Below are 57,283 nucleotides of genomic sequence, written 5' to 3'. Positions count from 1 at the left end.
GACCGCCTTGAGGAAGAGGTCGAGGTTGTCGCGTCTCGCCGCCGCGGCCGGTGTCGTGGCCGACGCCAGCTCGATGTCGGTGCCGAGGGTATCGACCACGCGACGGACCACGTCCATCAGCGGCTCACCGAGGTGGCTGCGGAGCATCCGCAGCTCGCCGGCGAGGAGGCCGAAGCGCTCGCGCGCCTCGGGTGAGTAGTCGAGGTCACCCGGGTCGGAGAGGGCGTCGTCGAGGGCGGGGAGCTCGGCCGGGTCGACGCCGTCTGCGAGGGAGGCGAGGGCCTCGTCGATCGGTCCGCGGTCGGAGTCGCGGCGCCCACCGGCCAGCTCCTCGGCACGCTTGGCCAGTAACCGCTGGTCGCGCAGCCCCACCGCCCAGCGCGGACCGTTGAGCAGGGTGAGCATCGCGGCATTGGCCGTGACGTCCTGCAGCAGATGGAGGACGGCGACGATCTCCGCGATCTCCGGCAACCGGAGCAGACCGGACAGCCCGACGATCTCGACCGGGATGCCGGCGTTGCTGAGCACGTCGAAGGCGAGGCCGGCGCTGGCGTTGTCACGGGTGAGCACCGCGAGCCGGGCCCAGTCCGTGCCCGCCTCGTGGACAGTGGCGATCTCCTCGGCCAGCCACACGAGCTCGTCGACCTGGCGCTCGAACACCTGCGTGGTGACGCGACCCGAACCTCGAGCAGGGTCGGCGACCAGCGGCTTCACCGACGGCGTGACGGCGAGCAGCGGCGCGGCCAGCGCGTTGGCGGCCTCGAGGATCCGCGCGCCCGAGCGCCGGTTGACCGTGAGGTGGAACAGGTCCGCCGGCTCACCTGAGGCCTTGGGGAAGACCGCGCCGAAACCGGTGATGTTGGAGACCGACGCGCCGCGCCAGCCGTAGATCGCCTGGTTGGGGTCGCCGACGGCCATGACCGCATGGCCGTCGCCGTACAGCTTCGACAGCATGATCGCCTGGGCCGTCGAGGTGTCCTGGTACTCGTCGAGCAGCACCACCTTGAAGCGATCCCGCTCCCCCGCGCCGACCTCCGGATGCTCGGTCGCCAGCTGGGCCGCCAGCGCGATCTGGTCGCTGAAGTCCATCAGGCCGAGCTCACGCTTGAGGCGGCGGTAGGTCTCGACGAGGTCCAGGAGCTCGCCGCGGCGCTCGAGGGTGTTGATCGCGGACTCGTAGACACCGAGGTAGGTCGAACGCGCCTTGCCGGCCTGCTCGGCCTCGAGCTCCCGCATGAACCCGACGCGCGCCTCCTCGTCGAAGGCACGCACCTCGGCCGGAGTGCGCAGGTGCTCGTTGAGCTGGCTGTCGAGGGCGAGCAGCCACTGGATCACCGTGGGCGGATGGTCCGAGAGCAGCATGACGACACCGCTGTGCCGGTCGATCGCGCGTGCGCCGAGCTGGTAGCGCGCCGCATCGGTGACGACGCGCGTGTCGGGCTCGTGGCCGATCCGCAGGCCGTGGTCGGAGAGCAGCGAGGCGGCATAGGCGTTGTACGTCGCCACCGTCGGCTCCAACACCTCCCCATCCTCGGTCTCGTCGAGGGCGCCGGCGGCCTCGAGGGCGCGCATGATCCGCGCCCGCAGCTCGGCGGTCGCCTTCGTGGTGAACGTGAGGCCGAGGATCTCGTCGGGCCGGACCTGGCCGGTCAGGACCAGGTAGACCACCCGGGCGGCCATGAGGGTCGTCTTGCCCGAGCCGGCACCGGCGATGACGACGGCCGGCTCGAGCGGCGCGGTGATCGCCGCCCACTGCTCGGGCGAGGCCGGGTGGGTCACGCCCATCAGGCGGGCGAGCTCCTCCGGGCTGTCGATCGACACGGGCGTCACGCGGTCACCGCCGCCGCACCGCGCGCCGGGCACAGTGACAGGAACGTGCACGTCCGGCAATGGTCGCCCTGGATCGCCGGGAACTCCTCGCGCCGGACCCGCCGGGCAGCGATGCCGAGCTCGATCTGCAGCGCGAGGCGCTCCTCGCTGTCGTCGGCGTGGACGGGCTGAGCCTGGACCTTGACCGGCGCGCTGAGGTCGGGTGAGCCGAGCTGGACCAGCTCGGCCCCGCCGCTGCCGGCGCCGGGCGCGAGCTCGGCGACGCCCCCGCGGTCGACGGCCAGCTGGTAGAGGCCGAGCTGGCGGTGGCGCAGCACGGCCGGGCCGGTCGGGACGTTCTTGCCAGTCTTGAGATCGACCACGACGACGTTGCCCTCGTGGTCGAGCTCCAGGCGGTCGAGGCGGCCACTCACGCGGACCAGATCGCCACCGTCCTCGTGGGTGACGGAGACGTCGGCACGGAAGGAGCTCTCCAGCCCGATCACCGTGCGCGGGTTGGAGCCGTGCCAGGCGAGGAACCGCTCCAGCGCGGCCCGGATGCGGGCGTGCTCGCGCACCCCCGACCACGAGGTCCGGAACTGCAGTCGCTCCCAGACCGCATCGACGTGGCTCATGAGCACCTCGATGTCCGGCGGCAGCTCCTTCGACGCCACCCGCTGCGCGAGCGCATGGACGAGCTCACCGACGTTCGCGGCCTGGTGCGAGGCGGCCACACCGCCCGCCTCGCGGGAGAGGAACCACTCCATCGGGCATTGGACGAGGCGATCCAGTGCGCTCGGCGAGATCGGAACCGGGCCGTCGGGGTCACGCAACGGGGACACCGCCCGGGTGGCCGAGCGGGTGCCCCACCACGTCGAGGGGTCCGCGGCAGGCACGAGGGCGCGGTCGCCGCGGGTCTCCGAGGCGAGGCGCGCGAGCCGGCGCGCTGCGGCATCGCGCAGCGCCGGCGGCGAGTCGGGTGAGGCGGCCACACGGCGGAGCTCGGCGACGAGGCCTCCGAGGGAGAGCGGCCGCTTCGGTCGTCCGATGATGCGCGTCGGCGGGACGCCGAGCTCCTCGAGGAACCGGCTCGGCTGCTCACCCTCGTCGTCGTTGCTGTGCACGGCGGTCACGATGAGACGCTCCCGGGCGCGGGTGCAGGCGACGTAGAAGAGCCTCCGCTCCTCGGCGAGCAGCTCGCGCGGTGACAGCGACGGGATCAACCCCTCACCCGCCGGCCCGATCCGGTCGGGCTGCAACAGTGACGAACGCCGCCGCAGGTCCGGCCACGCCTCGGCCTGGACGTGCGCGACCACGACGAGCCGCCACTCGAGCCCCTTCGAGCGGTGGGCCGTCAAGAGCCGTACGGCGGCACCCCGTGCTCCGCGCTCGGCCAAGGTGTCCGCAGGGATCTGCTGGGCGCCCAGGGTCTCGAGGAACACCCGTGCATCGGTGTGGTCCCGCGCCTCCTGCACCCGGGCGGCCGTCTCGAAAAGCGCGACGATCGCGTCGAGGTCGCGGTGGGCGCGCCGGGCGGCCGCGCCGCCGAGGTCGACGGACCGGCGCAGTCGCTCGGGCCATGAGGTCGCCGACCAGAGCTCCCAGAGCAGCTCCTCGGGACCGGCACCGTCGTCGGCCAGCACACGCACGCGGTGCAGCAGGGAGACCAGAGCGGAGGCCTTGGCGACATCCGCGGCGGCCGCACCGGTGACACCGGCAAGGAACGAGGGGTCGACGACCGCAGCACGGAGGAGCTCGCGCGATGGGCGGCGCTCGCGGGTGCGCAGGGCACGGGCCAGTCGGCGTACGTCCCCGGCGGCGAGGCCACCGAGCGGGCCGGTGAGCAGGGCCTCGATCCGGGACGGGTCGAGGTAGCCGCCGCGTAGCGGGTCGTCGTTGTCGAGGTTGAGCGCAGCACGCAGGGCCTCGAGCAGCGGCTCGACCGCCGGGTCGCGGACGAGCGGCACCTCGTCGCCGGCGACCTCGACGGGCACACCGAGTGCGCCGAGCGCCCGGCGTAGCGGCGGGATCGAGGAGCGACCGGAGCGCACCAGCACGGCCATCTCGTCCCAGTCGATCCCGTCCTCGAGGTGGGCGCGGCGGAGCAGGTCGGCAACGTGCTCGGCCTCGGCCCGCTCGCTGTCGAACGTCAGCACCTGGACCCGGCCGTCCGGCCCGGCCGCCTCCGGGGCAAGGAAGGCCTCGCGGGCGTCGGAGTCGATCGTCCCGGGAAGGCCGATCCGCCCCGCGACCCGCTGCGCCGCGGTGAGCACGCGGAGCCCGAAGCGCCGCGTGGTGCGCAGGGCGACCACCGGTGCCGGGTCGCCCGAGGCGGTCGGGAACGTGGTCGGGAACTCCAAGATCCCCCGCACCTCGGCGCCACGGAAGCCGTAGATGGACTGGTGCGGATCACCCACGGCAACGAGGTTGCCTCCGTCGCCGGCCAGTGCCTGCAGGAGCGCGATCTGCCCGGGGTCGGTGTCCTGGAACTCGTCGACGAAGATCCACCGGTACCGCGCGCGAAGGTCGGCCTGGTGCGCCTCCGCCTCGATGGTCGCCCGCCGGATCAGGTCGGGATAGTCGATCGCCCCCTGCGCGTCGAGGATCGTGAGGTACTGGTCGAGGAACAACCCGGCGGCCGCGAACTCCGGCACGCCCTCGGTGAGGCCGAGCTCGTGCAACGCCGACCCCTCGAGCCCCTTCTCCCGGGCACGGGAGAGCACCGAGGCGACCTCACGGGCGAAGCCTCGGGTGCCGAGCGCGTGGCGGAACGACTCGGGCCAGCGGACGGACTCGGGGTTCTCTGCGAGCAGCTCGCGCAGCACGACGTCGGCCTCGGGCGCCGAGAGCAGCCGCAGAGGTGCGTCGTAGAGCTCGGCCGGGGCGTAGCGCCGCACCAGCTGGTAGGCGAAGGAGTGGAACGTCGAGCAGGGGTTGGCGGTCATGGTGCGACCGAGCCGCCCGGTCACGCGGTCGCGGAGCTGCTCGGCCGCCTTGCGGGAGAAGGTCAGCGCCAGCACCTCGTCGGGGGAGGCTCCCCGGCGCTCGATCCGGTCGACGATCGCCTCGACGAGAGTCGTCGTCTTGCCCGTGCCCGGCCCCGCGAGCACCAGGAGCGGGCCGGCGCCGTGCTCGACCACACGGCGCTGGTGCTCATCGAGCGTTGGCGCCGTGGGAGCAGCGGCAGGGGGTGCGAGGTGGTACGTCGTCACAGGGGCGTCACGCGAGGGCGAAGTCGTCGAAGTCGAAACCGGGGCTGACCATGCAGCTCACGATGGCATCGACCTCCGACACAACCGTGCGCTGCCACACGCCGGCCGGTACGTGAGCCTGGGGCACCTCGCCCGCCGCCAGGTCGACACCGACCCGCACGATCTCCCCGTCGACGGGGACGGAGCCGGAGCCGCCGTACTGCAGCTGCACGACCCCGGTGTGGGCCATCCAGAACTCGTCGGAGCTGACCTTGTGCCAGGCCGAGCTCTCCCCCGCGGGCAGCGCGAAGTAGATCAGCGTCGAGGCCGCACGGACGCGCCCGTCCGCAAGCGTCACCTCCACCGGCGAGCGCCACGTCTGTCGGTAGTGACCGCCCTCGGGGTGGGGCTCCAGGCCGAGCTCGGCGATCACCGCACTGATGTCGGGCTTGATGTCGGGGACGTCCACGCGCCCAGTATGCGCAGGGCCACGGCGACATCGAGCCGTCGGGCCGGGTCGTCGGCCAACGGGCCCAGCCAGCGCTCGAACTTCGTGACGCGGAAGCGCACCGTCATGTAGTGGAGGTACTGCAGGCGGGCCGCCTCGGCGATGTTCCAGTCAGTGTCGAGCAGCAGCTGCAGGGTGCGTCGCAGGTCGGCCGCCTCGGAGGTGTCGGCGGCCAACGGGCCCAGCATGTCCGAGGCGTAGGCCGCCGCGTCGGACGCCGGCACCAGGGCCAGCAGCCGGTCGACCCCCAGCCGCTGGAAGTACGTCGTCACCGCGCCACCCCGATCACGCCCGACCGCCAGGGCCCGCTCGGCCTCACGGGCCGCCTCGCCGAGATCACCGACACCGGCCACCACCCGGCTGACGCCGACACTGAACGGGCGCCCGATCGCCACCCCGGCGACCAGCTCGTCGACGCTCGGGACGAGGGAGACGGGCAGCACCGCCATGAGCAGCTCGTCGAGGTCGATCAGCCGCGCCGGAGCACCGCAGTGATCGAGCTCGGAGCGCCAGGCCTCGGCCAGTCGCTCCCGCGCGACGAGGTCGGGCTGCCGCCGGCCCCCGTGCACCGGGTCGAGGGCGACGGCCAGGACGATGAGGGGCTGGTCGACGTCCCAGCCGAGGAGGGACGCATCACCGGGCCCGGCGCAGAGCTGCGCCCAGGCCGCACGCAGGGTCTCGTTGTCGGCTGCGACCGTGACCCGACGGTCGGCCATCACCTCGGCCAGCGTCCCGGCCAGCGCTCGCACTGTCGCCGGGCTCGGCGTGAGACCGTCGACGGATACCGACAGGAGCCAGCCGAGCAGGCACTCGGAGCCGGCGCCGGTGAAGAGCGGCAGGCTGGTGACGGAGGCGGGACCCCAGCGAAGCGGCCCGGCGTCGAGCCGTTCGACACGGACACGGCCCGCCGGGTCGACGAGGTCACGCTCCTCGAGCAGGACGTGTTCGTCGAGGCTGAGGTCGGCGGCGCGCATCTGACCGTCCGGCGCGGTCAGCACCGTCCCGGCGATCAGCATGTCGTCCAGTCGCACCGCCGGCCTCGCCGACACCGCCGCTTCGCGGTCCACCACGTGGTCCTCCACGTGGCCGACCCTAGGACGGCGATCACCCGTCCGGTATCAGCCGAACGGGTGATCGTGGGTGACCTGGGTCAGTGCCTCAGTAGGTCGGCTGCGAGGGGTCGATCTGGTTGACCCAGGCGACTACGCCGCCGCCGACGTGCACGGCGTCGTTGTAACCGGCGCCCTTCGCGATCGCGAGGCACTCGGCCGAGCGGACGCCGGACTTGCAGTGCAGCACGAGCTGCTTCTCGCCGTCATGCGTGAGCTCACGGAGGCGGTCGAAGGCGGCACCGGTGAGGAACTCGCCCTTCGGCAGCAGCGTCGAGCCCGGGATCTTGTTGATCTCGTACTCGTTGGGCTCGCGTACGTCGACGAGCACGAAGTCGCGGGCGCCCTCGGACTGCTCCTTGATCCAGTGCTCGAGCGTGCCGACCGAGATCGTCGAGCCGGCGGCGGCGTCGGCGGCGTCCTGGGAGAGGGCGCCGCAGAAGACCTCGTAGTCGATCAGCGAGTCGACCGTCGGGTGCTCACCGCAGAGCGCGCAGTTCGGGTCCTTGCGGATACGGACCTTGCGCCACTCCAGCTCGAGCGCGTCGTAGACCACGAGCTTGCCGATCGCGGGGTCACCGATCCCGGTGATCAGCTTGATCGCCTCGTTCACCTGGATGCTGCCGATGGAGGCGCACAGGACACCGAGCACGCCACCCTCGGCGCACGACGGGACCATGCCGGGGGGCGGCGGCTCCGGGTAGAGGCAGCGGTAGCAGGGCGCGTCGTCGACGAGGGTCGGCGCGAAGACCGACGCCTGGCCGTCGAAGCGGTAGATCGAGCCCCACACGTACGGGATCTTCAGGAAGTAGGCCGCGTCGTTGACCATGTAGCGGGTCGCGAAGTTGTCCGTGCCGTCGACGATGAGGTCGTAGCCCTCGAAGATCCGGAAGACGTTGTCGTTGTCGAGGCGCTCGTTGTGCAGCACCACGTTGACGTACGGGTTGACCTCGGCGATCGCCTGCGCGGCGGACTCGGCCTTGGGCTGGCCGATGGTCGACTGCTTGTGGATGATCTGGCGCTGCAGGTTGGACTCATCCACCTCGTCGAACTCCACGATGCCGAGCGTGCCCACGCCGGCCGCGGCCAGGTAGAGCAGGGCCGGTGAGCCCAGGCCGCCGGCGCCGATGACCAGCACCTTGGCGTTCTTGAGCCGCTTCTGGCCGGCCATGCCGACGTCGGGGATGATCAGGTGGCGGCTGTAGCGGCGCACCTCGTCGATGGTGAGCTCGTCGGCGGGCTCCACGAGCGGCGGAACAGTCACGGCGCTCTCCTCACTGGTTGTCGGTCTGGGCGTACGTCGCAGCTCCAAAGGGCGCGAACAAGGTCGCAACGCCGGCGTACCCCTCCATTGTTCCGCACCTACTCACGAGTAGCCTTTAGGGACCACATGTTTGAGACGAGCCCGCGGGAAGCAGGACATGCAGTGACGACCGACTACGACACGAGGGACCTCGGTCCGCGCCCCCGCGGCGGCCGGATGCCGCGCCGTGAGCGCCGTGCGCAGCTCCTCGACTCGGCACTCGAGATCTTCGTCGCCCAGGGCTACCACTCGGCGGCGATGGACGACATCGCCGATCGGGCAGGTGTCTCCAAGCCCGTGCTCTACCAGCACTTCCCCGGCAAGCTCGACCTCTACCTCGCACTGCTGGAGCAGTCGTGCGACCACGTCATCGAGAAGGTCCGCGACGCCCTCGCCTCCACGACCGACAACAAGCAGCGCGTGGATGCCACCATCGACGCCTTCTTCGCGTACGTCGCCAGCGAGTCCGGCGCGTTCCGGCTGGTCTTCGAGTCCGACCTGACCAACGAGCCCGCGGTGCGCGACCAGGTCGACCGGGTCACGAACGAGTGCGCCGAGGCGATCGCCGACGTGATCGCCGACGACACCGGGCTCCCCCGCGCCGCCTCGCTGCTCCTCGCCGTCTCGCTGGTGGGAATGGCCCAGCAGTCCTCTAGGTTCTGGCTGGAGGCTGACGGTGGCATCGCACGCGAGCAGGCCGCAGCCCTTGTGTCCGCGCTCGCCTGGCGCGGCATCGGTGGATACCCCAAGTCATGATCAACGAGAAGGAGTGACCGTGGAGGTCAAGATCGGCGTCCAGTACGCCGCACGTGAGCTGGTCGTCGAGACCGACGAGTCCGTCGACGCGATCGAGTCGGCCGTTTCCGCCGCGATCGCCGGTGAGACGCTGCTGACCCTCACGGACCGCAAGGGCAAGAAGATCTTCGTCCCGGCGTCGAAGATCACGTACGTCGAGATCAGCTCGGCCACGGCGAACGCGGTCGGCTTCCGCGCCTGATCCCGCCCCTCGCGGCGGCCGGCCGCGTCATGGGATCTGTTTAAAGCCGTCTCTCCGGGTACAGGATCACCATGGTGCACGTCCGTGCGCCGATCTCGCTCGGAAAGGATCCACGATGGACGTCGTCTGGTTCATCATCACCACCCTGATCGGTGGCCTGATCATCGGCATGCTCGGGAAGTTCGTCGCGCCCGGCGGCCGGGACAACATCTCGTTCCTCACGATGTGGGTCGTCGGCATCATCGGGATGCTCGTCGGCAGCTTCCTCTACTGGGGCGTGGCCGGAAGCAACAACAAGCCCTTCGACGGCCACGAGGCCACGTGGGACAACGCCACGAACGGCATCGACTGGATCCGTCACCTGTGGCAGATCGTGGTGACCGCCGTGCTGGTCGCGATCGCGTCGGCCGTGCTGGGCCGCAACACCCGCCGGGTCTGACCGCTTCTCAGTGTTCCAAGCCGAGGGTGGCCATCCGTTCGATGTGACGGGTGGTCACCCTCGTGAACATTTCGCCGATACCGGCGAGGTCCAGGCCACCGAACGTGGCGTTGCCGGCGAGGATCTCGGTGAGCGCGTCACGTGACGCGGCGACGTGCTGGGTCTGGGTGAGCGCCTCACCCATCAGGCGGCGGCCCCAGAGCGCGAGGCGGCCGCCGAGCTTGTGGTCGGCGGCGATGCCGGCCCGGATGCGCGCGATGGCGAAGTCGGTCTCGCCCTCGTCACTCAGCGTGGAGGTGATCAGGGCACGCGTCTCCTCATCGAGGAACGCGGAGATCTCACGGTAGAAGTCGCCGACGATGCCGTCGCCGACGTACGCCTTCACCAGGGCCTCCCACCAGTCGCCGGGGGCGGTGAAGGAGTGGAACGAGTCGATCGCCTCGTGGAAGGGCTCCATCGCGGCGAACGGGTCCTCAGTCAGCTCGGCGAGGCGCGCCCGGACAGGTTCGACCTTGGCGAACTGCCGATTGGCGAGCGCGAGCAGCGCGAGCTTGTCCTCGAGTGAGGGCGCCATCGCCGCGTCGTCCGTCAACCGCTCGAAGGCCGAGATCTCGCCGTAGCCGATCGCGCCGAGAAGGTCGACGACCGCGCCCTTGTAGACCGGATCGGTGAACGGATCCCCTGCAGCCTGCGTCGATGCAACCACGGTCTCACCCTACCGATAGACTGACTCTTGTATGTCCGGCGGCACAGAGGCCGCTACGAACCCGGTGACGGATCCGTCACGAAACTGAAAGCGGCCAACAAAATATGCCTACCTTCCGCGACCTCGGCGTCCTGCCCGAGATCTGTGACTCCCTCGAGTCCAAGGGGATCATCGAGCCCTTCGCCATCCAGGAGATGACCCTGTCGGTCGCCCTCGCCGGCACCGACCTGATCGGCCAGGCCCGCACGGGCACCGGCAAGACCCTCGCCTTCGGCATCCCGGCCGTGCAGCGCATCGGCGCGCAGGCCAACGGCAAGCCGCAGGCGCTCATCGTCGCCCCGACCCGTGAGCTCGCGCTCCAGGTCTTCGGTGACATCGAGCTGATCTCCTCCAACCTCGGCCTGCGTGTGATGTCGATCTACGGCGGCGTCGGCTTCGAGCCGCAGATCGAGGCCCTCGAGGCCGGCGTCGATGTCGTCGTCGGTACGCCGGGTCGCATCATCGATATGGTCAACCGCAAGCACCTCGACCTCTCCGAGGTCAAGACGCTCGTGCTCGACGAGGCCGACGAGATGCTCGACCTGGGCTTCCTCCCCGACGTGGAGAAGATCCTCTCCAAGACCCCGAAGACGCGTCAGACGATGCTCTTCAGCGCCACCATGCCGGCCGCGATCATCGCCCTGGCCCGCACCCACCTCGTCTCGCCGATGAACATCCGCGCCGAGGCCAGCTACGAGAACGCGACCCACAAGACGACGACGCAGTACGTCTACCAGGCCCATGACCTCGACAAGCCCGAGATGATCGGCCGCCTGCTCCAGGGCAACCCGGAGGGTGGCGTCGACAAGGTCGTCGTCTTCGCCCGCACCAAGCGCCAGGCCCAGCGCGTCGCCGACGACCTCGTCGAGCGCGGCTTCAACGCCGGTTCGCTGCACGGCGACATGGCCCAGATCGCCCGGGAGAAGGCAATGCAGCGCTTCCGTGACGGCAAGATCCAGATCCTCGTCTGCACCGACGTCGCCGCCCGCGGTATCGACGTCACCGGTGTCTCCCACGTCATCAACTACACGACGCCTGACGACGAGAAGACCTATGTCCACCGGATCGGCCGTACCGGCCGTGCCGGCGCCTCCGGCATCGCCGTGACGTTCGTCGACTGGGCCGACCTCCACAAGTGGAAGATGATCAACAAGGCCCTCGACCTCAACTTCGACGACCCGGCCGAGACCTACTCATCCTCCGAGAACTTCCTCACCGACCACGCGATCGTCAAGGGCACCAAGGGCCGCGTTAAGCCAGCGGCCGCGCCGACTGCATCATCTGGGCGCAAGGAGCGCCCGTCCGCCCGCGAGGCCGGCTCGGGCGACCGCGCTCCCCGCCAGCGCACGGACCGCAACCGGACCCGCACGCGCGGCGGCTCCGCCGACGGTACGTCGACCGCCACCGCTCCTGCCGAGGGCTCCGCGTCCACCGCGACTGCCGAGGGCGAGAAGCCGGCCGGCGCCTCGCGCAACCGCCGTCGTCGCCGCCGCCCGAGCGGTTCGAGCGGTTCGGGCAGCAGCGCTCCGGCGCAGGACTGACTCCCCGCACTGCCTGACGTGTCGGTCGCACTTCCCCGCCCTCTCGACGTCCGGACTGCGCTCAGGTCACCGCGTCTGCTGCGGATCGAGGTGCTCGGCGGCCTCGTCGTCGCGCTCGCGCTGATCCCCGAGGCGATCTCGTTCTCGGTGATCGCCGGCGTCGACCCACGCGTGGGGCTCTTCGCCTCGGTCACCATGGCCGTCACCACCGCGATCGTCGGCGGGCGTCCGGCGATGATCTCGGCGGCGACCGGCGCGGTCGCCCTGGTGGTCGCGCCGGTCGCGAAGGAGCACGGCCTCGACTACCTCGTCGCCACGGTCCTGCTCGCCGGACTGCTCCAGGTCCTGCTGGGTCTGCTCCAGCTCGCGCGCCTGATGCGCTTCGTGCCGCGGTCGGTGATGGTCGGCTTCGTCAACGCGCTCGGCATCCTGCTCGCCACCGCCCAGTGGGACAACCTGCACGACGTGCCGTGGATCGTCTATCCCCTCGCGGCCCTCTCGATCGGCATCATCTGGCTCCTTCCGCGGGTGACCACCGCAGTGCCGTCGCCCCTCGTCGCCATCGTCGTGCTGACCGCGATCACCTGGGCAGCAGCGGTCGACGTACCGACGGTGAGTGACAAGGGCCGCCTGCCCGACAGCCTGCCGCCGTTCGGTCTGCCGGACGTGCCGTGGACGTGGGACACGTTCCAGGCCATCGCGCCCTACGCGCTCGGGATGGCGCTGGTCGGCCTGATGGAGTCGCTCATGACGGCGAAGTTCGTCGACGACCTCACCGACACGCACTCGGACAAGCACCGCGAAGCCCGCGGGCAGGGCATCGCCAACCTCGTCACCGGCCTCTTCGGCGGCATGGGCGGCTGCGCGATGATCGGCCAGACGATGATCAACGTCCGCCAGTCCGGCGCACGCACCCGCATCTCGACCTTCCTCGCCGGCGCCTTCCTGCTGGTGCTGCTGCTCGCGCTCGGCGACGTCGTCGGCCGGATCCCCATGGCCGCGCTCGCCGGCGTGATGATCATGGTCGCCGTCGGCACCTTCGACTGGCACAGCCTGCGCATGCTCCGCCGGATGCCCGCCTCCGAGACGACCGTCATGGTGACCACCGTCATCGTCGTCGTCGCGACCCACAACCTCGCCATCGGCGTGGTGGTCGGCGTGATCGTCGCCGCGCTCCTCTTCGCCCGTCGTGTGGCGCATCTCGCCGACGTACAGCGAGAACTGGTGACGAGCGCCGACGGTGCGGCGGTGGCGCACTACCGCGTCACCGGCGAGCTCTTCTTCGCCTCCAGCAACGACCTCTACGCCCAGTTCGACTACGCCGAGGACCCCTCCCGCGTCGTCATCGACGTCAGCGACTCCCACGTCTGGGACGCCTCCACCGTCGCCGCCCTCGACGCCGTCACGACGAAGTACGCCGGCCGCGGCACCGACGTCGAGGTCCGCGGGCTCAACGAGGCGAGCGAGGCGCTCTACGCCCGCCTCACCGGCCGCCTGGGCTGATCCGCTCCCGCGCCTCAGTGGTGGTGGCAGTGGTCTCCCGAGCCCTCGGACGGCGCGACGTCGAGGGCGGGGTTGCGGTCGAAGAAGCCGACGGGCTTGAGCCAGAAGCTGACGATGTCGACGGGCATCACCGGCCAGTCCTCGGGACGCGGGACGTGGTGGATGCCGAAGGTGTACCAGAGCACCACGTCGGTGTTCTCGATGCTGCGATCGGCCCGGGTCCACACCGGGAGTCCGGTGTCCGTCGTGGACTGGGTGACGAACTCACCACAGGGCCAACGCTCGTCGGGCGCGTAGGGCGTGACCCAGAGCGCGTGCTCGAGGACGCGGGCCCGTTCGAGCACCGGCGAATCGGGGGCGAGCATCGACGGGATCGCCGCGCCGGGCACGAGCTTGTAGGCCGGCGCTTGACCCAATCCCCCTTGTTTGTTGGGGTTCGTGACCTTCCAGGCCCGCTGGGTCTCCCAGCTGAAGTCCTGCTTCCCGTCCGCCTCCGTCCTCAACGGCGTCGACGTCGCCTGCAGTGCGAGCCCGTCCGGGTTCGCCGGTCCGACGGGCGGCTGCACGGTCTCCGTCATCACGACCGTGTTGCCACTGCCGTCCTCAGCGTCGACGGCGAGGTCGAGCCGGGCGACGATGAAGTGCTGGTGGATGGGCGCATACGTTCCTTGGTCGACGACCGGCCCGGCAGGAGCACCGGCGGAGGCGTCGTACGGCGTCGTCACCATGATCCCGGTGGCGCGGACCTCGCACTCGATGTTGCCGTCCTCGTAGAAGCGCCAGTAGACGAGGTACTCGTAGTTCGCGACGGTGGTGTGGAACGAGACGACGAACCGGCGTGACCGGCGCACCTCGGCGCCGGCGCGGTAGTCGACGTGCTTCCAGAGCACCCCGCTGTCCTCCTCGTGGAGGCAGACGGCGTTGCGGATCTCCTTGGGTTGGCCCTTCGAGTCGGCCAGGACCGCGTCGAGGTAGACGATCTCGCCGAGGCAGTCACAGCCCAGCTCGAGCGAGGTGGTCATGTTGCCCAGGCCCCACTCGCCGATGTCGTACGCCGTCCGGCGGAAGTGCTGCGAGCCAGCATCGCGATAGGGCACGACCATCTCGGCGAAGCTCAGCCGGTCAGCGACGGAGCGACCGTCGTAGGTGACCTGGTGAAGGGTGAGCCCCTCGCGGTAGTTGAACCCGACCCGCATCCTCCAGCGCTGCCACCCCAGCTCCTGACCCTCGACGGTGAATCCGGCGCCGTCGGGCTGGACGATGTCCAGTGTGGAGCGATCGGTGCGCACCTCGAAGCCGTCGACCTTCTCGGCCACGAGCCTCGGGAGGTACTCCCCCATCACCGGCGCGAAGACGGTCGGCAGGCTGGGCCCGTGGGCACCAGAGGTGCCGTGGACCTCGATCTCGAGGAGCTCGCCGGCATTGAGGTCGAGGATCGGCGTGATGCCGGGGATCGGGTGTGCGTACGGGTTGCCGTTCTCCGAGCCGCGGACCCAGAGGTCCACCCAGCCGACCCGCTTGCCGGCGTACCGCTCGGGGATGAGATGGCCGCCGAAGGCCCACATGTCGAAGAGCACGTCGTCGTCGGACTCGATGCCGCGCTCGGCGAGGGCGGCGAGGAGGTCGGGGTGACCGCGCAGGACCTGGTCGGTGACCTCCCAGTCCGTGTCGGTCATGTTGGGCTGCACGCCCTCGAGCTGCTCCCAGCTGCTGATCGCGTCGCCGGCAGGGTCGTCGGCGAGCGAGATCAGGGCGCGGTACGCCGTCCCCTCCGGCCTCTGCCACACGACTGCGTGCGCACGCCGGTCGACAGGAGCACCCTCACGCAGCTGGCGCCGCGTGGGCTCGACCGCCTCGACGAAGGCCATCGCCCACCCCGGCCCGAACCCCTTATCCCGTTGCAGAACGGCCGTCACACGGCGGATCTCGTCGGCGGAGAGGGGATCGAGCGCGTGATTCGCCATGCCGGCCACTCTAGGCCGGGCGTGTCACCCGCGGGTTACGACTTTGGCGAGGCGCGCTTGAGCAGGTTGGCGGCCACCTCGCGGTAGGCCTTCGCGCCCTTGCTGGAGCGGCTGGTCGCGAGGATCGAGCGGCCGGCGGCGGGAGCCTCGGCGAACTTGATCGTCTTCGGGATCGGCGGCTCGACGACATCGAGGTCGTAGGTCTCGCTGATCGTGTCGAGCACGGTGCGGGAGTGGTTCGTGCGGCCGTCGAAGAGAGTCGGCAGCACGCCCCAGACCTCGAGGCCCTTGTTGGTGAAGCGGCGCACGTCGTGGACGGTGTCGAGCAGCTGTCCGACACCACGGTGGGACAGCGTCTCGCACTGCAGCGGGATGAGCACGCCGTCCGCCGCCGTCAGGGCTGCCACGGTGAGCACCCCGAGGGAGGGTGGGCAGTCGAGCAGGATCCAGTCGTAGGCCTCCCGGCCCTCGGCGAGCTCCTCGAGCGACCCCTTGATCACGTGCTCGCGGCCGGTGCGCGTGAGCAGGTCGGCCTCTGCGCGGGCGAGCTCGATCGTCGCCGGCAGCAGGTCGACGCCGTCCTCGGTCTCGAGGATCACCTCGGCCGGGGCGGTGCCCTTGGTCAGCACCTGGTGGACCGAGACCTCGACGTCCTCGGGGTCCACGCCCAGGCTGAAGGTCAGGCAGGCCTGCGGGTCCAGGTCGACGAGCAGCACCTTCTGGCCGAGCTCGGCGAGGGCAGCCCCCAGCGACGCGACGGACGTCGTCTTGGCGACGCCGCCCTTCTGGTTGGCGACTGCGAGTGTGATCGTCATGGCGCCGCCCATCATGCCCCAGGAGGCGCACCCTCGGCAGCCGGTCCCGCGGGCCGGATTCCCCCGGCGGCCACTGCGGCATCGGTTCTGACCATGACCCACTCCCGGCCGCAGTTGGTCACGGTCACCACCAATGCGTCAGTGTCGACCGAACGCATGGGCCTAGGCTCGAGCCCATGCCCACCGCCCTCATTACCGGCGCGACCGCCGGCATCGGACTCTCCTTCGCCCAGCAGCTTGCCGCACGCGGACATGATCTCGTGCTCGTCGCGCGGGACGAGGCGCGGCTGGTTGCCACCGGGGAGGAGTTGCAGTCGACGTACGGCGTGACTGTCGAGATCCTGCCCGCGGACCTGACCGACCGCATCCAGCTCAAGGGGGTCGAGGAGCGTGTCGCCTCCACCGAGAAGCCGATCGACCTGCTCATCAACAACGCCGGCTTCGGACTGAAGCAGCGCTTCGCGGACAACACGGCCGACCAGGAGACGGAGATGCTCGAGGTCCTGGTCACGGCCGTGCTGCGCCTCTCGCACGCCGCGCTCTCGGTGAAGGCGAACATCATCAACGTCTCGAGCGTCGCCGGCTTCCTGCCGCGGGGTACCTACAGCGCGGCGAAGGCGTGGGTGAACTCCTTCAGCGAGTGGGCGCACAACGAGTACCGTGACCAGGGCGTGACCGTGACCGCGCTGTGCCCGGGCTTCACGAAGACGGAGTTCCACCAGCGGATGGGTGTCGGCCGCGACAGCGCGCCGAGCTTCATGTGGCTCGACGTCGACGACCTGGTGGCCGAGGCGCTCGCGGACCACGAGAAGGGCAAGGCCTTCTCGATCCCGAGCGTCCGCTACAAGGCTGTCGTCGGGGCGTCCAAGCTCATCCCGCGTGGCGTGCTGCAGCGCTTCCAGTCGCTCGGCCGGAAGTAGCTCAGGCGGAAGTAGCTCAGCCGGCCTCGATGAACGCCTTCACCGCATCGGCGACCATCTGCACCGCGATGGCCGCGAGGAGCAGACCGGCGATGCGGGTGACGAGCAGGATGCCGCTCTCGCGGAGCAGCCGTTGCAGCGGCAGTGAGAAGCGCATCGCCAGCCACAACGACACGTGCACGGCGACGATGCCGAGCGCGACGGCCACGCCGTCGGAGAACCCGTCGACCCGGTGCACGAAGAGCATCGTCGCGACGATCGCGCCGGGCCCGGCGAGCAGCGGGGTGCCGAGAGGCACGAGGGCGACGTTCTTCGCCTTGCCCTGGGTCAGGGAGTTCTCGTCCTCGTCGCCTGTGAGCAGCTCGAGGGCGACGAGGAGCAGGAGCAGGCCCCCAGAGGCCTGCATCGCGGGCAGCGTGATCCCGAGGTAGTCGAGGATCCCCTGCCCGAAGATCGCAAAGACCACGATGACGAAGAACGCGACCAGCACCGCCTGCCAGGCCGCCCGCCGCGCCATCACGGACGTGCGCCCGGCGGTCAGCGACAGGAAGACCGGCACGGTGCCGACCGGGTCCATGATCACGAAGAGGGTCACGAAGACCTCGACCGCGAGGGTGATGTTCATGCCGGCCTCACCATCTCAGGCGTACGTCGTCCACTGGCGACAGCCGACGCGGCGGCCGCTGCGAGGAGCCGGTCCAGCTCTGAGGGGTCGGTGGTGTTCACGCCGAGGTCGTGCCCCTTCTTGCCGAGACCGTGGTGGTCACTGGAGCCTGTGATGACCAGGCCGAGGTTGAGCGCGATGGCGCGAAGCTCCTGACGCATCGACGGCGTGTGGTCCTGATGGTCCACCTCGAGGCCGACCAGCCCGATCTCCTGGAGTGCCGCGAAGTCGGCTTCGGTCAGCCGGGTGCTGGAGCGTCCCCACGGGTGGGCGATCACCGCGACGCCTCCCGCCGCCGTCACAACGCGGATCATCTCGACCAGGTCCGAGGCGTAGCGGTGCACGTTGGCCGGCTTCCCCCATCCGAGGTAGCGCGAGAACGCCTCGTCGCGGTCGAGGACGTGCCCGAGCCGGACGAGCGCGTCGGCCACGTGAGGGCGGCCGGTCGAGACGGCGTCGGCAGACTCGGCACGCACGTCCTCCACCGTGATCGCCAACCCCAGCGAGTTGAGCCGGTGCACCATCCGCTCGACGCGCCCATCGCGCCCCTCGAGGATCCGGCCGAGCTCGTCGAGCAGCGGAGGGTAGGTCGGGTCGGGCAGATACCCGAGCAGGTGCACGCCGTGGCCGTCGTACCGCGTGCTGAGCTCGAGGCCCTGGACCAGCCCGATCCCGGCCTCCGCAGCGGCAACGGCAGCCTCGGCCCAGCCGTCGGTCGTGTCGTGGTCGGTGAGGCCGATGACATCGAGACCGGCACGCGCAGCAGCGTGGACGAGCTCGGTCGGCGTATCGGTTCCGTCACTCACCCGCGAATGGGTGTGGAGGTCGATGCGCACCCGCCAAGATTAGGGGCGGTGTGTTTCCAGTCAGGAATTCCAGCGAAGGATCACCGGTTGCTCGCGCTCGGCGCCCAGCACCGAGAGCGTGGAGGTGTCGAGCCGCCACAGCCGTCCCTCCGAGACCGGCAGCCCGAGCCAGCGGGCGGTGAGTGCACGCAGGCAGTGGCCGTGGGCGAAGACCAGCGCGGTGCCGTCGGTCGCACGCACCCGCGCGACGACCCGGTCGAGCCGCTCGGTCAGGGCCTCAGCACTCTCCCCGCCCGGCGTGACGCCAGTCCAGATCGTCCACTCAGGATCGGTCTCGCGGATGACGTCGGTCGTCACACCCTCGTAGTCGCCGTAGTCCCACTCGACGAGGTCCTCATCGACCACCGCATCCGGGAAGCCCGCGAGCATGGCCGTGTTGCGGGCGCGCTGCCGCGGCGAGGTCAGCACGAGGTCGTACGTCGTCCCCTCCAGGCGACGCGCCAGGGAGCGCGCCATCTCGACACCCGAGGGCAGCAGCGGCAGGTCCGTGCGGCTGGTGTGCCGCCCGGCCTCCGACCACTCAGTCGCGCCGTGACGGACGAGGTGCAGCGTTGCGCTCACGTCGTTTCCTCTCGCGGTTGAGGGCGCGCTGCCATTCGGGCACAGTGGCGGGATCTGCCACCCACGGCCCGGGCTCGCCGGAGCTGTGTGCGTGCTTGGTGATCAGCGCCTCGCGGTCGGACCAGGCGGGCAGGCTGCGGCCGAGATGGCTCTCCACCCAGGCGACCTCGTCCCGGTAGATCTCGACGAGAGCGGCGATCTCGGCCTCGGTGACGGGGTCGTGCGCTGCGCGGAACTCCTTGACCCAGCTCTTGTCGTGCACCCGCGCGTGGACGTCGATCACGTCCCAGAACTCGGGCACGTCGACGCGGGCACCGAGCACGGTCAATGCCTGTCGCAGGAAGGCGTCGGGGTCACTGACGAGGTCGTCGTAGAGCAGGACGTGCACGCGTTCGGCGCCGAGCTCGCCGGCCCACTGTGCGTAGTGGCGGCTGTAGAAGCCCAGGTCGACGATTCCCCAGTGGGCGGGCGCCCGGAGGATCCCGGTGGTGGACGGATCGAACCGGCCGCGGGAGAACTGGTGCCAGTAGGACGAGACCGCGCGCGAGACCGGATCGCGCAGGATCACGATCACCTGGGCCTCCGGGTCGAGGTGCTCGGCCACCCGGCGCGCGACGTTGATGCCGCCCTTCGGTCCCCACACCGGGTCAGGGGCCCAGAAGTAGTGCGGGGTCGACTCGCCGCGGAACCGCTCGGACCGACCCGCCCAGTGCCGGAGGTAGTCGTCCCAGCCCTCGTGGAACCGCGCCTCGGGAGTGCGGAGGTGGTTGAGCTCCTTCGGCTTCGACATCGCGAAGTCGGGGTGCTCGGCGAGCATGCTGTGGAGCCAGGTCGTCCCGGCCTTCTGCACGCCCGCGATCAGGAGGTTGGGAGTCATGGTCCGCCGAGTCTAGCGAGGGCGGGAGGCCGCTCAGGAGTGGGTGATCCGCCTGTTGACCTCACGCACCACGAAGCTCGGGCCGAGGTCGGCCAGCGTCTGGAAGATGCGTGCTGGAGCACCGACGGCGGTGTGCACCTTCGGCGGCCGCAGCCTTCCGAGCAGGCCGCGCGGCGGCTGCGCCATCGCGAGGATCTGGTCGGCGACGTCGGCCGGCGTGAGGTTCACGCCGAGCGTGTCCGTGCTGCCGATGTGGAGGCCCTCGGTCATCGCCGTGTCCACGAAGAGCGGCCAGACGCCCTGCACCCGGATGCCCTCCTTGCGCCACTCGAGCTCGAGCGCCTCGGTGAGCCCGCGGACGGCGAACTTGGAGGCGCTGTACGCCGCCAGCTCGGCCTGTCCGTAGATCGCGCTCGCACTGCACAGGTTGATCACGCCCGACCCGGGGGTCGCCGCGAGATGCGGGTGGGCGGCATAGCAGCCGTTGATCACGCCGTCGACGTTGATCGCGATCGTCGCGTGGTGCGCGGCGATCGGCAGGTCGGCGAAGCGACCCCCGCGCAGGATGCCCGCGTTGTTGACCAGCAGGTCGAGTCGTCCGCCGGCCGCGGCCACGAACTCGGCGACGATGACCTCCCACTGCTCGATCGAGGTGACGTCGAGTCGGCCCGCGACGGCCGACCCGGGTCGCTCGGCGTTGAGCTCGTCGGCGAGGCGCTCGGCGCCGGCGGCGTCGATGTCGTAGATGCCGACGAACCAGCCGGCGGCGGCGAAGCGCCGGACGGTGGCAGCGCCGATGCCGTTGGCCGAGCCGGAGACCAGGACGGCGCGGGTGCCTGGGGCGGGGCTCGCGCTCATCGAGGCACCAACGTCCACAGGTCGAGGTCGAGCAGCACGCCGTCGGCGTACTTCCCCTCCTCGTTGCGGAGGGTCATGGACTCGTCGCGACCGCGGGTGGCGACCAGCCGGAGCCGCAGCGCACCCACGCCGGGAGCGGACGTCTCTGCCTTCTCGAGCACCTCGGACCACGCGTAGACGGTGTCACCGGCGAAGGCCGGGGCCACGTGCGAGCCCGCGTTGATCGCGGCGATCAGCTGGGCGTTCGCCAACCCGTTGAAGCTCAGAGCCCTTGCCAGGCTGATGATGTGACCGCCGTACACGAGGTTGCGGCCGTCGGGGCGGGCCTCCTTGTTGAAGTGCACCTTGGCGGTGTTCTGCCACAACCGGGTCGCCTGCTGGTGCTCGGACTCGGTGAGGGTGACGCCGTCGACGTGGTCGATCCTCTCCCCCACCTCGTAGTCGTCGAAGCGGTGCGCCTCGCCGGCGGCGGCGAAGTCGTACGCCGTGAAGTCGAGGCCGTCGGGGATGACGAGCTCCTTCGGGTCGACCACGGAGGCGAGCTCCGGGATCACCGTCTCCGGGGCGGCGGCCTCGGCATCCCGCTTGTGCACCATCACCCACCGCGCCCACTCGAGCGCCGTCTCTCCGGCCTGGTTGACGGCGGTGGATCGGACGTAGACGACGCCGCTCCTGCCGTTGGAGTTCTGCTTGAGCCCGATGACCTCGGAGCTCGTGGAGAGCGTCTCCCCGGGAAGCACGGGCTGGTGGAAGCGGCACTCGGCGTAGCCGAGGTTGGCCACCGCGTTGAGGGAGATGTCGGGGACGGTCTTGCCGAACGCGATGTGGAAGGCGATCAGGTCCTCGACCGGGTGCGCCCGGAGGCCCACGGAGGCCGCGAACGCAGCGGACGACGGGATCGCGAAACGCGTCGGGTAGATCGAGCCGTACACCGCGCGGTCGCCCTCGGTGACCGTGCGCGGCGTCGCATGCTGGATCACCTGCCCGATCGCGAAGTCCTCGAAGAAGTTGCCACTGTCCGTCTTGGACGCAGAGGTCGTGCTCACGGGCTGCCTTTCCATTCGATTACTCGCCAGTAACCTAGCGGCTTCAGACCAGGCCGCGGAAGCGGTCCGGCAGTCGGACGAGCTCGCCCTCCTGCATCTCGACCAGCTCGCGCAGGCCGGTGGTCTCCCACGCCTCGCCGCGCTGGTGGACCAGTCCGGAGACGTCGAGGGAGGCCAGATCGAGCTCGTGCGGCTCGGGCCGGTCGGCCAGCACCGCCTCGAGCTCCGCGACCAGCTCGTCGCCCGACTTCGCCCAGGCGCTCTTCGGCCCCAGCCCGGTGGAGGCGTGGATCGCCCGGCGACGGTCGCCGGTCGTGCGGAGCAGGTCGGCGTCGGCGTACTTGAGGTGGAGGAGGAGCGCGTCGGCGGACGGGGCGAAGCGGGTGTTGATGCCGTGCGAGGCGAAGCGCCAGCCGGCCGGGACCCGCTTGATCGACGGCTTCGAGAGGCGTGGGATCACGAAGCCGTTGCGGCGCTGCTCGAGGACCGGCCGGGCGGGGTCGAGCGGCGCTTCCGCGGACGGGCCGACAAAGCGGTGGACCAGGTTGAAGCCGATCCCTGCGATGACGTCATCCCGGCGGCGGGAGACCAGATCGACCAGGCCCTCGTAGCGGGAGGGGTCCGGTAGCAGGAACTCGTCACAGTCGGTGAAGAGCACGGCATCGTGCGTGCGCAGCAGGTCCGTCGCGACCGAGCTGAGGTAGCGCATCCGGCCGCGCTCGAACTCCACCTCGCCGAGGTCGGGGTCGCGGATCACCCGGCACGGCAGGTCGTCCGTCGAGCCGTCGGTCGAGCCGTGGTCGACGACGACGAGCTGGTCGGCGCCGAGCTGGTCGCCGTAGTAGGCCAACCAGCGCGGCAGCATCTCGGCCTCGTCGCGCACCATCGTCAGGGCGGCGATCCGAGCCGTACGCCGACGGAACCAGCTCATCGGCGCCTCACCGCAGCCATCGGCGGCGGCGCGGCTTCTCCGCCTCGGCCGACGCCCGGCCCTGGGCGTGCCCTTGGGCGCGGATCCGCTCGACCCGGCCGCTCGTGTAGACGGCGAAGTCGGCGACGAGCTTCACCGCGGCCTCGGCCACCTCCTCGGTCGTGGGAACGACGAGAGGCTTCGCGACCCCCTCGCGGGGCAGCAGCCCGTCGAGGTCGCCGTGGACGACGTACGCACGCGAGCGGAGCTCGTCGATGGAGCGCTGCGCATATTCGGTGACCCAGCCGAGCTCCTCCGGCGGCAGCGTGAACCGAGCGCTCGCCTGAGTGGGCAGGGAGCCGAGCACGAACGGGTAGCGGACGTTGCGGCCGTAGTCGCGGACGAAGTCGGGGAGGCGGTCGCCGAGGGCGAGGTTGACCCGGCGCCACACCTCGGCCTCGACAACGCCGTAGGAGGAGTTGAGGGCACGCGTCGGGCGCTCGATGACCGAGTCGTCGAAGCCGACGGCCTCCCCCATCATCCGGAAGACGCCGTCGGGGTCCACTTTGAACGGCGGCACGGAGATGACGTGGGTGCGCTCGGCCGGCACGAGCCCGGCCCACGCGTCGAGGATGCGGCCCGGGTCCTGGCGGCGCCAGTACCGCTCGGCCCACTCCCCTCCCGAACCATCGCTGTGGCGTCGTACGTCGCCAAGGAACTCCGGGTAGGTGAGCGTCATCCGGTGCTTGATGAACTGCTGGTACTCGCTGGGGATCTGGTCGGCCCAGCCCCGCATGGTGAGGACGAGGTGGACCTCGAGGTCGGCCTCGGAGGCCAGCTCGACGATGCGTGCCGCCTGGGAGGGACCGACCTCCGCGAGGTCCTCGTTGGTCACCAGCAGGAGGTCGCCGGGCGTCTCCCGCAAGCGTGCGGGCACCCCGGCCAGCAAGGCCTCGTCGACGGCGCCGTCGAAGGCATCGACCGGTCGCCAGCCGAGCGGACGCAGCAGTCCGTCGAGGTGGGCGCCCCGGGTGCGGAACGGCAGCCCGACACCGGCCGCCGCCATCGCCTCGACCGAGTTCCAGATCCCGGCCTGGAGAGAGGAGGTGCCGGACTTGCTGGTCCCGAGATGGACGAAGAGCGGGCGCGTCACAGCGAGGATCCTAGTGTCGGGATCGCGACCACCGGCCCCCGGGCGAGGGCTTGGAGCTGGCCCTCGCGGGGCGGTCGCCAGACTCCGTCCTGCTCGGTGACGAGGGCGTCGAGGTCGAGCGTCTCCGGCGCGAGAGCGGGCAGCTCAGCCGCGTTGACGCCGGCGACCGCGCGGTCGAGCGCGGCGACGATGTCGTCGGCCTCGGACTCCCAGCTCGAGCCGCGTGCGCGGCCCTGGGTGCGGAAGGCGTCGTGGCGTCGGGCAGCCATCGTGGCGAGCCGGTCGCGGTCGGCGAACTTCAGGTGGAGCAGGAACAGCCCGGGGTCGACCGCGTACGGGGCACGCAGCGCATGCGAGGCCCTCGCCCAGGCGGCCTCGGTCCGCTTGAGCACCGGCTTGCACATCAGCGGCGTGAAGACCGCCCCGGCGCGCTGTGCCAGGAGCGGCTGGTCGAGGTCCAGCGGCGGCTCCCCTGGAAGGTGCACGACGTTGAGGCCCAGCGGTCCGAGCGCGGCCGGCCAGCCGCGGGTGGCGAGCAGCGCCGAGAGCGTCGGATAGTCCGGGCCGAGCGCAAGGAACTCGTCGGCATCGAGGAAGACGACGTAGTCGTGCACGACCAGCAGCGCCTCCGCGAACTTGCTCACGAGCGTCATCCGGGTCCGCTCGAAGGGCAGCCCGTCGAGGTCGGGCAGGTGGTGGACGGTGCACCCCAGTCCGTCCGTCGATCCGTCGACGCTGTGGTCGTCGAGGACCACGACCGCCTCGAGCCCGACGAGACCCGCGTGATGCTCCACCCACCGGCGCAGCATCGCGCCCTCGTCGCGGGCCATGGTCAGGGCCGCGATCCGCGCACTGCCCCCGCGTGGCTCGTACGCCGCCGGCTCGGTCGTCTCCGCCTCCTGGCCCGGCTTCGCCGACCGCCCGAAGAGCCTCATCGCGCACCCCGCAGGAGCCGGCCGGGGACCGACCGTGCCTCGAGGTCGGCGAGATCGCCGACGATCCGGACACCGGTCGCGGCGATCACCTGCTGCTGCTCGCGGGCCAGTGCCTGCACCCACCGGCGAGCACGGAACCCGATCGCCTGCTCACCGGGGCGTCGCGCGGACAGCACTCCCTTGGCGAGGGGGAACTTCACCAGGCGGGAGTAGTCCGACGCCGAGAGGCCGACCGGCTCGAGGGCGAGGTTGACCCGACGCAGCACCTCGGCGGCCTCGGCGCTGAGCGACTCGTTGGACGAGGGCACCGGCGCGGCCGCAGCGGGGTCGATGCCGGCGGCCTCGCAGAACCGCTGCCAGAGCAGCTCGCGGTCGGCCCCGGGCGGTGGCAGCGTCACGACGGTGGTCGCGTCCACACCGACGAGGCCGGCCCACTTGGCCACGACGGAACCGGCGTCCTGCTCGTTCCAGAAGCTGGTGCGACCGGCCCGTCGGCGTACGTCGGTCACGTAGTCGGCGAAGGTGTGGGACCGGCCGTTCTTGAGCGACTCCTGCCACATCGAGGGGACGGTGCGGCCGAGGTCGCGGACGGTGACCACCGCCTCCACCCGTGAGCTCGGGAAGGACTCCACGACCCGGGCGAGCTTGGCTGCCGGCGAGGGCGTGAGCCACTCCATCGAGACGATCGCGGTCCCCGGGTGGGCGTCGATCTCCGCGACCAGGCGGTGCCAGGCGCCGGTGGCCATCGGCTCCTGTCCGGTACCGCGGCCGAGAGCGTCGCCGACCGCGTCCACCTGGACCCGCCACTCCGGGCCGGGGAAGAGGACGCCGGCTGCGGCCAGGGGGTCGGCGGCGGAGCCGAGACGGCGCTGGAGGTAGCTCGTGCCGGACTTCATCAGTCCGACGTGGAGGACGACCCGTTCAGCCACGCGAGTCGGCCCGCGACTTGCCGAAGGGCGCGGGCCCGTGCCCGACGGCGAGCGTCGCCCGGAGCTCGGCGAGGAGCTCGTCGCTGCAGCCGCCGGTGACGAAGGTGGCGAGCCCGCGCAACTGCGCGTCGGAGGCGGCGACGTCGTCGCCCGTGATCACCTCGTACGACGTGTCGAAGACCCGTTCGGAGCGGGTCTCGCGGAGGAACGCCTGGATCTCCTGGACCCGGGCGGTGGCGGAGACCGCATGGTCGGGGTCGCGCTTCTGCCAGAAGCCCGAGCCCAGTGCGTCGGAGACGTTGCGGGTGTTGAGCACGTACTTCGCGCCGGGGAAGACGAGGTCGAACCAGTCGAAGAAGGCCGCGGTGTCCGCCTCCTCGATCTGGTGCCAGAGCACCTCCTTGAACCCGAGGCGGTCGATGCCGCGCGGGTCCTGCTTGCCGAGGAGCACCTCGGTCGAGAGCGCCCGCACATGACGGGCGAAGCGCTCCGGGGTCAGCGCGCGGACGCCGTAGAAGGCGCTGACCGGTTTCCCCGGCCGATGCTTGGCATGCCGCTCGGCGAAGGCGGTCGCGGCCGACGTACCGGCGAAGAAGCCGCCGAGGAAGAAGCCGTTCTCGCCCCGGACCAGCGTGCGCGGAAGGGTGTTGAGCAGTCCCTGGATCAGGGTCGAGCCGGACCGGCCGAACGTGACGACGAAGACGAACTCGGGCTCACGGGGTCGGCGGAAGCGGTCGAACACGGCCACCACCCTCCCATAGAACTCAGAGCTTGTAGTCCTTGAGCAGCGAGCGCCCGATGATCATCTTCTGGATGTCCGAGGTGCCCTCACCGATGAGCATGAACTTGACCTCACGCATGAGCCGCTCGATCTCGTACTCCTTGGAGTAGCCGTAACCGCCGTGGATCCGGAAGGAGTCCTCGACGACCTCGTTGGCGAACTCCGAGGCCAGCATCTTGGCCATGCCGGCCTCGACGTCCATCCGCTTCCCGGTGTCCTTGAGGCGCGCCGCGCGGACCATCATCGCGTGGATCGTCTCGACCTTGGTCGCCATCTCCGCGAGGCGGAAGAGGACGGCCTGGTGGTCGGCGATGACCTTGCCGAAGGTCTTGCGCTGCTGGGCGTAGTTGATGCCGAGCTCGAAGCCGCGGATCGCCAGGCCACAGGCGCGGGCGGCGACGTTGACCCGGCCGACCTCGACGCCGTCCATCATCTGGAAGAAGCCCTTGCCCGGCGTGCCGCCGAGGATCTGGTCGGCGCTGATCTGGTGACCCTCGAGGATGAGCTCGGTCGTCTCCACGCCCTTGTAGCCCATCTTGTCGAGCTTGCCGGGGACGGTGACACCCTGGGCGGTCTCCCCGAAGCCGGGCTCCTTCTCCACGAGGAAGGTGGTCATGTTCTTGTAGACCGACTCGGCGCCCTCGTCGGTCTTCGTGAGCAGCGCGACCAGCGTCGACGTGCCGCCGTTGGTGAGCCACATCTTCTGGCCGGTGATCGAGTAGGAGCCGTCCTCCTGCTTGGTGGCCTTGGTGCTCACGGCGGAGACGTCGGAGCCGAGGCCCGGCTCGGACATCGAGAAGGCGCCACGGATCTCACCGGTCGCCATGCCGGGGAGGTACTTCTGCTTCTGTTCGTCCGTGCCGTGCTGCATCAGCAGGTAGGCCACGATGAAGTGCGTGTTGATGACGCCGCTGACGCTCATCCAGCCGCGGGCGATCTCCTCGACCACAAGGGCGTAGGTCAGCAGCGACTCACCGAGACCGCCGAACTCCTCGGGGATCGTCAGACCGAAGACGCCGAGCTCCTTGAGCCCGTCGACGATCTCCTGCGGGTAGGTGTCGGAGTGCTCGAGCTCCTGGGCCGCCGGGATGATCTTGTCCTCCACGAACTGGTGGACCGCCGACAGGATGTCCTGCTGGATGTCGGTGAGACCTTCGGTCTGGGCAAGGCGTCCCATGGGTGGCTCCTCTGTGTCGGTGACGGCAACCGTGCGGATGTTACTCGCTAGTAGCCAAGAGGGCGAGTGGGATACCCGACACGCCCGGTCGTAGCATCCCGGGCATGGGGCGACATGCGGGCGAGCGACCGCGGCCCCGGAGAAGCAGGCCTCGGCGCGATGCCGCCGTCGCCGTCGTACTGCTGGTCGCGGCCCTCGTCGCGGGCGCGTTCGCCGTCCTCCGCACGACGGACGACACCCCGTCCGCTGTGCCCGAGGGCCGCTCCGCATCCCCGTCGGCCACGGCAGGCCCGATGCCGCTGGTGCCCGGCGTCCGCTTCACCACCCGGATCTACACCCTCGCCGAGCTCAAGCCCATGTATGCCAAGAAGGGCATGACCCTCGTCAGTGGTGACCCGAGCAAGCCGACGACGTTCGTCTCCGCCTCCTACAACGTGCTCGGCTCCAGCCATGCCAAGGACGGACCCGGCCGTGCCGGACGCGGTGGAGCGCTGCTGCGGGCCAAGGGCGTGAGCGTGGTCGGCCTGCAGGAGTTCCAGTCGAACCAGCACGGCTCGCTGTTGTCGGCCGGTGGCTTCGTGTCCTATCCCGAGGGCGGCGGGCTCGACGGCGAGAACGCGATCGCGTGGGACCCCGACGTGTGGACGCTGGTCGAGGGCCAGATGCAGTCGATCCCCTATTTCTTCGGCAAGGGCCGCAACATGCCGGTCGTGCTGCTGCGCAACAAGGAGACCGGCCGACTGGTCTGGTGGATGAACGTGCACAACCCGGCCGACGTCTTCGGCTGCAAGTGCGGCGGCTTCCGCTCCGCGGCGATCAGCAAGGAGATCGCGAGGATCAACGCGCTGCACGCCGACGGCACGCCGGTCTTCTTCACCGGTGACCTCAACGACCGCAGCGCCGTCGTCTGCCGGATCGCCGTCGGAGCGCACATGACGTCCTCGGACGGCTCGCACTCCACCGGCGGATCGTGCCGACCCTCAGGGAGCCTCTGGATCGACTGGATCTGGGGCAGCGACGACCAGGTCACCTTCTCGGACTACAACCGCGACTACCGCACCCGGAACAGCCCCCGGATGTCTGACCACCCGATGATCACCGCGACCACGACGATCGCCCCCGCGAAGGCCGACGACTCCTGCGAGAGCTACAAGCGTCACCAGACGACCTACTGGTTCTGCCCGGACCCGACGCTCAAGAACTGACCGCCGACTGACGGCTCAGGGGACGATCGCCGTCGCGGAGTAGACAGGGTGATCGGTCGCGAGCCGGGTCAACTGGCTGCGGTCCCGGACATACCCCGCCCAGGTCATGCCCGGCGTGCCGAGGATCCAGTCGATCGTCGTCGGACGCGGACCGACGCACGACGTACCACTGACGGTGCCGGGGTTGGGGAAGGTGACGCCCAGGCCCGAGCCGACCATGGAGCAGTAGAACTCGTCCTTGGAGTTCATATCCCCCATCAGCACGACCGGTGTGCCGTCGGCATGCAGCTGGCGGATGGCAGCGATCTCCTTCTGCACCGCCTCCTCGCGCCAGCGGTCGTTGTTGCCTCCACAGACCGCGCAGTTGGTCGCCGGATTGTGCACGCTGATGAACCAGACCTCGCGCCCCGTGCTGCGGTCACGCAGCAGCGCGACGGGCGAGCGGAAGGCGCTGCCGTGGAAGTAGGGGATGGTCAGGGAGGTCCCCTTGACCAGCTCCCACTTCTTCTTGAGGTAGCCGATCGAGTTGCGCCCGTCCGCTCCCCCACCGCCCGCCTCCGGCCACAGTCCCCAGACCGGCCCGACGAGCTTGGTGAAGAGCTTCGCCTGCGGGGTCTCGTACTCCTGGAAGCCGACGACGTCGGCCTTGTGCGCGGCGAGGACCTGGATCGCGTAGTTCATCCGCAGGCTGTAGGACGTCTTGATCCGGGAGTCGCCGCGCTTGGTGGTGTGGGAGGCGCCCAGCACGTTGAAGGTCGCGACCCGGAAGACCAGAGGGAGGGCGGCGTTCTCCTGGGCCTTCGCCGCCAGGGAGGACAGCGCCTTGCTCGGGTCGGCCTGCTGCGGGACCTGCGGACCACGGATCCCGGTCGAGGCACCCGACGGCAGGGCAGTCGCCGAGGGCAGCGCCGGCGGCGTGGTGGCCGTGGGCGTCGGGCCATCGGTGGAGTGCTGGATGCTGGCGGAGCCGCTCGGGGAGGGCGACGGCGTCACGCGTGACTCCGAGTCGCGGTGCCGGAGCGCGATCTGCACGAGCACGAGAGAGCCGACCAGGAGCACGATCGCGCCGATCACGGCGATGTCGACCAGCCGGCTACGGGGCGTGCTCACATTCACTCCTGCCACATCGCGATCAGGGCCTGCCTGCCAGCCCTTCGGGAGCCTAACCACTAGCCTCAGCACAGTGAGCACCACACCGTCGCGCGTCTTCGTCGCCCGCCTCGTCGGGCTGCCGATCTACGACCCCCTCGGTGAACAGGTGGGCAAGGTCCGGGACCTCGTGGTGAGCGTCCGGGCCGAAGGCAGCCAGCCGCGTGTGCTCGGAATGATCGCCGAGGTCTTCGGTCGTCGTCGGATCTTCGTACCGATGACCCGCGTGACGAGCATCGACACCGGTCAGGTCTTCATCACGGGCCTGCTCAACATGCGCCGCTTCGAGCAGCGCTCGACCGAGACCCTCGTGATCGGCCAGATGTTCGACCGACAGGTGACGATCAACTCCAACGGCGTCACCGGCACCGTCTACGACGTCGCCATGGAGCAGGCCCGGAACCGCGACTGGGTGCTCTCCCGCGTCGCCGTGCAGGAGCCCGCCAAGAAGTTCGGCAGAGGGGGCCTGCGGCGTCGCGGCCAGACCCATGTCGTGGAGTGGCACGACGTCACCGGCCTCGCCCAGCGCTCTGCCTCCCAGCCGGCCACCCAGCTCGTGCACGCCATCAACGAGATGCGGCCTGCCGACGCCGCCCAGATGCTGCACGACCTGCCGCGCGAGCGCCGCCACCAGGTCGTCGCGAGCCTCGACGACGAGCGCCTGGCCGAGGTGCTCGAGGAGCTGCCCGACGACGAGCAGGTCGAGATCCTGGAAGGCCTCGACTCCGAGCGTGCCGCCGACGTCCTCGAGGAGATGAGCCCTGAGGACGCCGCCGACCTGATGAACGAGCTCCCGCCCGAGACGGCCGCCCAGTTGCTGGAGCTGATGGAGCCCGACGAGGCCGAGGACGTCAAGCGCCTCATGTCCTACGAGGAGGACACCGCGGGCGCCATGATGACGCCCGAGCCGGTCATCCTCGGTCCGGACGCGACCATCGCCGACGCCTTGGCGCATGTCCGCAACCCCGAGCTCACCCCTGCCCTCGCCGCGCTCGTCTACATCTGCCGCCCGCCCCTCGAGGCACCCACCGGCAAGTTCCTGGGCGTCGCGCACATCCAGCGACTCCTGCGCGAACCTCCGTCGACCCTCGTCGCGGGCGCGCTCGACAGCTCCTTGGAGCCGTTGCGCCCGGAGAGCACCCTCGACGAGGTCGCGGCCCACCTGGCGACGTACAACCTCGTCGCGGCCCCCGTGGTCGACGAGGACGGGCGTCTCGTCGGCGCGGTGAGCGTCGACGACCTGCTCGACCACATGCTTCCCGACGACTGGCGCGACAAGGCGGTGAGGTCCCATGGCTAACAGGTCTCTGGACAAGGCGATGGCCTCCGCCAAGGAGTCCGCGCCCCGTCCCCGCCTCGATACTCCGCGCGAGGTCAAGCGGCCGCTCATGCAGCGGCCGACCTTCCGCGCCGACGCGTTCGGCGTCTTCGCCGAGAAGTTCGCGCGCTACATGGGCACCGCGCGCTTCCTGCTCTGGATGACCGCGTTCGTCATCACCTGGGTGATCGTCAACCTGACGCCGCTCAAGTTCGACGACTACCCCTTCATCTTCCTGACCCTCGTGCTGTCCCTGCAGGCGTCGTACGCCGCCCCTCTCATCCTCCTCGCGCAGAACCGCCAGGAGGACCGGGACCGCGTCATCGCTGAGCAGGACCGCCGGGTCAACGCCCAGGCACAGGCCGACATGGAGTTCCTCGCCCGTGAGGTCGCCTCCCTCCGGATGGCGCTCGGCGAGGTCGCGACCCGCGACTTCGTCCGCTCCGAGCTCCGCTCGCTGCTCTCCGATCTGGAGGAGCGCGACGACGAGCGAGACGCCGACGAGGGCAACGACGGTCCCGCCGCGTAGGCTTGTCCTTTGTGAGTACGGCGAGCACCACCCTTCTCGAGCGCGTCCAGGCTGCACTGGCGACCGTCAACGATCCGGAGATCAAGCGTCCGATCACCGAGCTCGGCATGGTCGAGTCCGTGACGGTCTCCGAGGCCGGTGTCGTCGACACCAAGGTGCTGCTGACCGTCGCCGGCTGCCCGCTCAAGGACACGATCAACCGCGACGTCAACGCCGCTGTCGGCGCCGTCCCCGGTGTCACGTCGGTCAACCTCGAGCTGGGCGTCATGTCGGATGAGCAGCGCTCGGAGATGCGCAACATGCTCTCCGGCGGTGCCGCACAGCGTGAGATCCCCTTCGCCCAGCCGGGCTCGCTGACCCGCGTCTTCGCGATCGCGTCCGGCAAGGGCGGCGTCGGCAAGTCCTCCACCACGGTCAACCTGGCCGTCGCCATGGCGAAGCAGGGCCTCAAGGTCGGTGTCGTCGACGCCGACATCTACGGCCACTCGATCCCCGCCATGCTCGGTGTCGCGGACTCCCGCCCGACCCAGGTCGACGACCTGATCATGCCCGTCCCGACCCCGTCGGGCGTCTCGGTGATCTCGATCGGCATGCTCAAGCCCCGCCGCGACCAGGTCATCGCCTGGCGCGGCCCGATGCTCGACCGCGCCCTGCGTCAGATGCTCGCCGACGTCTACTGGGGTGACCTCGACGCCCTCCTCCTCGACATGCCTCCCGGCACCGGTGACACTGCCATCTCGCTGGGTCAGTACCTCCCCAACGCCGAGGTGGTCGTCGTGACCACCCCGCAGGAGGCCGCCGCCGAGGTCGCCGAGCGCGCCGGCACGATGGCCGAGATGATGCACCAGCGCGTCGTCGGCGTCATCGAGAACATGGCCTACCTCCCCTGCCCGCACTGCACGGCTGAGGGCAAGGAGCACCGGATCGAGATCTTCGGCACCGGCGGCGGCGAGCGCGTCGCGGCGACGCTCTCCCAGCGCTTCGGTGCCGACGTGCCGCTGCTGGGCCAGATCCCGCTCGAGATGTCGCTCCGCGAGGGCGGCGACGCGGGCAAGCCCGTCATCGAGGCGGACCCCACCGCCCCCGCCGCCGTCGAGATCAACCGGGTCGCAGAGAAGCTCACCGGACGTGGCCGAGGCTTGGCAGGTCTTCAGCTGGGTCTCACCCCCACCTCGAAGTTCTAGCCCTAGAGTTCACCCGTGTTCGGAATCGGGCTGCCTGAGCTGGCAGTGATCGCCTTCGTGGCGATCCTCGTGTTCGGGCCCGACAAGCTGCCGGAGTTCGCCAAGCAGGCAGGCCGTTTCGTCCGCGAGGCCAAGAAGTTCGCCGACGGTGCGCGCGACCAGCTCCGCGAGGAGCTGGGCCCGGAGTACGCCGACCTCGAGCTGACCGACCTCGACCCGCGCACCTTCGTCCGCAAGCAGATCAGCCAGCTCGCTGCCGAGGACGTCGGCGTCGACGGCCCGCTGAAGCAGGGCACTCCCCGCCAGCGCCCGCTCCGCCCCGGCGAGCTCCCGCCGTACGACGACCAGTCCACCTGACGCCGAGTCCGGGCTTTCCTGCCCCCGAATCCGGGCCTTCCTCCCGCCGAATCCCGTCTAGGCTGCGGCCATGTCCGGAGAGGCCTCGTGGGAGCGCTACCTCTTCGGGGTGCTCGATGACCTGGAGGCACAGGCCGGGGCCGCCTTCGCGGCGGAGCGCGCCGAGGAGATCGAGGACCGGGCGCGGGCCGAGTACGTCAATGTCACCCTCGCCTCGCGGCTGATGGCCGAGGTCGGGCGCGAGCTCACCCTCACCCTCGCCGGCGTCGGCCCGGTGACCGGCACCCTCCAGCGTGTGGCGACCGGCTGGCTCCTGCTCGACTCCGCGGGCGCCGAATGGATCGTGCGGCACAACGTCATCACGTCGGCCAGGCCGGTCGGGAGCCGTGCCGTGCCCGAGGTCGCCTGGCCGGTGGCCGCGAGGCTCCGGCTCCCTTCGGCCGTACGCCGTCTCGCCGACGCCGCGTCCTACTGCGTCTTCCATCAGACCGACGGCGGACGTCACGAGGGGGTGCCGGTCCGCGTCGGGCAGGACTTCATCGAGGTCAGCTACGGCGAGCCGGCCCAACTGATGCTCGTGCCGATCCCCACCCTTGCGGCGATCCAGAGCCGCTAGCTCCTCGTCCCGGACGTCGGTTGGTTGTCCACAGCCGCTGTCGCGTGCCCTTGACCCGAACTGAAAGCGCGTGTTCCATACATAAACGGACGCAAACGCATTGGTTCTCGGGAAAGGACATCCCATGCGACTGCCGAACCCCCTTGCTCTCCTCCGCCGACTCGGCGTGGGTGGCGGAGCCTCCGCCGGAGCCGCCGGCCTTGCGGCTCCTCTGTGGCGCCTCATCACCACGCCTTCGGCCGGCCCGCTCCGCTTCGACGAGCTGCTCGTCCGCGGCTGCGCCGTCGCACTCCTCCTCTGCCTGCTCTGGGCCTGGCTTGCTGTCATGGCCGTGGTCCTCGAGTCGCTCGGATCGACCCCGACGCTGACCTCGTCGTCCTCGCTCGGCCTTCCCGTCGCCGTACGCCGACTGGTGCTGAGCCTGTGCGGTGCGGCCCTCGCGGCGTCGGCCTCACCGGCTCTTGCGTCACCCGGGACCGACTCCGGCGGGAATCCCGAGTGGGCGGTGCCGGCGTTGATGGCCGGCCTGCCCTATCCCGACCGGGCGATGGACGCCGACGCCCTGACGGAGCACGGCTCGACGCCGCAGCGCCGGAAGCAGACCGTTCCTGCAGTCCCACGGCACGACACGCCGAGGCCTGCGGCGAGTCGGCCGGTGTCGGCGCAGGAACGGACGGAGGGCGCAGTCGTCGTCCGCCGCGGGGACTCGCTCTGGACGATCGCGGCCGGCCGATTGGCTGATGCGAGCGACGAGGATGTTGACCGAGCGTGGCATGCCCTCTATCTCGCCAACCGCAAGGTGATCGGTGAGGACCCCTCGCTCATCACACCGGGCATGCGTCTCGAGCTGCCGGAGGCTCTGCGATGAGCGTCGTGAGTCTCCCGGCCGTGCCGGTCGCGAGCGTGCAGGGCACCCTCGCCCTCGCGCTGGAGCCCCGGCGGGCCGTGCCCACCCGACGTCCCGAGCGGGCCGGCGCGGGCGCTGACGTCATCGAGATCGGGCGGACGGCGCGCCGAGAGCTGGAGCTGTGGGCCACCCGCTTCACCCAGGCCGCGGTCGAGATCGTCGGTGGTGACCGGCCCTCGAGCCAGCTCGTCCGGTGGTGCGTCCCGAGTGTCTTCGAGGATCTGAAGCGCCGTGCCGAGCTCGTCGGCCGCGCCGGTGGTCACCGACCGGGCGAGGGACGGGTCGCCGCTGTGCATCCGCGCGTCGTCGGCGTGCACACCTGCTTCGTCACCGACGAGATCGTGGAGGCGGGCCTGCACGTCCGCTACGGCCACCGGTCCCGTGCGATCGCTGCCCGCTTCGAGCGCCGCAACGACAGGTGGCTGTGCACGGCCCTCGACTTCAGCTGAGGGCCGCGCACGGTGTGCCGGGCCCGCGGCGATAGCGTCACTCCGTGCCCGCCGCCCCTCGCTCACTCGGTCCGGTCGGCCTCGTCATCCTCGGCGTCGTCTCGGTGCAACTCGGCGCGGCGATCGGGAAGTCCCTCTTCGACGAGATCTCCCCGACGACGGTGGTGTGGCTGAGGTTGGCCACCTCGACGGTCGTGCTGTTGGCCTGGGCGCGGCCGACCATCCGCGGCAGGCGCTGGCCGGACCTCTGGCCGGTCCTCGCCCTCGGCGTCACTCTCGGCGCGATGAACTGGGCGATCTACCAGTCGTTCGAGCGGATCCCGCTGGGCATCGCGATCACCATCGAGCTCGCCGGGCCGCTGACCCTCGCCGTCCTGAAGTCGCACCGCCCGGCCGACCTGATCTGGATCGGACTCGCGGCCGTCGGCGTGGCCCTGCTGGGCTTCGAGCCGGGTGACCTGACAGTCGCCGGCGTCCTCTTCGCGGTCGCGGCGGGAGCCCTGTGGGCGACGTACATCCTCCTGACCGCACGCATCGGCCGGGCCTGGTCCGGCGTCGACGGTCTGGCCATCGCCTCGGCCGTCGCCCTCCTCTGCCTCTCGCCGGTCCTCGTCGGCGGCGGCCATCTGGGCGACCTCGGCAGCACGCGGATCTGGCTGATCGGCGCAGCGGTCGGGCTGCTGTCCTCCGTGGTGCCGTACTCGGCGGAGATGTTCGCGCTGCGCAGCCTGTCCCCCGTCATCTTCGGCGTGCTCGTCTCACTCGACCCAGCGGCAGCCGCGCTGGCCGCCTTCGCCGTGATCGGCGAATCCCTGTCGCTGCTGCAGTGGCTCGCCATCGCGTGCGTGGTGGCCGCGAGCGTCGGCATGACCCGCTCGGGCCGTGAGACCCTCGTCGACTGACGTGGTTCCGTCAGGCAGAATCGGTGCATGCGGACTCCACCCTCGGCCACCGCAGCCGCCTCCCCGATCGCCTACTACGACGTCCTGTCCGATGACGGCACGGTCCTGCGCGCCTGGACGAACGATCCCGACGGCCGCATCGACGGGCCGACGGTCGTCCTCTGCAACGGCCTGGCGACCACGGCCTGGTCGTGGCCGGCACTGCTGTCGTCCGACTGCGAGGTGCGGGTCGTCTCGTGGAACCACCGCGGCACCGGCGGCTCGGAGCGGCCGGCGGACCCGACCGCGGTCGGCGTGGACCACTTCGTCGAGGACGCACTCTCGGTGATGGACCACTTCGGCATCACGAAGACCGTCCTCGTCGGCTGGTCGATGGGCGTCAACACCATGTTCGAGCTCGCGGCCGCCCACCCAGAGAGGGTCTCCGGCCTCTTCGCCGTCGCGGGCGTGCCGGGCAACGTCTTCGCCGGTCTGCTCGGGCCGCTGGGCATCCCGGCCCCCGTGACCCGCATCGTCGCGCAGTCCTGGTCGCGTTCGCTGCGTCGGGTCGGTCCCCTGCTGTCCCCGTTGACGCGCCGCCTGCCGATCAGCGAGTGGACCATCCATGCCATCTCCCGCACTGGGCTGATCGGCCGGATGGCCGACACCGAGCTCGCGGCGCTGGCGCTGGCGGAGTTCCTGACCACCCCGGTCGACTGGTACTTCCACCTCGCGCTGCGCTCGGCCGACCACCGCTTCGCCTCGCTGCGCCGGATCAAGGTGCCCGTGCAGTTCGTCGGCGGCACGTTCGACCTGCTGTCGTCCTCGCGTCGAATGGCATCGGCCGCCGCTCAGCTCGCCGACGCCGAGGTCCTCGAGCTGCGGGCGTCGCACTTCATCCCGCTCGAGCAGCCCGACCGGGTACACCGGCTGCTGGTGGACTTCGTCGCGCGAGTCAACGCGCCGGCGCAGCGTCCCTGATCTCGCCGGTCACCGTCGCCCGCCGGGCGGCACGGCGCAGCGTCGTCATCACCGCGCCGCCCAGCACGACGATCGCGACAGCGGTGGTCAGCGCACGCATCAGGTCGTAGCTGGTCGTCGAGGTGACGAGCGTGTAGCGCAGGAAGGTCACGACGTTGGTCGCGAAACTCGCGCTCGGGTCGAACGCGAGCGGCTCGTGATGCCCCGGCACCGACACCCCCGCCAGCATCGGCCAGCCCTGCAGGTTGAGCAGCAACCCGTAGAGGAACGAGACGACGACGCCGTACGCCGCCAGCACGGCGATCTCCACCCGGCCGGTGATCCGACGCGGGAGCAGGCCGGCGCCGAGGCCGATCCACGCCGAGCAGAGCATCTGGTACGGCAGCCAAGGCCCGACGCCCGCGGTGAGCAGCGCGCTGGCGAAGAGGCTCGTGCAGCCGAGCACGAACCCGAACGCGGGACCGTAGACCCGCCCTCCGAGGATGATCAGGAAGAAGACGAACTCCACGCCTGCTGTCCCTGCACTCAGGCCACGGAGGATGGCATCCACGGCGCTCAGGACCCCGAGGATGGCCAGCGCACGCGCGTCGAGGCCATCCTCGCTCAGCTCGGCGACGACGACGAGCACGACGATCGGCAGCAGCAGCATGAAGACCCAGGGCGGCTGCACCAACTGGCCGTCCGCGCGGTTGACCAGGAGCGGCCAGGCGAGCGTGATCAGGCCGAAGATGCTGGCGATCGCGATCGTGAAGGCGCTCCGGGCCGAGAGGCGGATCATCCTCGTCATGCCGGTGCGCCTTCTGCCTCGAGCGCGCGGCGTACGTCCTCGACGGTGAGCCAGGGAGCGCCGAGGACCTTGGTGACCTGAGGGGCGAACGCGGGGCTCTCGGTCAGGACCGCGTGTGCCGGGCCGTCGCTGATGAGCTCGCCCTCGGCGAGGACGAGGACCCGGTCGGCGATGTGGGCGGCGAACTCCACGTCGTGCGTGGCCACGAGCACGCTCCGCCCCTCAGCCGCGAGGCTGTGGAGGATGTCGGCGAGCGCCGACTTGGCGGCGTAGTCGAGGCCACGTGTGGGCTCGTCGAGGAGGATCACGGGCGGATCACCGGCGAGGACGAGCGCGAGGGCGAGGGCCAGCTGCTGTCCCTCGGAGAGGTCGCGCGGATGCGTGTCGTCGTCGATCCCCGGCACGAGCCGGTCGAGGAGCTCGCGCGTCTTCGGACCACCGTCCGCGCACTCCTCCGCCACCGTCTCGAGGTAGAGCAGGTCGCTCGCCGTCTGCGGCAGCAGCCCGACGAGTCGGCGGCGCTGCTCGGGCTTCACTGCGGCCGGATCGGTCCCGTCGATCTCGACACTGCCTGCCCTCCGCGCCTGGGAGCCCTGGAGGGTCCAGAGCAGTGTGGACTTGCCGGAGCCGTTGCGGCCCATGAGCGCAGCGATCTCCCCGGCTCGGAGTATCAGGTCCAGGCCCTTCAGCACCTCGGTCGCGCCCCTCACGACGCGTAGAGCCTTCGCCTCCGCCGTGCGATCAGCTTGGGAAGGGGGCGCCGCTATCTCAGACATCCTCGCTCGCTCCGCTCGCTGCGGAACTCGCGCGGCGCCCCCTTCCCAACCCGCCCGCACGGCTTTCCTGGCCTCGCGCACGGTCAACGGGAGGGGATCGAGGTCAAGGAGACGACCGAGCTCGACGAGCGGCGGGGCGACGGGCGAGGTTGCGAGTACCTCGGCGGGGTCCCCGATCTCAAGCCGACCGTCTCCGCGCAGCAACGCGATGCGGTCGGCGAAGGGGACGACCCGCTCGAGGCGGTGCTCGGCCATCAGGACGCTGACGCCGACGTCTTCGACGAGGCGGCTCACCGTGGCGAGGACGTCCTCAGCGGCGGTGGGGTCGAGGGCCGAGGTCGGCTCGTCGAGCACGAGGAGTCGCGGATGCATGGTGAGCACGGAGCCGAGCGCGACCCGCTGTTGCTGGCCGCCGCTCAGGGTGCGGAGATCGCGGGTGCGAAGCTCCGCGATCCCCAGCAGATCAAGGGTCTCCTCGACCCGTCGACGCATGGCCGACGGTGCGAGGCCGAGCTGCTCCATGCCGTAGGCCAGCTCCTCATCGACCGTGTCGGTGACGAAGCCTGCGACCGGATCCTGGCCGACGACACCGATCACCTCGGCCCGCTCCCGGGGCGGGGCGTGCAGGATCGAGACACCGTCGAGGAGAACGTCCCCGGTGAGTGATCCGCCGGTGAACCGCGGCACCAGTCCGCTCACGACGCCGAGCAGCGTCGACTTGCCGGCGCCCGTCGGGCCGGCGAGCACGACGAGCTCGCCCGCCGCGATCGTGAGGTCGACGCCGTCGAGGACCGGGGCCGGTCGGTCCGGCAGGGCGACGGAGACGTGGCGCAGTTCGATCATGCGGCCACCGCCTCGGACAGCTCAGGAAGTCGGGGCAGCTCGGTGGGGCTCGGCATCGGCGCCACCACCGCCGGCAGTACGCCGACCACGACCGTCAGAAGTCCCGTGAGTGTCACGAACGGTGCCTCCGTGAGTGACGGATAGGCGGACTCCGGCTGATGATGCCCGACCAGCCAGCCGCCGACCGCCGTGACGACACCGCTCGCGACCACGAGCAACTCCGGCGCGCGCCAGGGCACGGGCCGGTAGATCGTGCGCTCCACCCGGCGCCCTGCGACCACCAGGCCCAGCACCGCCAAGCCGCCACCGGCAGCGAGCATCAGCCCCGCGGCCCAGCCTGCGACGAAGGTCGGGTCGAGGACGGCGTACGCACCGACACAGAGGCCACCGAGGCCGACCAGCAGCAGGAGACCGGTCAGGCGCCGGGCGCCCGGTGCGGCCGGACCTGTGCGGCCGTAGCCGCGGGTGTCCATCCCGGCGGCCAGGCTGAGGGATCGCTCGAGCGCGCCCTCGAGCACGGGGACGACGATCCGTCGCATCCGGTGCGCACGCCCGGCATGGCTCTCACGCAACTGTTGCGCGCGGCGGACACGCTGCAGGCTCTCGCCGAGCTGCGGCAGCACGGTCACCGCGACGACGAGGGCGGTGCCGATCTCGTAGAGCGCCGGCGGCAGTGAGCGGAGCAACCGTTTGGGGTTCGCGAGGGCGTTGGCGGCGCCGACGGCGACCATGATGCCGGCCAGCCGGAGCCCGTCGTATAGGCCGGCGAGTACAGACTCCTGCGTGATCGACCCGAAGAGCGAGATGCCCAGAACCCAGTCAGGCAAAGGGATCTCGGGAAGATCGAGCCACACGATGCTGCCCACTCCCCCGCCCAGCACGATCCGGAACGCCACGCGGAGCGCCACGACGAAGGCTGCCGCGATGAGGTAGTAACGGAACGCCTTCGCCCACGGCTGCTCGGTCCGGCGCGCGGCCACGACGACCACGGCGATCGCGATCAGGGTGAGCAGGAGCCATGGGTTCGTCGTCTGGGAGGCGTACGCCGCCAGCCCGATCGCCCACAACCACCAGGCGACCGGGTGGAGCTCGCGCGCCGGTCCGATCAAGAGCTCTGCTTCCTCCACAACGTGACGCCGCCCGCCAGGGCGATGATCACGACGATGACGGCCGGGCCGGCCCAGCCGGGCAGACCACCGCTGTCGCTGGCCGTGGCCGACGCCGGTGTGGCGTCGAGGTCGCCCGTGGACGAGGTCGCGGAGGGCGAGTCGGTCGTTGCGGTGACTGCGGCGGAGGCGGGTGCCGAGCTCACGGAGGCCGTCGAGGTGGGCGTTGTCGTCGCAGACGAGCTCACCGACGCACTCGTCGAGGAGCTCGCCGACGCAGTGGTCGTCGGGGTGGCCCTCGGGGTGGCCGAGGCAGTCTTCGAGGCCACGGTCGAGTGTGGCTTCTTCACCGACGTCGCGGATTGCTTCGCGCTCGGCGTGGCGGTAGGCGTCGGCTTCGATGTCGCGACAACCGGCTGCTGCGGGGCGGTGCCGGGCGGCGTACGGGAGTTGGAGTCCTGCCAGACGAAGGCGACGCTGTCACCGGAGGCGACGGGCTGGGTGTAGACGCCCTGGCTGGCGTAGGTCCAGGCTCCACCCTGCTTGGAGACGAAGAGGCCCCAGTAGGCGTTGGTCGCCTCGCACTGGTCCCCCGAGTCGGGCTTGCCGTTGACTCGGCAGACGAAGCCGGGGTTCTGGGCGTCTTCGGTGAGCGTGACGCCGGCGGAGGTGAACGCCTTGGACGCCTTGGCGCCGGAACCACAACCGGTGCTCACGCCGCCACCGAGGTCGCCGAATTCGACCACGACGCCGACGCCCGAGGACGTGCAGTAGGCCGCACTCGCAGGCGGAGAGGAAAGGCCGATGGCGGCGGAGGCCACCAGGACCACCGCCGCCATCAGCCCTGACAGGCGCCGGATCAACGGGTGACCTTGATCTTCACCGTGCCGGTGCGGTTCGCGAAGGCGCCGGTAGCGGCGAGCTTGGCCTTGCCGAGCTTGGTGCTCTTGGCGACCTTCTTCTTCACGGTCGCCTTGCCGCCCGAGTTGGCGAGCGCGGTGCCGAACCGCTTCTTGCCGAGCTTGATGGTCACCTTCTCGCCTGCCCAGAGGCCGGTGATGGTGACGGCGAGGCGCTTGCCGCGCTTGATCTTCTTCTTGGCGATGACCTTGAGCGACGTCGCGGTGTTGATCGCGAATGAGGCACGGGCCGTGGCCCCGGAGGCCGTCGTGACCGAGATCGGCGCCGAGGCGACACCGGTGGGTGCGGTGATGCTTGCCCCAGTGGCACCAGCGCGAAGGAGCTTCGACGACGTGCCCGCGACAGTCACGCAGAGCGCGTCGCCGGGGTTGGCTCCGGAGATCCGAAGCGTGCCTGTCGCACCGGAGCGGAGAGCAGGAACCGAGAGGGTCGGAGTGGGGTTCGTCGTCGGGAGCGCCCCGAGGGCCGCGAGTGACTGGGCGGTCACCGAGACGGCCGAGCCTACGCCGGCGGCGTCGAGTCCGCTGGCGAGGTTCCCGGCGAAGGTGTCCTCGTTGTAGGAGAGCGCACCGCGGTCCTTCGCCAGGGGCGTCGGGCAGCCTGTGAAGGCCACGGCCTGACGGCCGCGGAGCCAGACGGCGGCCTTCCGCGCCTCACCCGCCTTGCCGACGACCCGCAGGGCACGCCCGGCGATGCCGGTCGAGTTCCCGCTCACGCCGTACCACTCGCTGAAACTGCCGTCGGCCTTGGACTGGTCTTCCACGAGCCAGTCCGTGGCCTTGCTGAGGGCGGTGGTCACCGCGTCCGTCTTCGCCGATGCCGGGAGCGCAGAGAGGAAGAGCACCGCCGAGCCGGTGGCGTCGGGGCTGGAGGCCGTGAGGTCGGTGTCCGTCGAGGCGGAGTCGTCCGCGCAGGTCTGCGCCGAGGCATCTATCGGGCTGAACTTCGTGCGGAAGCCACCGTCAGCGCACTGCTGATCCAGCAGGTAGTGGAGGGCGGCGTCGGTCTTGGCCGACGCCGCCTGTGCCAACGCGAGCACAGCCCACGCCTGGGCGTCGGTGCCGGTGTACTCGTTGAAGGTCTTGTCCGTCAGGCGACCGGTAGCAGCGGCGTTGACCGTGCTTGTCTTGGTGGTCGGGGTGTACGTCGGCGCCGGGTACGTCGTGACCGAGACCGTGCCACTGCCGTCCGAGATGTCACTCTCCAACTCGGTGAGGAGGCCGGAGTCCGGGGTGGCGAATTGCGAGGCCCAGAGGCCGGCGGCGATCTCCTGGCTGGCGGCGGAGTCGCTGCCGATCTGGCCGTGCGCAGCCGCGGCGACCTTGCTAGCCACCGTCGCGGCGGTCGGGTCCGCCACCTCGGAGAGGCTCTTGGCGACGTCGGCGGTGACCGCGATGCTCGCCGTCTTGCCGTCGAAGCCGGGCAGAAGGCCGTTGCTGTCCGCCTTGCTGTTCAGCCAGGCGATGGCGTCGGTGAGCCCCACGGGCTGGGCGTCGACCGCATGCGCCGCACTCGGGACGAAGGTCAGACCGGCGGCGGTGAGAGCCGCGGCGGCCAGGGTGGGCGCGATGCGCAGTGACATCAGAGTGTCCTTCCCGCTGCAACAGCGGGAGCCTCGACACCGTCTCGGGAACGGTCCGCGACACCTGCTGTGTTTCCTCGACAGCGTGGTTGTCAGGTCGCGCCGCGGCAGGTGCTCCGGCTCGCCGCCCCGAGGGAGCGGCACACGGTTGCGGGTCAGCGTCGGAGTCTCACCGACTTCCCCCACGAGCGGGCGATATGGATTTGTCCGGGTCCTCGGTCGAGGTGCCCAGCCCGGGACACTACCCCACTGGAAGACTGCCGCCATGATCGATCTCACGGACCCGGTGACCGCAGGCAGGCTGCTCGATGTCATCGAGCACGACGTCGTACCTCTGACTCGGTCGGGCGTCGAGCTCGGCAACAAGATCTTCGGCGCCGCACTCCTCCACCGCGAGACCCTCGAGCTGGTGATCGCCGAGACCAATAACGAGACCGAGAACCCCCTGTGGCATGGCGAGATCCACACGATCAAGCGCTTCTTCGAGCTGCCCGCCAGCGAACGACCGGCGATCGGTGACGTCATCATGCTCGCCACCCACGAGCCCTGCTCACTCTGCCTCTCAGGGGTCGCGTGGAGCGGGATCCCGGAGTTCGCCTACCTCTTCAGCCACGAGGACAGTGCCGAGTCGTTCGCGATCCCCTACGACATCGCCATCCTCAAGGGCGTGTACGCCGTCCCCGACCCCGATCGTGAGACGGCTGCTCCGAAGCGGGATCTCTACAACCGCGTGAACGACTACTTCACGAGTCATGACCTGGCCGACGGCGTACGGGTCCTTGGACGGCCTGAGTTGAATGACCGGGTGACGCGGCTGGCAGGAATCTATGACGAGCTGAGTGCGGTCTATCAGCAGCACAAGGGCGGCGGAGCGATCACGCATGCGTAGGTGGTCGCTCGAGGTGCTCGTCTTCTTCGTGGGTGCGGGCACGCTCGGGGCCGAGATCGCGGCGGCGCGGCTGCTCGCGCCGTGGTTCGGCAGCTCGACGATCGTGTGGGCCAACACCATCGCGATCGTCCTGGTCGCGCTGAGTGTCGGCTACGCCCTCGGCGGCCGACTGGCTGACCGCTCGCCCGATCCGCGGCGCCTCGCCGTGGTGGTGCTCATCGCCTCGGTCCTGTTGGCGATCGTGCCGCTCGTCTCCGGGCCGTTCCTGCGGGCCGCGGTGAGCGCGGTCGACGAGCTCAGCGTGGCGACGTTCCTCGGCTCGCTCGTCGGGGTCGGTGCGCTCGTGGCGGTGCCGTTGCTGCTGCTGGGCATGGTCTCTCCCTTCGCGCTGCGGCTGCGGCTCGGCGCCGTGGCGGACACTGGCCACGCCGGTCGCACGGCGGGACGACTCTCCGCCATCGGCACGGTCGGCTCGCTCGTAGGGACCTTCGCCGCCTCGCTGCTGCTCATCCCCGTCGTCGGGACCCGTCGGACCTTCCTGATCTTCGCCGCGCTGATGGCCCTGGCGGCCGTGCCGTTGCTGGTGGGTCGCGTCCGCTGGGTCGCGGTGATGGTGCCCGCGGCGATCCTCGCCCTCATCGCTGCGCCCACCGGAACGGTCAAGGCCGAGACCTCCGGCGACAGCCGGGTGATCTGGGAGCGCGAGACCGAGTACCAGTACGCCCGGGTCATCGAGGATCCCGACAAGACCCGGTGGCTCGAGCTCAACGAGGGCCATGCCGTGCACTCGGTCTACCGCCCCGGCGAGTGGCTCACCGGCGGCTACTGGGACGAGATGTTCGGCCTCTCGCTCGCCGGTGGCCGCGTGCCGTCGTCCGTCGCGATCCTCGGCTCAGCAGCCGGTACGACGGCACGCCAGATCGGGCACTACTTCCCCTCCACCCGCGTGGACGCTGTGGAGATCGACCCCGACGTCACCTCCGTCGGACTGTCCCTCTTCGACCTGTCGGGCCCCCATCTCGTCACCCACGACGCCGACGCCCGTCCGTGGCTGGGCGCCTCCGACCGTCGCTTCGACGTGATCATGGTGGACGCCTATCGCCAGCCCTACATCCCGTTCTACCTGACGACGCAGGAGTTCTTCTCCTCGGTGCGATCGCATCTCACGCCGGGCGGCGTGCTGGTGCTCAACTCGGCCCATCCCGAGGGCTCCGACACCCTGGAGAAGGCGCTGACCGCCACGCTGCGCTCGGTCTTCGGCGACGACGACGTCTGGCGCAACCCGGCACAGCCGACCAACAGCCAGCTCATCGCCACGCTCGGCGACTCCCCGGTCACCGCGCTCGACGCGGTCGACGTCCCCGACGACGTCTCGTCCCTCGTCAACGACATCGGCAGCCGCCTCGAGCCGGGCCTGCGCGGAGGACCCGTGTGGACCGACGACAAGGCCCCCGTCGAGTGGCTCACCGACATGTCGCTTGCCGGCGAGATCGACTGATCATCCGACCTCGGTAGCTCAGAGTCACCAGGTGACGCTGAGCTACCGGGGTTGTCCACAGCTCGAAGGACGGCCGCTTTTCAGAGTCCGTGTCTCGAGCCAGAGTCAGCACGTGACACTTCCCGACTCCGCCCTCCAGACGGTCATGCGCGAGCAGCTCGCGTACGAACGCAGCGAGCAGGATGGCGTGGTCACCTGGAGGCAACTCATTGCGGGCGGCTGGACGAAGGCCGAGGTACGCCGTGCGGTGCGGCGACGCGAACTGGCGAGGGTTCACCCCGGCGTGTACGTCGACCACACCGGCCCCCTCACGGCACGCCAGCGTGCATGGGCGGCGTTGCTCTGGGCTGGCGGACCGGGCAAGGCCGCGCTATGCGGACCGTCAGTCCTCGGTGTAGCTGCCGATACAGATGAGGTCCATCTCGCGGTGGACGGGCGGCGTCACCCCGCGGCTCGGCCTGGACTCGTCCTCCACCGCGTCACAGGCGTGGCTGGGATGATCCGCGGCGCGACTTCCCCTCCACGTCTAAAGATGGAGCACAACGTGCTCGTCACGATTGCGGCGGCGACCTCGGAAAGCGAGGTGGTGGCCGCACTCGCCGACACGGTCGGACGTTTCGGCACAACCGCTGAGGCGGTTCGGAAGGCCCTCAAGTCGCACCCGCGCCTCCCCCGACGAGCGTTGGTCAGCGCACTGCTCGACGACATCGAGCTCGGCACCGAGTCGGTCCTCGAGCACGGGTTCCTCACCCGCGTGGAACGCCCGCACGCCCTTCCAACACCCACGCGCCAGGCTGCGCGGCAGGACGGTGCCCAGCGACGCGACCTCGCCTATGCGGAGTTCGGGCTGGTGATCGAGCTGGACGGCCGCCTCAACCATGAATCATGGAAGGCCGGAAACCGCGATGCGGCCCGGGACCTCGCCGATCTGGTGGCGGGCCAGTCGGTGTTGAGGCTGCGATGGCAACAGGTGATGGAACAGTCGTGCGAGACCGCGCTTCAGCTTGCACGAGTCCTGTGGAGCCGTGGATGTCGAGTAGTCCCCCAGAGTTGCGGCCCCAACTGCGCCATCAAGCCCTGAACCTCGGTAACGCAGCGTCACCTGGTGACTCTGAGCTACCGAGGTTCAGCGGTCAGTGGGCCTTGGGGTCGCGGACCGAGACCTCCGACGTGCCCTCGCCGCGCATCTCGAAGAGATCGATGGCGGCGAAGAGCTTGGTCCACGTCGAATAGCCGTAGTTCCGCGGGTCGAAGGACGACTGGTTGCGGATCCGTTGGCCGACCGTGCTCACTCGGGCGAAGCCGTCGTCCTCGGCCGCTGAGGCGATCGCGCTACGCAGGACGCCCATCAGCCGGGCGTCGCCCTTGATGTCGTTGGCACTTGTCGCCGTGCCGGCCTTCGGGACGTCAACAGGAGCAGGGTCGGACTTCTTCGCGGCGGTCTTCTTGGCGGAGGCCTTCTTCGCCGGTGCCTTGGCAGGCTCCGCGGCATCGGCCCCGGGAACGACCTTGTCGAGCTCCGTGAAACGAGTGCAGGCGCTCTTGAACGGTGCCGGCGTCTTGCTCCGGCCGTAGCCGTAGACCGCACGCCCCTTTTCCCGCAGGTAGTGCACGAGCGGCGTGAAGTCGGAGTCGCTCGACAGGATCGCGAACGCATCAGGCGAGGCCGAGTGCAGGAGGTCCACCGCATCGATCGCCAGGGCGATGTCGGAGGCGTTCTTCTGTGCGGTCAGGTCGAACTGCTGCATCGGCCGAATCGCCGCGTCGTGGAGCTCAGCGATCCACGGCTTGAGGCCATCCTTGGTCCAGTTGCCGTAGGCGCGCCGGATGTTGCACTCGCCGTACTCCGCCAGGTCGTTGAGCACGAAGTCGATGGACTTCGCGCTGGCGTTGTCGGCGTCGATGAGCAGCGCGATCCGGAACGGCTCGGCCACCGGATCAGCTCAACTTTTCCATGATGATCTCGCGGACGCGGGCGGCGTCGGCCTTGCCACCCATCGACTTCATGATGGGGCCGATGAGGGCGCCCACGGCACCGAGATTGCCACCACGGATCTTCTCGGCGACGGCAGGCTGGGCCTCGATCGCAGCGTCGACCGCCGCCGTGAGGGCGCCGTCGTCGGAGACCACTGTGAGTCCACGAGCAGCGACGATCTCAGCAGGCGAGCCCTCGCCGGCGTACATGCCTTCGAAGACCTGACGGGCCAGCTTGTCGTTGATCGTCTTGTCATCGATCAGGCGCTGAACCTCGACGATCTGCGCCGGCGTCACGCCGACGTCCTCGAGGGCCACTCCGGTGTCGTTGGCGCGGCGGACGAGCTCGGCCATCCACCACTTGCGGGCGACCTGCGGCGTCGCGCCGGCGGCGACCGTCTCCTCGATCAGCGACAGCGCACCCGCGGCGAGCACGTCGCGCATCTCGAGGTCGGTGAATCCGTACTCGGCCTGCAGACGCGCGCGGCGCTCCGACGGCGGCTCGGGCAGCGTCGCGCGCAGCGACTCCACCCACTCACGCGACGGAGCAACCGGAACGAGGTCGGGCTCCGGGAAGTAGCGGTAATCCTCTGCGTCGGACTTCTCACGACCGGACGACGTGGTGCCGTCATCCTCGTGGAAGTGCCGCGTCTCCTGCAGCACCGAGCCGCCGCCCAGCAGGATGCCGGCGTGCCGGGACATCTCGAAGCGCACGGCCCGCTCGACCGACCGCAGCGAGTTCACGTTCTTGGTCTCCGACCGGGTCCCCAGCGTCGAGGAGCCCTTCGGAGCCAGGGAGAGGTTGACGTCGCAGCGCATCGAGCCCTGGTCCATCCGGACGTCCGAGACACCGAGCGCGCGGATCAGCTCACGCAGGGCGGACACGTAAGCCCGGGCGACCAGAGGCGCCTTCTCGCCGGCGCCGAGGATGGGCCGGGTCACGATCTCGATGAGCGGGATGCCCGCACGGTTGTAGTCGATCAGCGAGTAGTCCGCACCATGGATGCGACCTGTCGAGCCACCCACGTGAGTGGCCTTGCCGGTGTCCTCCTCCATGTGCGCGCGCTCGATCTCGATCCGAAAGATCTCCGGCTCGCCCACGCCCTCGTTGATGTCGACGTCGAGATACCCGTTGAAGGCGATCGGCTCGTCGTACTGCGAGGTCTGGAAGTTCTTCGGCATGTCCGGGTAGAAGTAGTTCTTCCGGGCGAAGCGGCACCACTCGGCGATCTCGCAGTTGAGCGCGAGGCCGATCCGGATGGCCGACTCGACGGCCTTGGCGTTGACCACCGGCATCGCGCCCGGCAGGCCGAGGCAGGTCGGGCAGACGTGGCTGTTGGGCTCACCGCCGAAGGTCGCCGGGCAGCCGCAAAACATCTTCGTGTTGGTGTTCAGCTCGACGTGGACCTCCAGGCCCATCGCCGGGTCGAACTTCTCGAGGACTTCCTCGAAGCCGATCAGCGTCTCAGTCATGTCAGTTGCCTTCCTTGGCGTACGCCGACGGCACGATCGGTCCGCCCCACTGCTCGTGCAGCGCCGACTCGAGGGCCGCACCGACGCGATAGAGCCGCGCGTCCTCGAGGACAGGCGCCAGGAACTGGATGCCCGTGGGCAGGCCGTCCTCGCTCGAAACCCCACTGGGGATGGAGATTCCGGGCACACCCGCGAGGTTGGCCGGAATCGTGGCGAGGTCCTGCAGGTACATCGAGAGCGGGTCGTCGACCTTCTCCCCGATCGGGAACGCGGTGGTCGGTGCGGTCGGACTGACGAGCACGTCGACCTGCTCGAAGGCCTTCTTGAAGTCCTCGATGATCAGCGTGCGGATCTTCTGCGCCTGTCCGTAGTAGGCGTCGTAGTAGCCCGACGACAGGGCGTAGGTGCCGATGATGATGCGGCGCTTGACCTCGTCACCGAACCCCGCGTCACGGCTCGCGCGCATCACGTCCTCGGCCGACGGCGAGCCGTCGGGGGTGACGCGCAGGCCGTAGCGCATGGCGTCGAACTTCGCGAGGTTCGAGGAGCACTCCGCCGGAAGGATCAGGTAGTAGGCCGCCATCGCGTGCACGAAGTTCGGCAGCGAGACCTCGACGACGTCGGCACCCATCTTCTTGAGCAGCTCGACGGACTCGTCGAAGCGCTCGACGACGCCGGCGGTCCAGGCGTCGCCCTGCAGCTCCTTCACCACGCCGACGCGCAGGCCGGCGAGGTCGCCGGAGGCACCGGAACGCGCGGCCTCGACGAGACCGGTCACGGGGGTCGGCACCGAGGTCGAGTCGCGCGGGTCGTGACCGCCGATCAGCTCCTGCAACAGCGCGGAGTCGAGGACCGTGCGCGTCACCGGGCCGAGCTGGTCGAGCGAGTTGGCGAGTGCGATCACGCCGTAGCGCGACACCGAGCCGTAGGTCGGCTTCACGCCGACCGTGCCGGTCATCGCGCCGGGCTGCCGGATCGAGCCACCCGTGTCGGAGCCGATCGCCAGCGGCGCCTGGAAGGCGGCGACCGCGGCAGCCGAACCGCCGCCCGACCCACCGGGGATGCGGGTGTGGTCCCACGGGTTCTTGGTCGGTCCGTACGCCGAGTTCTCGGTCGAGGACCCCATGGCGAACTCGTCCATGTTGGTCTTGCCGAGGATCGGCAGGCCGGCCGCCTTGATCAGGTGAGTCACCGTGCCGTCGTACGGCGGGATCCAGCCCTCGAGGATCTTGGAGCCTGCGGTCGTCGGCAGGCCTGCGGTCGTCAGCACGTCCTTGATCGCGATCGGTACGCCGTCGAGCTCGTGCAGCGCCTCACCGGCGGCACGGCGTGCATCGGACGCGGCAGCCTGCTCCAGCGCACCTTCGGCGTCGACGTGGAGGAACGCGTTCAACTCAGAGTCGGTGGACGAGATCTGGTCGAGGTGCGCCTGCACCAACTCCACGCTCGTCACCTCGCCGGCGGCCAGCGCCGCAGCCTGCTCGGCCGCGGTCTTGAAGATCCATGCGCTCACTGCTCGTCCCCCAGGATCCGCGGGACGCTGAACTTGCCGTCCTCCTGCTCGGGAGCACCCGACAGCGCCTGCTCCGGCGTCAGGCTCGGCACCACGATGTCCTCGCGGAAGACGTTGGTCATCGGGATCGGGTGGGAGGTCGGGACGACGTCGTCACCGGCCACCCCCTGGATGGACGCGACCGACTCGAGGATGACGTTGAGCTGCGGTGCGAGGTGGTCCAGCTCGGCATCTGACAGGTCGATCCGGGCGAGGTCGGCCAGGTGGCGCACCTCGTCACGGGAGAGTTCAGGCATGGGGGTCAGTCTAGTGAGCGGCTGAGGTCGAGCCGCATCCAGACGTCGTCAGGACCGCCGAGGCTGCTGGACTCGCGATGGGTCTCGACGAAGCCCATCCGGTCATAGAACGCGCGTGCGTTGTCGTTGCCGGCCATATGGGCGAGACGCACCGCCGTGACGTCGCCTCTGTGTGACTCGATGGCTGCCTCGAGCAGGGCTCGGCCGAGACCGCGGCGCTGCGCCTCGGGCAGCAGGTAGAGCCGCCAGACGACGAGCGCATCACCGTCGCGCCCGAAGCCCGTCATCCCCACCACGCGGTCCCCGACCTCCGCGACCAGGATCCGGTTCCCTTCGATCGCACGAAGCGTCGACTCCACGGTCCACCACTGCGCGAGGCCCTCGCGCACATAGTCCTCGCCAGCCAGCGGGACGTAGGTCGCGTGCCATGCCGTGCGGCCCACTTCCAAGATCGCGTCGACATCGTCAGCGTCGCCGGTCGGATGCTCACGGTGGTCATCCTGCCCAACCGAAAACCCTGTGCGCACCTGTCTTTCCGGCACCTAGGGTCATGGCATGACCCGGCTGATCCTCCCCGACCTCACCCGCTTCGAGGAGTGGCGCGACCTGCTCACGGAGATGCGGAGTGAGACCGACATCCCACACGGCAGCGGGATGTGGGAGGTCGACGCCGGCATCACCGAGGAGGGCCTGGCGCAGCACATCATCGTCTCGGCCCACCTGATGGACACCTCCCGCCCCGCGCCGCAGGGCCGCGTGCACGCCACCCAGTTCTGGGTCACCGACGACGAGGACCGGCTGGTCGGCTTCCTCCACATGCGGCACGAGCTCAACGAGAACCTGATCGACCGTGGCGGGCACGTCGGCTACGGCATCCGCCCGTCGCGCCGCCGTGAGGGCCACGCCTCGGCCGCGCTCGGCCTCGCCCTCGAGCACCTGAAGGCGCTCGGCGTCGACCGTGTCCTCGTCACCTGCGACGACGACAACGTCGCCTCCGCCCACACGATCGAGTCGCAAGGCGGCGTCATGGAGGACGTCCGCAACGGCACCCGCCGCTACTGGATCGAGCTCGCCTGAGCGCGGCGCCGATCTCAGGACGGGCTGGCCGTCGGCTTGCCCTTCGGACTGTGGGCCGCCTTGGTGGCTCCGGTGGTCGGGGCGGTGCTCGGCCGACCGGTGGGTCGGGCGGCCGTGGTGGTCTTGGTCTGGCCCGGAGGTGAGTGCGTAGCGGTCGGCGACGTGGCGCGGACCGTCGGCGACGCGGTCGGTCGCGCCGTGGTGTGCACGGCTGAGGGCGAACGGGTCGGCCGTGCGGACCGGGCGGACCCGGTCGAGCGGCTCGCACCGGATCGCGAGGGGGGCGCCACGACGGGCAGGGCGAGCGATCCGGTCGGTGCAGGAGTGCTCGCGGGCGTCGACGGTCTTGGCGTCCGGCGGGCCGATGTGGCGGGCCGGCGCAGGTGCTCGTGCACGCTCTCGGACATCGACGGCATCTGCTGCACACCCACAGGGGCGGCGAACGCCACGAATGCCACCGACAGGCCCGCGAACGCCGTGGCCACCGCACCGCCGCGCCGGACCGGCGTCACGATGCCCGCAGCCGTACTCCGACGACGCTGCTGCTCCTCGGTCAGGTCGCTGCGGATGGCCGCCAGGCTGTTGAGCGGAGCCGCCGCGAAGCCGCACGCCTGGATCGCGAGCATGATCGCCACCGCCTGGTGGGACGCGGCCCCGGCGGCGGAGACGAGGATCGCGACAGCACCGGCACCGGTGAGTACGGCGAGCGACGTCTCGATCCGGTTGCCCCGCACCGCGTCGCGGAGGCGCGGCTCGCCCTTGACCTTCGGTGTGCGGAGGAAGGCACCCTGCTTCGACACCAGCCCCAGCCACGAGGCACGCGCGACGGTCACCCCCAGAGCGAGCCAGATGCAGAAGGCACCGAACGCGTCGCGCCAGCCCGCCTCCGCACTGCTCCGGCGGACGAGCGCCACGGCACGGACCGCCCCCAGGACCACCAGCGCGACCGCAGCGAGGACGAGGAGTCCGGAGAGTCGGCGGATGACCATCTCGCCTCCGAGGAGGAGGTTGAGCGCACCGGCGAGGAGGAAACCGGTGAACGCGAGACCGGCGAGGTCGCTGAACCACTGCAGCCCGCCGACGAGGTAGGCCCACTTCTGACCCGTCGTCAGATGGTTGTCCGGTCCGCCGCCGGGCATGAGCGAGCGCCAGTGCAGCCGCAGGATCTGGATGCCGCCGAAGCACCAGCGGAAGCGCTGCTTCTTGAGCGCCTCGAAGGTGAGTGGCATCAGCCCCTGCCCGTAGGCCTTGTCGATGTGCACGCCTCGTCCGCCGGCGCGGAGCAGCCGCAACGAGAGCTCGGCGTCCTCGGTGATGCACCACTCGTCCCACCGCCCGGCGTCGACCAGGGCCGAGCGTCGGATGAGCCCCATCGTGCCGCCGAAGATCGCGCCGTTGCGCTCGTGGCGGGAGCGTTGGGACACGTCGAAGAAGTAGCTGTAGGAGTAGTACAGCCGGCGGAAGTACGACGACACCCGCCAGTCCCGGTAGTCCTGCGGCGTCTGCACGAACGCCACGGACGAGTCAGCGAAGATCGGCGCGCACTCGCGCAGCCACTCGCGCTTGACGTGGTAGTCCGCATCGACGATGCCGATCAGCTCGGTGCGGGGGTCGACGCGGGTGAGCGCGTAGTTGAGCGCTCCGCTCTTGTAGCCGGGCCAGTCCTCGAGGTGGATGAAGACCAGCCGCGGGTCGGTGTGGCAGAACTCCTCGAGGGGCCGCCACAGCAGCGGGTCGGTCGTGTTGTTGTCGACCACGAGGATCTCGTAGTCGTCGTAGTCGAGGGCGAGAAGCGTGCGCAGCGTCTCGATGACGAGCTCGGGCGGCTCGTTGTGGGTCGGCACGTGGAGGCTGACGAACGGTCTGTGCTCGGCACCCGCACCGGCGGCGACGGCGAGCGGATCCGCCCAGCGTCGCCGCGCGAGCACGTCGACCAACTCCCACACATAGCCCACGCCGAGGAGAAGGACGAAGAGCTCCAGCACCAGCAGGACCGCGGAGACCGCCGCGCCGACACTCCAGCCGACGGAGAAGGTCCACACGGCGACGTACACGAGGTAGGCGACGCCGACGTCGAGCGTGATCGCCCAGGCGACGAGGCCACGGACATCCCAGTCCCGGGCGACGGGCCACCATGCGAGGACGGACAGGGTCACCACCGCAGCGGGGACCATGGCTCGCTCGGGCCCGAGGTGCACCAGTGCGCCGAGGCCCAGTGTCACGAGCCCGGCAGCGATCGCCGCCGTCGCTGCCGCGGGCACACCGAGCCGACCGCCGGCCGGTCGGCGTACGGTGAACAGCAGGACGGTGACGGGGATGAGCAGCACCACCCCGATGACGAGGGCATGCGCCAGCAGGTCGAGCATGGGGATCTCCTGCGTCGGGGCCTCGGCCGTCCCGAGGGCCGCTACAGGAACATGTCACCAAGCGGGCTGCCCGTTACATCGTCAGAGCCCCGCAGGTCCGGAGGCGAGCAGGGTCTTGAAGCCCTCCTCGTCGAGGATCGTCAGGCCGAGCTCCTCGGCCTTCGCAGCCTTGGAGCCGGCGTTCTCACCGATCACGACGTAGTCGGTCTTCTTCGAGACCGAGCCTGCAGCCTTGCCGCCGTGACTGATGATCGCCTCCTTCGCCCCGTCGCGGGTGAAGTCCTCGAGGCCGCCGGTGACCACCACCGTCAGGCCCTCCAGCGTCTGCGGGATCGACTCGTCCCGCTCATCCTTCATCCGTACGCCGGCGGCGAGCCATTTGTCCACGATCTCGACATGCCACGGCTCACGGAACCACTCGATGACCGCGTCGGCGATGACGGGCCCGACTCCCTCCACCTCCGCGAGCCGCGCGCGGGCGCGCTCGGCCGCGGTGGCGGGCGCCTTGCTCCGCCTGGCCTTCGGCTTCGCGGCCACGTCAGCCACGTCGGCCTCGTCGGGCGCATCAACCACGTCGACCACGCCCGAGTCGGCAGCGTCCTCGACGTCCTCGGAGGTGAGCTCGGTCAGCTCCGCGTCGCGTGCCTCCTCGGCCAACGCACGGAGCGCCTGCATGGAGGCGAACTCGCTCGCCAGTGCCCGTGCCGCGGTCGGCCCGACGTGGCGGATGGAGAGCGCCACAAGCACCCGCCAGAACGGCACTCCCTTCCGCTCCTCGAGGTTCCCCAGCAGCTTCAGCCCGGTGGCTGAGAGCTGGCGGCCCTCCTCCCCCCGCTTGGGATCGCGGGTGAAGAGCGGCGTGGCCAGCAGCTTCGCCTCGTCGAGGTCGAAGACGTCGCCCTCGTTGCGCAGCGCTCCGGACTCGAGCAACGCGACGCAGGCCTCGTAACCCATGCCGTCGATGTCGAACGCCCCTCGCCCGGCCACGTGGTTGACCCGCTCGGTGACCTGCGCCCGGCAGTACTCGTGATTGGGGCAGCGCCGATCCTTGTCGCCCGCCTTCTGCTCGACGAGCTCCGTGCCGCACGCCGGACAGTGGGTGGGAGGCACCCACTCCGGCAGCCCCTCCGGACGCAGCGCCAGCACCGGGCCCAGGATCTCCGGGATCACGTCACCGGCCTTGCGGACCACGACGGTGTCGCCGGGGCGGACGTCCTTGCGGGCCACCTCGTAGAAGTTGTGCAGCGTCGCCAACTCGACGGTCGAGCCGGCGACCTTCACCGGCTGCATCACGCCGAACGGCGTCACGCGGCCGGTGCGGCCGGTGTTGACGGCCACATCGAGCAGCTTGGTGTGGACCTCCTCGGGCGGGTATTTGTAGGCGATCGCCCATCGGGGCGCCCGCGACGTCGACCCCAGTGCCCGCTGCTGGGCCACCGAGTCGACCTTGATCACGACGCCGTCGATCTCGTGCTCGAGCACGGAGCGGTCGTGGCGGTGCTCGGCGAAGAACTCGATGTACTCCTGCGCCCCCGCCAGGTCCGGCACCACCTTGACCGTCGGGGCGATCGGCAGCCCCCACGCCGCCAGCGCCTCGTAGGCGTGCGACTGTGCGACCGGCTCGAAGCCCTCACGGGCGCCGATTCCGTGACACACCATCCGCAGCCGGCCGAGACGGGCGATCGCCGCGGTCCGCTTCTCTGCGGTGGTCGAGACGCCGTCGAGCTTGAGCCGCAGCGAGCCTGCGGCGGTGTTCCGCGCGTTGGCGAACTCCTTGATGCCTGCCTCACGCTGCTCGGAGATCAGCGCCTCGAACTCGGCCACCGGCATGTAGACCTCGCCGCGCACCTCGACCAGGGCCGGTGCCGGGAACTCCTCGGTGGAGGCGAGCCGCTTCGGGATCGAGGCGATGTGCCGCACGTTGGCCGTGACGTCCTCGCCCGTCGTACCGTCGCCACGGGTCAGCGCGCGCTCGAGCACACCGTCGCGGTAGAGCAGGTTGATGGCGAGTCCGTCCACCTTGACCTCGCACAGCAGCTCCGGCGGCGTGGGTACGTCGGCCGCGACCCGCGTATACCAGGTCTGCACCTCCTCGAGGGTGAAGGCGTTGTCGAGCGACTCCATCCGCTGGAGGTGGTCCACGCTGACGAAGCCCGACGTCGCACGACCACCGACGGACTGGGTGGGCGACTCAGGCGTGACGAGCTCTGGGTTGCTCGTCTCCAGCGCGACCAGCTCGCGCCAGAGTGCGTCGTACTCGGCATCCGACAGCGTCGGGGTGTCGGACTCGTAGTAGAGCGCACGCGCCTCCTCGATCAGCTGGGTGAGCTCGTGATGGCGGGCGCGGAGGTCCGTGGCGTCAGACACAGAACGATTATTCCAGTTGCGGGAATGAAACGGCTTCGTACTATCTTGGGGATGGAACGAAACGGTTTCGTTCCATATGTGACAGGCACGTTAACCCGGATAGGCGAAAGGAGGCGTACGGGTGAACCTTCCCCTCCCCCGACTCCATCGCCCGCGCGTCGAAGGCGACCGCCAGCGGGAGATCCTCGACGCAGCGATCGAGGTCCTCAGCGAGGTCGGGTATGACCGATTCACCATGGACGCGGTCTCCAGCCGCGCCAAGGTGTCGAAGGCGACGCTCTACCGCCACTGGGAGGGCAAGGTCGACCTCGTCGTCGACGCGCTCTCCAACCTCAAGGACGAGGGCGATGAGCTGCCGGACACCGGCACGCTCCGCGGCGACCTGCTCACCGTCATGTGCGGCCACGGCGGCCTCGACGACCAGAGGTCGACGTCCCTCTTCGCCGGAGTCCTCACCGCGATCAGCCGCGACCCGGAGTTCGCGAGTGCGTTCCGCGAGCGGTTCATCGCTCCCAAGGTCGAACGCTCGGACGCCTGCTGGCGCCGTGCCGCTGATCGTGGCGAGCTCCGCGAGGGCCTCGACCTCGACCTCATGTCCCCGGCCTGTGCCGGGATCGTGCTCCACCGGACGTTCCTAC

General features: G+C 70.1%; 54 protein-coding genes and 1 riboswitch (2 of these 55 running past the window's edge). Of the genes, 21 read left to right on the top strand and 33 right to left on the bottom strand.

Annotated features, from left to right (window positions below):
- From LH076_RS04500 to moeZ, 5 genes are all read right to left on the bottom strand, one after another.
- Positions 1-1,830 carry the 5' portion of a UvrD-helicase domain-containing protein gene (locus LH076_RS04500; RefSeq protein WP_227782804.1) on the bottom strand. It extends 1,356 nt beyond the left edge of the window, so only the first 1,830 of its 3,186 coding nucleotides appear in the window; the start codon lies at positions 1,828-1,830; its stop codon lies beyond the left edge, outside the window.
- A complete protein-coding gene (locus tag LH076_RS04495) occupies positions 1,827-5,021 on the bottom strand; it encodes an ATP-dependent helicase (protein ID WP_227782803.1) in 3,195 nt (1,064 codons plus the stop codon). The genes LH076_RS04500 and LH076_RS04495 overlap by 4 nt, the downstream gene beginning before the upstream one ends.
- A gap of 7 nt (positions 5,022-5,028) precedes the next feature.
- Positions 5,029-5,469 (bottom strand): cupin domain-containing protein, encoded by a 441-nt coding sequence (locus LH076_RS04490; protein WP_227782802.1) that lies wholly within the window; start codon positions 5,467-5,469, stop codon positions 5,029-5,031.
- Positions 5,430-6,590, bottom strand: coding sequence for a PucR family transcriptional regulator (locus LH076_RS04485; protein WP_227782801.1), 1,161 nt, complete (start codon positions 6,588-6,590; stop codon positions 5,430-5,432). Before LH076_RS04485 ends, LH076_RS04490 begins: the two co-directional genes overlap by 40 nt.
- Positions 6,591-6,666: 76 nt before the next feature.
- Complete coding sequence (gene moeZ, locus LH076_RS04480) at positions 6,667-7,881, bottom strand: adenylyltransferase/sulfurtransferase MoeZ (protein ID WP_227782800.1); 1,215 nt, start codon at positions 7,879-7,881, stop codon at positions 6,667-6,669.
- Between the two features lie 216 nt (positions 7,882-8,097).
- Between moeZ and LH076_RS04475 the strand changes: the two genes are divergently transcribed.
- The 3 genes from LH076_RS04475 to LH076_RS04465 all read left to right on the top strand — a co-directional run bounded on the left by LH076_RS04475 (position 8,098) and on the right by LH076_RS04465 (position 9,356).
- A complete protein-coding gene (locus LH076_RS04475; RefSeq protein WP_227783571.1) occupies positions 8,098-8,676 on the top strand; it encodes a TetR/AcrR family transcriptional regulator in 579 nt (192 codons plus the stop codon).
- Between the two features lie 19 nt (positions 8,677-8,695).
- Complete coding sequence (locus LH076_RS04470) at positions 8,696-8,917, top strand: DUF3107 domain-containing protein (RefSeq protein WP_227782799.1); 222 nt, start codon at positions 8,696-8,698, stop codon at positions 8,915-8,917.
- 115 nt (positions 8,918-9,032) lie between these two features.
- Positions 9,033-9,356: a GlsB/YeaQ/YmgE family stress response membrane protein gene (locus LH076_RS04465; RefSeq protein ID WP_227782798.1), complete on the top strand. Its 324-nt coding sequence runs from the start codon at positions 9,033-9,035 to the stop codon at positions 9,354-9,356.
- 7 nt (positions 9,357-9,363) lie between these two features.
- Here the strand turns inward: LH076_RS04465 and LH076_RS04460 are convergent, their stop codons facing one another.
- Positions 9,364-10,062, bottom strand: a complete 699-nt coding sequence (locus tag LH076_RS04460; RefSeq protein ID WP_227782797.1) for a ferritin-like fold-containing protein — start codon at positions 10,060-10,062, stop codon at positions 9,364-9,366.
- A gap of 104 nt (positions 10,063-10,166) precedes the next feature.
- Between LH076_RS04460 and LH076_RS04455 the strand changes: the two genes are divergently transcribed.
- Positions 10,167-11,642, top strand: coding sequence for a DEAD/DEAH box helicase (locus LH076_RS04455; protein WP_227782796.1), 1,476 nt, complete (start codon positions 10,167-10,169; stop codon positions 11,640-11,642).
- Between the two features lie 18 nt (positions 11,643-11,660).
- Positions 11,661-13,145, top strand: coding sequence for a SulP family inorganic anion transporter (locus LH076_RS04450; RefSeq protein ID WP_227782795.1), 1,485 nt, complete (start codon positions 11,661-11,663; stop codon positions 13,143-13,145).
- 14 nt (positions 13,146-13,159) lie between these two features.
- On the opposite strand, the gene LH076_RS04445 is transcribed toward LH076_RS04450, so the two are convergent.
- Both LH076_RS04445 and LH076_RS04440 read right to left on the bottom strand, forming a co-directional pair.
- Positions 13,160-15,109 (bottom strand): primary-amine oxidase, encoded by a 1,950-nt coding sequence (locus LH076_RS04445; protein ID WP_227782794.1) that lies wholly within the window; start codon positions 15,107-15,109, stop codon positions 13,160-13,162.
- Between the two features lie 35 nt (positions 15,110-15,144).
- Positions 15,145-15,924, bottom strand: coding sequence for a ParA family protein (locus LH076_RS04440; RefSeq protein WP_227782793.1), 780 nt, complete (start codon positions 15,922-15,924; stop codon positions 15,145-15,147).
- Positions 15,925-16,100: 176 nt separating this feature from the next.
- Between LH076_RS04440 and LH076_RS04435 the strand changes: the two genes are divergently transcribed.
- Positions 16,101-16,844: an SDR family NAD(P)-dependent oxidoreductase gene (locus tag LH076_RS04435; RefSeq protein WP_227782792.1), complete on the top strand. Its 744-nt coding sequence runs from the start codon at positions 16,101-16,103 to the stop codon at positions 16,842-16,844.
- 16 nt (positions 16,845-16,860) lie between these two features.
- Here the strand turns inward: LH076_RS04435 and LH076_RS04430 are convergent, their stop codons facing one another.
- From LH076_RS04430 to LH076_RS04375, 12 genes are read right to left on the bottom strand one after another with little or no spacing between them, the layout of a single operon-like run.
- Complete coding sequence (locus LH076_RS04430) at positions 16,861-17,469, bottom strand: MarC family protein (RefSeq protein WP_227782791.1); 609 nt, start codon at positions 17,467-17,469, stop codon at positions 16,861-16,863.
- The gene (locus LH076_RS04425; RefSeq protein WP_227782790.1) at positions 17,466-18,344 is read right to left on the bottom strand and encodes a PHP domain-containing protein; all 879 of its coding nucleotides are present in this window, start codon (positions 18,342-18,344) and stop codon (positions 17,466-17,468) included. The genes LH076_RS04430 and LH076_RS04425 overlap by 4 nt, the downstream gene beginning before the upstream one ends.
- Before the next feature lie 30 nt (positions 18,345-18,374).
- On the bottom strand, positions 18,375-18,935 hold the full coding sequence (locus LH076_RS04420; RefSeq protein WP_227782789.1) for a histidine phosphatase family protein: 561 nt from the start codon (positions 18,933-18,935) through the stop codon (positions 18,375-18,377).
- Positions 18,895-19,812 carry a sulfotransferase family protein gene (locus tag LH076_RS04415; RefSeq protein ID WP_227782788.1) on the bottom strand — a complete coding sequence of 306 codons (918 nt, stop codon included), beginning with the start codon at positions 19,810-19,812 and terminating at the stop codon, positions 18,895-18,897. Before LH076_RS04415 ends, LH076_RS04420 begins: the two co-directional genes overlap by 41 nt.
- 33 nt (positions 19,813-19,845) lie before the next feature.
- The gene (locus LH076_RS04410; RefSeq protein ID WP_227782787.1) at positions 19,846-20,670 is read right to left on the bottom strand and encodes an SDR family oxidoreductase; all 825 of its coding nucleotides are present in this window, start codon (positions 20,668-20,670) and stop codon (positions 19,846-19,848) included.
- Positions 20,667-21,716 (bottom strand): MaoC family dehydratase, encoded by a 1,050-nt coding sequence (locus tag LH076_RS04405; protein ID WP_227782786.1) that lies wholly within the window; start codon positions 21,714-21,716, stop codon positions 20,667-20,669. Before LH076_RS04405 ends, LH076_RS04410 begins: the two co-directional genes overlap by 4 nt.
- Before the next feature lie 43 nt (positions 21,717-21,759).
- Positions 21,760-22,647 carry a glycosyltransferase family 2 protein gene (locus tag LH076_RS04400; RefSeq protein WP_227782785.1) on the bottom strand — a complete coding sequence of 296 codons (888 nt, stop codon included), beginning with the start codon at positions 22,645-22,647 and terminating at the stop codon, positions 21,760-21,762.
- A gap of 7 nt (positions 22,648-22,654) precedes the next feature.
- Complete coding sequence (locus LH076_RS04395; RefSeq protein ID WP_227782784.1) at positions 22,655-23,779, bottom strand: hypothetical protein; 1,125 nt, start codon at positions 23,777-23,779, stop codon at positions 22,655-22,657.
- Positions 23,776-24,714, bottom strand: coding sequence for a glycosyltransferase family 2 protein (locus tag LH076_RS04390; RefSeq protein ID WP_227782783.1), 939 nt, complete (start codon positions 24,712-24,714; stop codon positions 23,776-23,778). The genes LH076_RS04395 and LH076_RS04390 overlap by 4 nt, the downstream gene beginning before the upstream one ends.
- A complete protein-coding gene (locus LH076_RS04385; protein ID WP_227782782.1) occupies positions 24,711-25,643 on the bottom strand; it encodes a hypothetical protein in 933 nt (310 codons plus the stop codon). The genes LH076_RS04390 and LH076_RS04385 overlap by 4 nt, the downstream gene beginning before the upstream one ends.
- Positions 25,636-26,385, bottom strand: coding sequence for a sulfotransferase (locus LH076_RS04380; RefSeq protein ID WP_227782781.1), 750 nt, complete (start codon positions 26,383-26,385; stop codon positions 25,636-25,638). Before LH076_RS04380 ends, LH076_RS04385 begins: the two co-directional genes overlap by 8 nt.
- A 22-nt stretch (positions 26,386-26,407) precedes the next feature.
- Positions 26,408-27,601, bottom strand: coding sequence for an acyl-CoA dehydrogenase family protein (locus LH076_RS04375; RefSeq protein ID WP_227782780.1), 1,194 nt, complete (start codon positions 27,599-27,601; stop codon positions 26,408-26,410).
- Between the two features lie 104 nt (positions 27,602-27,705).
- On the opposite strand from LH076_RS04375, the gene LH076_RS04370 reads away from it, so the two are divergent.
- Positions 27,706-28,806: an endonuclease/exonuclease/phosphatase family protein gene (locus tag LH076_RS04370; protein ID WP_227782779.1), complete on the top strand. Its 1,101-nt coding sequence runs from the start codon at positions 27,706-27,708 to the stop codon at positions 28,804-28,806.
- A gap of 15 nt (positions 28,807-28,821) precedes the next feature.
- On the opposite strand, the gene LH076_RS04365 is transcribed toward LH076_RS04370, so the two are convergent.
- Positions 28,822-29,916: an endonuclease/exonuclease/phosphatase family protein gene (locus LH076_RS04365; protein WP_227782778.1), complete on the bottom strand. Its 1,095-nt coding sequence runs from the start codon at positions 29,914-29,916 to the stop codon at positions 28,822-28,824.
- A 73-nt stretch (positions 29,917-29,989) separates the two neighbouring features.
- Here LH076_RS04365 and LH076_RS04360 point away from each other — a divergent pair, with 73 nt between their 5' ends.
- The 9 genes from LH076_RS04360 (at position 29,990) to LH076_RS04320 (ending at position 37,177) form a co-directional block, all read left to right on the top strand.
- A complete protein-coding gene (locus tag LH076_RS04360; RefSeq protein ID WP_227782777.1) occupies positions 29,990-31,255 on the top strand; it encodes a magnesium transporter MgtE N-terminal domain-containing protein in 1,266 nt (421 codons plus the stop codon).
- Between the two features lie 19 nt (positions 31,256-31,274).
- The gene (locus LH076_RS04355) at positions 31,275-31,802 is read left to right on the top strand and encodes a DUF1003 domain-containing protein (RefSeq protein ID WP_227783570.1); all 528 of its coding nucleotides are present in this window, start codon (positions 31,275-31,277) and stop codon (positions 31,800-31,802) included.
- A gap of 11 nt (positions 31,803-31,813) precedes the next feature.
- Positions 31,814-32,986 carry an Mrp/NBP35 family ATP-binding protein gene (locus LH076_RS04350; protein ID WP_227782776.1) on the top strand — a complete coding sequence of 391 codons (1,173 nt, stop codon included), beginning with the start codon at positions 31,814-31,816 and terminating at the stop codon, positions 32,984-32,986.
- Positions 32,987-33,001: 15 nt separating this feature from the next.
- Positions 33,002-33,343 (top strand): sec-independent translocase, encoded by a 342-nt coding sequence (locus LH076_RS04345; RefSeq protein ID WP_321573729.1) that lies wholly within the window; start codon positions 33,002-33,004, stop codon positions 33,341-33,343.
- 70 nt (positions 33,344-33,413) lie between these two features.
- Positions 33,414-33,959: a hypothetical protein gene (locus LH076_RS04340; protein ID WP_227782775.1), complete on the top strand. Its 546-nt coding sequence runs from the start codon at positions 33,414-33,416 to the stop codon at positions 33,957-33,959.
- A 124-nt stretch (positions 33,960-34,083) separates the two neighbouring features.
- Entirely contained in the window at positions 34,084-34,827 is a 744-nt protein-coding gene (locus LH076_RS04335) for a LysM peptidoglycan-binding domain-containing protein (protein ID WP_227782774.1), read from the top strand.
- The gene (locus LH076_RS04330; RefSeq protein WP_227782773.1) at positions 34,824-35,315 is read left to right on the top strand and encodes an Rv3235 family protein; all 492 of its coding nucleotides are present in this window, start codon (positions 34,824-34,826) and stop codon (positions 35,313-35,315) included. The genes LH076_RS04335 and LH076_RS04330 overlap by 4 nt, the downstream gene beginning before the upstream one ends.
- Positions 35,316-35,359: 44 nt before the next feature.
- Positions 35,360-36,217, top strand: coding sequence for an EamA family transporter (locus LH076_RS04325; RefSeq protein ID WP_227782772.1), 858 nt, complete (start codon positions 35,360-35,362; stop codon positions 36,215-36,217).
- 27 nt (positions 36,218-36,244) lie between these two features.
- Positions 36,245-37,177: an alpha/beta fold hydrolase gene (locus LH076_RS04320; protein ID WP_227782771.1), complete on the top strand. Its 933-nt coding sequence runs from the start codon at positions 36,245-36,247 to the stop codon at positions 37,175-37,177.
- Here the strand turns inward: LH076_RS04320 and LH076_RS04315 are convergent.
- From LH076_RS04315 to LH076_RS04295, 5 genes are read right to left on the bottom strand one after another with little or no spacing between them, the layout of a single operon-like run.
- Positions 37,152-37,964: an ECF transporter S component gene (locus LH076_RS04315; protein WP_227782770.1), complete on the bottom strand. Its 813-nt coding sequence runs from the start codon at positions 37,962-37,964 to the stop codon at positions 37,152-37,154. The genes LH076_RS04320 and LH076_RS04315 overlap by 26 nt on opposite strands.
- On the bottom strand, positions 37,961-39,583 hold the full coding sequence (locus LH076_RS04310) for an ABC transporter ATP-binding protein (RefSeq protein ID WP_227782769.1): 1,623 nt from the start codon (positions 39,581-39,583) through the stop codon (positions 37,961-37,963). Before LH076_RS04310 ends, LH076_RS04315 begins: the two co-directional genes overlap by 4 nt.
- On the bottom strand, positions 39,580-40,692 hold the full coding sequence (locus LH076_RS04305) for an energy-coupling factor transporter transmembrane component T (RefSeq protein WP_227782768.1): 1,113 nt from the start codon (positions 40,690-40,692) through the stop codon (positions 39,580-39,582). Before LH076_RS04305 ends, LH076_RS04310 begins: the two co-directional genes overlap by 4 nt.
- A complete protein-coding gene (locus LH076_RS04300; RefSeq protein ID WP_227782767.1) occupies positions 40,689-41,552 on the bottom strand; it encodes a hypothetical protein in 864 nt (287 codons plus the stop codon). The genes LH076_RS04305 and LH076_RS04300 overlap by 4 nt, the downstream gene beginning before the upstream one ends.
- Entirely contained in the window at positions 41,549-43,192 is a 1,644-nt protein-coding gene (locus tag LH076_RS04295) for a prenyltransferase/squalene oxidase repeat-containing protein (RefSeq protein ID WP_227782766.1), read from the bottom strand. Before LH076_RS04295 ends, LH076_RS04300 begins: the two co-directional genes overlap by 4 nt.
- 110 nt (positions 43,193-43,302) lie before the next feature.
- A riboswitch (cobalamin riboswitch) is annotated at positions 43,303-43,374 on the bottom strand.
- An 83-nt stretch (positions 43,375-43,457) separates the two neighbouring features.
- Between LH076_RS04295 and LH076_RS04290 the strand changes: the two genes are divergently transcribed.
- The 3 genes from LH076_RS04290 to LH076_RS04280 are packed head-to-tail and all read left to right on the top strand — an operon-like array spanning position 43,458 to position 46,660.
- Positions 43,458-44,081 carry a nucleoside deaminase gene (locus tag LH076_RS04290; RefSeq protein WP_227782765.1) on the top strand — a complete coding sequence of 208 codons (624 nt, stop codon included), beginning with the start codon at positions 43,458-43,460 and terminating at the stop codon, positions 44,079-44,081.
- Positions 44,074-45,579 carry a spermidine synthase gene (locus LH076_RS04285; RefSeq protein ID WP_227782764.1) on the top strand — a complete coding sequence of 502 codons (1,506 nt, stop codon included), beginning with the start codon at positions 44,074-44,076 and terminating at the stop codon, positions 45,577-45,579. The genes LH076_RS04290 and LH076_RS04285 overlap by 8 nt, the downstream gene beginning before the upstream one ends.
- A 31-nt stretch (positions 45,580-45,610) precedes the next feature.
- A complete protein-coding gene (locus LH076_RS04280) occupies positions 45,611-46,660 on the top strand; it encodes a type IV toxin-antitoxin system AbiEi family antitoxin domain-containing protein (protein WP_227782763.1) in 1,050 nt (349 codons plus the stop codon).
- Between the two features lie 52 nt (positions 46,661-46,712).
- Here LH076_RS04280 and LH076_RS04275 read toward each other — a convergent pair whose 3' ends face one another.
- From LH076_RS04275 to LH076_RS04255, 5 genes are read right to left on the bottom strand one after another with little or no spacing between them, the layout of a single operon-like run.
- The gene (locus tag LH076_RS04275; protein WP_227782762.1) at positions 46,713-47,513 is read right to left on the bottom strand and encodes an NYN domain-containing protein; all 801 of its coding nucleotides are present in this window, start codon (positions 47,511-47,513) and stop codon (positions 46,713-46,715) included.
- Between the two features lie 4 nt (positions 47,514-47,517).
- On the bottom strand, positions 47,518-49,026 hold the full coding sequence (gene gatB / locus LH076_RS04270) for an Asp-tRNA(Asn)/Glu-tRNA(Gln) amidotransferase subunit GatB (RefSeq protein WP_227782761.1): 1,509 nt from the start codon (positions 49,024-49,026) through the stop codon (positions 47,518-47,520).
- Position 49,027: 1 nt separating this feature from the next.
- Positions 49,028-50,539 carry an Asp-tRNA(Asn)/Glu-tRNA(Gln) amidotransferase subunit GatA gene (gene gatA, locus LH076_RS04265; protein WP_227782760.1) on the bottom strand — a complete coding sequence of 504 codons (1,512 nt, stop codon included), beginning with the start codon at positions 50,537-50,539 and terminating at the stop codon, positions 49,028-49,030.
- Entirely contained in the window at positions 50,536-50,835 is a 300-nt protein-coding gene (gene gatC / locus LH076_RS04260; RefSeq protein WP_227782759.1) for an Asp-tRNA(Asn)/Glu-tRNA(Gln) amidotransferase subunit GatC, read from the bottom strand. The genes gatA and gatC overlap by 4 nt, the downstream gene beginning before the upstream one ends.
- A 5-nt stretch (positions 50,836-50,840) precedes the next feature.
- A complete protein-coding gene (locus LH076_RS04255; protein WP_227782758.1) occupies positions 50,841-51,362 on the bottom strand; it encodes a GNAT family N-acetyltransferase in 522 nt (173 codons plus the stop codon).
- A 28-nt stretch (positions 51,363-51,390) separates the two neighbouring features.
- On the opposite strand from LH076_RS04255, the gene LH076_RS04250 reads away from it, so the two are divergent.
- Positions 51,391-51,912: a GNAT family N-acetyltransferase gene (locus tag LH076_RS04250; RefSeq protein WP_227782757.1), complete on the top strand. Its 522-nt coding sequence runs from the start codon at positions 51,391-51,393 to the stop codon at positions 51,910-51,912.
- Positions 51,913-51,926: 14 nt separating this feature from the next.
- On the opposite strand, the gene LH076_RS04245 is transcribed toward LH076_RS04250, so the two are convergent.
- Positions 51,927-54,278, bottom strand: a complete 2,352-nt coding sequence (locus tag LH076_RS04245; protein ID WP_227782756.1) for a glycosyltransferase family 2 protein — start codon at positions 54,276-54,278, stop codon at positions 51,927-51,929.
- An 81-nt stretch (positions 54,279-54,359) separates the two neighbouring features.
- Positions 54,360-56,645, bottom strand: coding sequence for an NAD-dependent DNA ligase LigA (ligA, locus tag LH076_RS04240; RefSeq protein WP_227782755.1), 2,286 nt, complete (start codon positions 56,643-56,645; stop codon positions 54,360-54,362).
- A 121-nt stretch (positions 56,646-56,766) separates the two neighbouring features.
- Between ligA and LH076_RS04235 the strand changes: the two genes are divergently transcribed.
- Positions 56,767-57,283, top strand: the 5' portion of a protein-coding gene (locus LH076_RS04235; RefSeq protein WP_227782754.1) for a TetR/AcrR family transcriptional regulator. It continues 134 nt past the right edge of the window; 517 of the gene's 651 nt are visible here — the first part of the coding sequence; it begins with the start codon at positions 56,767-56,769; its stop codon lies beyond the right edge, outside the window.

It is taken from the genome of Nocardioides sp. Kera G14, assembly GCF_020715565.1.
GTDB lineage: Bacteria > Actinomycetota > Actinomycetes > Propionibacteriales > Nocardioidaceae > Nocardioides.
Note: the sequence above shows the minus strand (reverse complement) of the source record. Positions and strands in the feature narration are given on the sequence as shown.

Excerpts from the sequence above, each read along its gene's own strand:
- LH076_RS04475 (WP_227783571.1), top strand. The coding sequence starts at position 8,098 with ATGCCGCGCCGTGAGCGCCGTGCGCAGCTCCTCGACTCGGCACTCGAG.
- LH076_RS04465 (WP_227782798.1), top strand. The coding sequence starts at position 9,033 with ATGGACGTCGTCTGGTTCATCATCACCACCCTGATCGGTGGCCTGATC.
- LH076_RS04455 (WP_227782796.1), top strand. The coding sequence starts at position 10,167 with ATGCCTACCTTCCGCGACCTCGGCGTCCTGCCCGAGATCTGTGACTCC.
- LH076_RS04445 (WP_227782794.1), bottom strand. The coding sequence starts at position 15,109 with ATGGCGAATCACGCGCTCGATCCCCTCTCCGCCGACGAGATCCGCCGT.
- LH076_RS04440 (WP_227782793.1), bottom strand. The coding sequence starts at position 15,924 with ATGACGATCACACTCGCAGTCGCCAACCAGAAGGGCGGCGTCGCCAAG.
- LH076_RS04435 (WP_227782792.1), top strand. The coding sequence starts at position 16,101 with ATGCCCACCGCCCTCATTACCGGCGCGACCGCCGGCATCGGACTCTCC.
- LH076_RS04430 (WP_227782791.1), bottom strand. The coding sequence starts at position 17,469 with ATGAACATCACCCTCGCGGTCGAGGTCTTCGTGACCCTCTTCGTGATC.
- LH076_RS04415 (WP_227782788.1), bottom strand. The coding sequence starts at position 19,812 with ATGACTCCCAACCTCCTGATCGCGGGCGTGCAGAAGGCCGGGACGACC.
- LH076_RS04410 (WP_227782787.1), bottom strand. The coding sequence starts at position 20,670 with ATGAGCGCGAGCCCCGCCCCAGGCACCCGCGCCGTCCTGGTCTCCGGC.
- LH076_RS04400 (WP_227782785.1), bottom strand. The coding sequence starts at position 22,647 with ATGAGCTGGTTCCGTCGGCGTACGGCTCGGATCGCCGCCCTGACGATG.
- LH076_RS04390 (WP_227782783.1), bottom strand. The coding sequence starts at position 24,714 with ATGAGGCTCTTCGGGCGGTCGGCGAAGCCGGGCCAGGAGGCGGAGACG.
- LH076_RS04375 (WP_227782780.1), bottom strand. The coding sequence starts at position 27,601 with ATGGGACGCCTTGCCCAGACCGAAGGTCTCACCGACATCCAGCAGGAC.
- LH076_RS04370 (WP_227782779.1), top strand. The coding sequence starts at position 27,706 with ATGGGGCGACATGCGGGCGAGCGACCGCGGCCCCGGAGAAGCAGGCCT.
- LH076_RS04355 (WP_227783570.1), top strand. The coding sequence starts at position 31,275 with ATGGCCTCCGCCAAGGAGTCCGCGCCCCGTCCCCGCCTCGATACTCCG.
- LH076_RS04340 (WP_227782775.1), top strand. The coding sequence starts at position 33,414 with ATGTCCGGAGAGGCCTCGTGGGAGCGCTACCTCTTCGGGGTGCTCGAT.
- LH076_RS04335 (WP_227782774.1), top strand. The coding sequence starts at position 34,084 with ATGCGACTGCCGAACCCCCTTGCTCTCCTCCGCCGACTCGGCGTGGGT.
- LH076_RS04330 (WP_227782773.1), top strand. The coding sequence starts at position 34,824 with ATGAGCGTCGTGAGTCTCCCGGCCGTGCCGGTCGCGAGCGTGCAGGGC.
- LH076_RS04320 (WP_227782771.1), top strand. The coding sequence starts at position 36,245 with ATGCGGACTCCACCCTCGGCCACCGCAGCCGCCTCCCCGATCGCCTAC.
- LH076_RS04315 (WP_227782770.1), bottom strand. The coding sequence starts at position 37,964 with ATGACGAGGATGATCCGCCTCTCGGCCCGGAGCGCCTTCACGATCGCG.
- LH076_RS04310 (WP_227782769.1), bottom strand. The coding sequence starts at position 39,583 with ATGATCGAACTGCGCCACGTCTCCGTCGCCCTGCCGGACCGACCGGCC.
- LH076_RS04295 (WP_227782766.1), bottom strand. The coding sequence starts at position 43,192 with ATGTCACTGCGCATCGCGCCCACCCTGGCCGCCGCGGCTCTCACCGCC.
- LH076_RS04290 (WP_227782765.1), top strand. The coding sequence starts at position 43,458 with ATGATCGATCTCACGGACCCGGTGACCGCAGGCAGGCTGCTCGATGTC.
- LH076_RS04285 (WP_227782764.1), top strand. The coding sequence starts at position 44,074 with ATGCGTAGGTGGTCGCTCGAGGTGCTCGTCTTCTTCGTGGGTGCGGGC.
- gatB (WP_227782761.1), bottom strand. The coding sequence starts at position 49,026 with ATGACTGAGACGCTGATCGGCTTCGAGGAAGTCCTCGAGAAGTTCGAC.
- gatC (WP_227782759.1), bottom strand. The coding sequence starts at position 50,835 with ATGCCTGAACTCTCCCGTGACGAGGTGCGCCACCTGGCCGACCTCGCC.
- LH076_RS04250 (WP_227782757.1), top strand. The coding sequence starts at position 51,391 with ATGACCCGGCTGATCCTCCCCGACCTCACCCGCTTCGAGGAGTGGCGC.
- LH076_RS04245 (WP_227782756.1), bottom strand. The coding sequence starts at position 54,278 with ATGCTCGACCTGCTGGCGCATGCCCTCGTCATCGGGGTGGTGCTGCTC.